The 57,671-nt window shown below is 45.4% G+C and carries 43 protein-coding genes and 1 riboswitch (1 of these 44 running past the window's edge); of the genes, 29 read left to right on the top strand and 14 right to left on the bottom strand.

Annotated elements, in window-relative coordinates:
* The 12 genes from QUB14_RS18190 to QUB14_RS18135 form a co-directional block, all read left to right on the top strand.
* On the top strand, window positions 1-2,518 hold the 3' portion of the coding sequence (locus tag QUB14_RS18190; RefSeq protein ID WP_333218430.1) for an RNA helicase. 221 nt of this gene lie to the left of the window's left edge; 2,518 of the gene's 2,739 nt are visible here — the last part of the coding sequence; its start codon lies off the left edge, out of view; it ends in the stop codon at window positions 2,516-2,518.
* A gap of 394 nt (window positions 2,519-2,912) precedes the next feature.
* Window positions 2,913-5,654 (top strand): family 10 glycosylhydrolase, encoded by a 2,742-nt coding sequence (locus QUB14_RS18185; protein WP_445251852.1) that lies wholly within the window; start codon window positions 2,913-2,915, stop codon window positions 5,652-5,654.
* Between the two features lie 607 nt (window positions 5,655-6,261).
* Window positions 6,262-10,206, top strand: coding sequence for a PAS domain S-box protein (locus QUB14_RS18180; protein ID WP_333218432.1), 3,945 nt, complete (start codon window positions 6,262-6,264; stop codon window positions 10,204-10,206).
* Between the two features lie 7 nt (window positions 10,207-10,213).
* Entirely contained in the window at window positions 10,214-11,638 is a 1,425-nt protein-coding gene (locus tag QUB14_RS18175; protein ID WP_333218433.1) for a response regulator, read from the top strand.
* A gap of 210 nt (window positions 11,639-11,848) precedes the next feature.
* A complete protein-coding gene (locus tag QUB14_RS18170; RefSeq protein ID WP_333218434.1) occupies window positions 11,849-12,241 on the top strand; it encodes a response regulator in 393 nt (130 codons plus the stop codon).
* Window positions 12,238-14,808 carry a response regulator gene (locus tag QUB14_RS18165; RefSeq protein ID WP_333218435.1) on the top strand — a complete coding sequence of 857 codons (2,571 nt, stop codon included), beginning with the start codon at window positions 12,238-12,240 and terminating at the stop codon, window positions 14,806-14,808. The genes QUB14_RS18170 and QUB14_RS18165 overlap by 4 nt, the downstream gene beginning before the upstream one ends.
* Window positions 14,783-16,441, top strand: a complete 1,659-nt coding sequence (locus QUB14_RS18160; RefSeq protein WP_333218436.1) for an adenylate/guanylate cyclase domain-containing protein — start codon at window positions 14,783-14,785, stop codon at window positions 16,439-16,441. Before QUB14_RS18165 ends, QUB14_RS18160 begins: the two co-directional genes overlap by 26 nt.
* Window positions 16,442-16,509: 68 nt before the next feature.
* Window positions 16,510-17,025, top strand: a complete 516-nt coding sequence (locus tag QUB14_RS18155; RefSeq protein WP_333218437.1) for a DUF1499 domain-containing protein — start codon at window positions 16,510-16,512, stop codon at window positions 17,023-17,025.
* Between the two features lie 389 nt (window positions 17,026-17,414).
* A complete protein-coding gene (locus QUB14_RS18150) occupies window positions 17,415-18,269 on the top strand; it encodes a DUF2382 domain-containing protein (RefSeq protein ID WP_333218438.1) in 855 nt (284 codons plus the stop codon).
* 221 nt (window positions 18,270-18,490) lie between these two features.
* A complete protein-coding gene (locus tag QUB14_RS18145) occupies window positions 18,491-19,384 on the top strand; it encodes a DUF2382 domain-containing protein (protein ID WP_333218439.1) in 894 nt (297 codons plus the stop codon).
* Window positions 19,385-19,674: 290 nt separating this feature from the next.
* Complete coding sequence (locus QUB14_RS18140) at window positions 19,675-20,160, top strand: glutathione peroxidase (RefSeq protein WP_190738599.1); 486 nt, start codon at window positions 19,675-19,677, stop codon at window positions 20,158-20,160.
* Window positions 20,161-20,652: 492 nt separating this feature from the next.
* Window positions 20,653-21,114, top strand: a complete 462-nt coding sequence (locus tag QUB14_RS18135; RefSeq protein ID WP_333218440.1) for a VOC family protein — start codon at window positions 20,653-20,655, stop codon at window positions 21,112-21,114.
* A gap of 93 nt (window positions 21,115-21,207) precedes the next feature.
* Here the strand turns inward: QUB14_RS18135 and QUB14_RS18130 are convergent, their stop codons facing one another.
* From QUB14_RS18130 to QUB14_RS18115, 4 genes are all read right to left on the bottom strand, one after another.
* Window positions 21,208-23,793 carry a PAS domain S-box protein gene (locus QUB14_RS18130; RefSeq protein ID WP_333218441.1) on the bottom strand — a complete coding sequence of 862 codons (2,586 nt, stop codon included), beginning with the start codon at window positions 23,791-23,793 and terminating at the stop codon, window positions 21,208-21,210.
* A gap of 131 nt (window positions 23,794-23,924) precedes the next feature.
* Window positions 23,925-24,236 (bottom strand): hypothetical protein, encoded by a 312-nt coding sequence (locus QUB14_RS18125; RefSeq protein ID WP_333218442.1) that lies wholly within the window; start codon window positions 24,234-24,236, stop codon window positions 23,925-23,927.
* 507 nt (window positions 24,237-24,743) lie between these two features.
* Window positions 24,744-26,882, bottom strand: a complete 2,139-nt coding sequence (locus tag QUB14_RS18120) for an ATP-binding protein (protein ID WP_333218443.1) — start codon at window positions 26,880-26,882, stop codon at window positions 24,744-24,746.
* A 147-nt stretch (window positions 26,883-27,029) separates the two neighbouring features.
* Window positions 27,030-27,374 carry a slr1659 superfamily regulator gene (locus tag QUB14_RS18115; RefSeq protein WP_190662465.1) on the bottom strand — a complete coding sequence of 115 codons (345 nt, stop codon included), beginning with the start codon at window positions 27,372-27,374 and terminating at the stop codon, window positions 27,030-27,032.
* 454 nt (window positions 27,375-27,828) lie between these two features.
* Here QUB14_RS18115 and cynS point away from each other — a divergent pair, with 454 nt between their 5' ends.
* The 3 genes from cynS (at window position 27,829) to QUB14_RS18100 (ending at window position 30,540) form a co-directional block, all read left to right on the top strand.
* Window positions 27,829-28,272 (top strand): cyanase, encoded by a 444-nt coding sequence (gene cynS, locus QUB14_RS18110; RefSeq protein ID WP_190662463.1) that lies wholly within the window; start codon window positions 27,829-27,831, stop codon window positions 28,270-28,272.
* A 227-nt stretch (window positions 28,273-28,499) separates the two neighbouring features.
* A complete protein-coding gene (clpX, locus tag QUB14_RS18105; RefSeq protein WP_333105768.1) occupies window positions 28,500-29,882 on the top strand; it encodes an ATP-dependent protease ATP-binding subunit ClpX in 1,383 nt (460 codons plus the stop codon).
* Window positions 29,883-29,952: 70 nt separating this feature from the next.
* On the top strand, window positions 29,953-30,540 hold the full coding sequence (locus tag QUB14_RS18100) for a type IV pilin-like G/H family protein (RefSeq protein WP_333218444.1): 588 nt from the start codon (window positions 29,953-29,955) through the stop codon (window positions 30,538-30,540).
* A gap of 31 nt (window positions 30,541-30,571) precedes the next feature.
* Here QUB14_RS18100 and QUB14_RS18095 read toward each other — a convergent pair whose 3' ends face one another.
* A complete protein-coding gene (locus tag QUB14_RS18095; protein WP_333218445.1) occupies window positions 30,572-31,846 on the bottom strand; it encodes a serine/threonine-protein kinase in 1,275 nt (424 codons plus the stop codon).
* 198 nt (window positions 31,847-32,044) lie between these two features.
* Window positions 32,045-34,090 carry a protein kinase domain-containing protein gene (locus QUB14_RS18090; RefSeq protein ID WP_333218446.1) on the bottom strand — a complete coding sequence of 682 codons (2,046 nt, stop codon included), beginning with the start codon at window positions 34,088-34,090 and terminating at the stop codon, window positions 32,045-32,047.
* A 269-nt stretch (window positions 34,091-34,359) separates the two neighbouring features.
* A riboswitch (cobalamin riboswitch) is annotated at window positions 34,360-34,506 on the top strand.
* A 22-nt stretch (window positions 34,507-34,528) separates the two neighbouring features.
* Here QUB14_RS18090 and QUB14_RS18085 point away from each other — a divergent pair.
* From QUB14_RS18085 to QUB14_RS18070, 4 genes are all read left to right on the top strand, one after another.
* Window positions 34,529-34,939, top strand: coding sequence for a DUF1636 domain-containing protein (locus tag QUB14_RS18085; RefSeq protein WP_333218447.1), 411 nt, complete (start codon window positions 34,529-34,531; stop codon window positions 34,937-34,939).
* 368 nt (window positions 34,940-35,307) lie between these two features.
* Window positions 35,308-36,342 carry a cobalamin biosynthesis protein CobW gene (gene cobW / locus QUB14_RS18080; protein WP_333218448.1) on the top strand — a complete coding sequence of 345 codons (1,035 nt, stop codon included), beginning with the start codon at window positions 35,308-35,310 and terminating at the stop codon, window positions 36,340-36,342.
* Window positions 36,343-36,524: 182 nt separating this feature from the next.
* The gene (locus tag QUB14_RS18075; RefSeq protein WP_333218449.1) at window positions 36,525-37,496 is read left to right on the top strand and encodes a GTP-binding protein; all 972 of its coding nucleotides are present in this window, start codon (window positions 36,525-36,527) and stop codon (window positions 37,494-37,496) included.
* Window positions 37,497-37,685: 189 nt separating this feature from the next.
* Window positions 37,686-38,741: a WD40 repeat domain-containing protein gene (locus QUB14_RS18070; protein WP_333218450.1), complete on the top strand. Its 1,056-nt coding sequence runs from the start codon at window positions 37,686-37,688 to the stop codon at window positions 38,739-38,741.
* Window positions 38,742-39,023: 282 nt separating this feature from the next.
* Here QUB14_RS18070 and QUB14_RS18065 read toward each other — a convergent pair whose 3' ends face one another.
* A complete protein-coding gene (locus tag QUB14_RS18065; RefSeq protein ID WP_333218451.1) occupies window positions 39,024-39,860 on the bottom strand; it encodes a metal ABC transporter permease in 837 nt (278 codons plus the stop codon).
* A gap of 160 nt (window positions 39,861-40,020) precedes the next feature.
* Window positions 40,021-40,740, bottom strand: a complete 720-nt coding sequence (locus QUB14_RS18060; RefSeq protein WP_333218452.1) for a metal ABC transporter ATP-binding protein — start codon at window positions 40,738-40,740, stop codon at window positions 40,021-40,023.
* 90 nt (window positions 40,741-40,830) lie between these two features.
* Here QUB14_RS18060 and QUB14_RS18055 point away from each other — a divergent pair, with 90 nt between their 5' ends.
* A complete protein-coding gene (locus QUB14_RS18055; RefSeq protein WP_333218453.1) occupies window positions 40,831-41,907 on the top strand; it encodes a metal ABC transporter solute-binding protein, Zn/Mn family in 1,077 nt (358 codons plus the stop codon).
* Between the two features lie 285 nt (window positions 41,908-42,192).
* Here the strand turns inward: QUB14_RS18055 and QUB14_RS18050 are convergent, their stop codons facing one another.
* Together QUB14_RS18050 and QUB14_RS18045 are read right to left on the bottom strand one after the other, a co-directional pair.
* Complete coding sequence (locus QUB14_RS18050; protein WP_006631574.1) at window positions 42,193-42,453, bottom strand: DUF7219 family protein; 261 nt, start codon at window positions 42,451-42,453, stop codon at window positions 42,193-42,195.
* A gap of 288 nt (window positions 42,454-42,741) precedes the next feature.
* Window positions 42,742-42,909: a metallothionein gene (locus tag QUB14_RS18045; protein WP_333218454.1), complete on the bottom strand. Its 168-nt coding sequence runs from the start codon at window positions 42,907-42,909 to the stop codon at window positions 42,742-42,744.
* A gap of 146 nt (window positions 42,910-43,055) precedes the next feature.
* Between QUB14_RS18045 and QUB14_RS18040 the strand changes: the two genes are divergently transcribed.
* Window positions 43,056-43,466, top strand: a complete 411-nt coding sequence (locus tag QUB14_RS18040) for a metalloregulator ArsR/SmtB family transcription factor (protein ID WP_333218455.1) — start codon at window positions 43,056-43,058, stop codon at window positions 43,464-43,466.
* Window positions 43,467-43,596: 130 nt separating this feature from the next.
* On the opposite strand, the gene QUB14_RS18035 is transcribed toward QUB14_RS18040, so the two are convergent.
* The 4 genes from QUB14_RS18035 to QUB14_RS18020 all read right to left on the bottom strand — a co-directional run bounded on the left by QUB14_RS18035 (window position 43,597) and on the right by QUB14_RS18020 (window position 46,576).
* A complete protein-coding gene (locus QUB14_RS18035; RefSeq protein ID WP_190693645.1) occupies window positions 43,597-43,794 on the bottom strand; it encodes a heavy-metal-associated domain-containing protein in 198 nt (65 codons plus the stop codon).
* A gap of 301 nt (window positions 43,795-44,095) precedes the next feature.
* A complete protein-coding gene (gene aroF / locus QUB14_RS18030) occupies window positions 44,096-44,956 on the bottom strand; it encodes a 3-deoxy-7-phosphoheptulonate synthase (RefSeq protein ID WP_333218456.1) in 861 nt (286 codons plus the stop codon).
* A 142-nt stretch (window positions 44,957-45,098) separates the two neighbouring features.
* Complete coding sequence (locus QUB14_RS18025; protein WP_333297264.1) at window positions 45,099-45,455, bottom strand: hypothetical protein; 357 nt, start codon at window positions 45,453-45,455, stop codon at window positions 45,099-45,101.
* Between the two features lie 356 nt (window positions 45,456-45,811).
* Window positions 45,812-46,576, bottom strand: a complete 765-nt coding sequence (locus tag QUB14_RS18020; RefSeq protein WP_333218459.1) for a sulfotransferase domain-containing protein — start codon at window positions 46,574-46,576, stop codon at window positions 45,812-45,814.
* Between the two features lie 53 nt (window positions 46,577-46,629).
* Here QUB14_RS18020 and QUB14_RS18015 point away from each other — a divergent pair, with 53 nt between their 5' ends.
* The 8 genes from QUB14_RS18015 to QUB14_RS17980 all read left to right on the top strand — a co-directional run bounded on the left by QUB14_RS18015 (window position 46,630) and on the right by QUB14_RS17980 (window position 57,581).
* Complete coding sequence (locus QUB14_RS18015; protein ID WP_333218460.1) at window positions 46,630-46,758, top strand: hypothetical protein; 129 nt, start codon at window positions 46,630-46,632, stop codon at window positions 46,756-46,758.
* Window positions 46,759-47,155: 397 nt separating this feature from the next.
* Complete coding sequence (hpsA, locus tag QUB14_RS18010) at window positions 47,156-52,393, top strand: hormogonium polysaccharide biosynthesis protein HpsA (protein ID WP_333218461.1); 5,238 nt, start codon at window positions 47,156-47,158, stop codon at window positions 52,391-52,393.
* Between the two features lie 46 nt (window positions 52,394-52,439).
* A complete protein-coding gene (hpsB, locus tag QUB14_RS18005; RefSeq protein ID WP_333218462.1) occupies window positions 52,440-53,114 on the top strand; it encodes a hormogonium polysaccharide secretion pseudopilin HpsB in 675 nt (224 codons plus the stop codon).
* Window positions 53,115-53,175: 61 nt separating this feature from the next.
* Window positions 53,176-54,225, top strand: coding sequence for a hormogonium polysaccharide secretion pseudopilin HpsC (gene hpsC / locus QUB14_RS18000; RefSeq protein ID WP_333218463.1), 1,050 nt, complete (start codon window positions 53,176-53,178; stop codon window positions 54,223-54,225).
* 58 nt (window positions 54,226-54,283) lie between these two features.
* Entirely contained in the window at window positions 54,284-54,913 is a 630-nt protein-coding gene (locus QUB14_RS17995) for a prepilin-type N-terminal cleavage/methylation domain-containing protein (protein WP_333218464.1), read from the top strand.
* A 41-nt stretch (window positions 54,914-54,954) separates the two neighbouring features.
* Window positions 54,955-56,040, top strand: a complete 1,086-nt coding sequence (locus QUB14_RS17990) for an SGNH/GDSL hydrolase family protein (protein WP_333218465.1) — start codon at window positions 54,955-54,957, stop codon at window positions 56,038-56,040.
* Between the two features lie 598 nt (window positions 56,041-56,638).
* A complete protein-coding gene (locus tag QUB14_RS17985) occupies window positions 56,639-57,259 on the top strand; it encodes a type II secretion system protein (RefSeq protein WP_333218466.1) in 621 nt (206 codons plus the stop codon).
* Between the two features lie 175 nt (window positions 57,260-57,434).
* On the top strand, window positions 57,435-57,581 hold the full coding sequence (locus tag QUB14_RS17980; protein ID WP_333218467.1) for a hypothetical protein: 147 nt from the start codon (window positions 57,435-57,437) through the stop codon (window positions 57,579-57,581).
* Window positions 57,582-57,671: the final 90 nt, after the last annotated feature.

The following is a 57,671-nucleotide window of genomic DNA, read 5'->3' as shown; positions in this document are numbered from 1 at the left end:
TCTTTCTAACCAAAAGCTGCGCGACTTCCGCAGTCAATTTGGAGACGACAACGTAGGTTTGTTGACGGGCGACATCTCCGTCAATCGAGATGCACCGATTTTGGTGATGACTACCGAAATATTTCGGAATATGCTCTACGGTACGCCGATCGGAGAAGTCGGTACTTCCCTCACCGGAGTCGAAACCGTGGTGCTCGACGAGTGTCACTACATGAACGATCGCCAGCGCGGTACCGTCTGGGAAGAATCCATCATCTACTGTTCCAGCGAAATTCAACTTCTCGCCCTCTCAGCAACCGTTGCCAATAGCGAGCAACTCACAGACTGGATTAACAAAGTCCACGGGCCCACAGAACTCGTCTACTCAGACTTTCGGCCAGTGCCGCTGCAATTCCACTTCGCCAACCAAAAAGGGATATTTCCCCTGCTAGACGAGACCGGCAAAAGAGCTAATGTCCGGTTAGTCCCCAAAAAGAAGCAGCAAAAAGTAGAAAGAGGCAGCATCCCCACTCCGAGTTTGACCGATGTTTTGGCCCGGTTGGACGATCGAGATATGCTACCAGCAATTTACTTCATCTTCAGCCGTCGCGGGTGCGACCAAGCAGTCGCAGAAGTCGGCAATTTCTCCCTAGTTAACGAAGCCGAAACAGCCGAACTCAAACGCATCATTGACGATTTTTTACAGCGAAACCCAGAAGCAGAACGCTTCGGTCAAAAAGAAGCTCTTTTAAAAGGCATCGCCGCCCACCACGCAGGCATTTTGCCCGCTTGGAAAGGTTTAGTAGAAGAACTCTTTGGCAGAGGTTTGATTAAAGTCGTATTTGCCACCGAAACCCTAGCAGCCGGGATTAATATGCCCGCCCGCACCACAGTCATTTCCACCCTGTCCAAGCGCACCGACAAGGGACACCGACTGCTAAACGCTTCAGAATTCCTGCAAATGGCCGGTCGGGCGGGCCGACGGGGCATGGACAAGCTGGGGCACGTGGTCGCAGTTCAGACGCGCTTTGAAGGCGCAAAAGAAGCCTCGTATTTGGCAACAGCCAAAGCCGACCCCCTTGCCAGTCAGTTTACTCCCAGCTACGGCATGGTGCTGAATTTGCTGCAAACTCACACTCTCGACGAAGCTCAAGAGTTGGTAGAACGGAGTTTCGGTCAATACCTGTCTACCTTGTACTTGCAGCCGCAGCAAGAAGAATTAGACCGATTGCAAACAGAATTGGCGGTGCTTGAACAGTCCCTGGCGGCCGGAGGAAATGTCTCCACCCTGGAAAAAAACCTCGCCCATTACGAAAAATTGCAGGCGAGACTCAAAGAAGACAAACGTTTGCTCAAAATTCTATTGCAGCAAGCTGAAGAAGCCAGATTTAAGGAGATGTCCGTAGCTGTCGCTTTTGCAGTGCTCGGCACGGTTCTGAGTCTCAAAGGCAAGCACGTTCCGACAGCCAAACGATCGCACACAAATCCTGTACCCGCCGTATTGGTTGCCAAAATCGCAGGTTCCGGCCAAGCACCAAATTTGGTGTGCTTGGGCAAAGATAACCGCTGGTATGTCGTCGCCATTAGCGATGTCGCTAGCCTGCACGCCGAATTACCTCGCTTGAGTGTTGCAGATACCTTGAACCCGCCGCCGGAAATGCCCCTGAGACTCGGCCAGTGCCGCTTGGGAAATGAAGAAACTGCTTCAATTGCTGCATCGATCCCACAATTGCCGACACCGGAACCGAGCCCAGAGGCGATCGAGCAACAGCAGAAAATCGCAGCCCTAGAAGCTCAGCTAGAAATTCACCCGGTTCTAGAATGGGGAAATCCCGGTACTTTGCTCAAACGCCAGCGCCGCCGGGAAGAATTGAAAAAAGAAATCCGCAAAAGCGAACAAGAGTTAGAAAAGCAGCGAGCTCGCTACTGGGAGCAATTTCTCAACTTAATCGACATCTTGCTTAATTTCGGCTGCTTGGAAAGAGTAGTTTCGGCAACGGGAAACCGAGATGACTCCTCCGACAGGTTGGTGCCCACAGTCTTGGGCCAAGCTTGCGCCGCCATTCGCGGCGATAACGAACTGTGGCTGGGTTTGTCCCTGATGTCTGCAGAGTTTGACGAACTAGACCCCCACCACCTCGCTGCTGCTTGCGCGGCCTTAGTTACAGAAGTTTCCAGGCCGGACAGTTGGACTCACTACTCGCTGTCGCCAGAAGTTTTGGCACCTTTGGACAATCTGCAAAAAGGCTTGCGCCGCCGATTGTTTCAAGTTCAGTACCGTCACGAAGCTGCAATCCCGATTTGGCTGGAACGGGATTTAGTGACTTTGGTCGAGCAGTGGGCTCTGGGTGTTGAATGGCTGGAACTGATTAGCCATACGAGTTTGGATGAAGGGGATGTGGTGCGGATTTTGCGCCGGACTTTGGATTTCTTGTCTCAGATTCCTCATGTTCCTCATGTTTCGGATGCTTTGCGGAGGAATGCTTGTCGGGCGATGCAGTTAATCGATCGATTCCCCGTGAATGAAGCTGCAAGTTAGAAAATTGTTGACTGTTGAGTGTTGACTGTTGGCTGTTGACTGTCCGGCATCTAAATTGTATTTTTGGTTTTTCAACCCAAATGCACCCAGATTTTAATCTAAAATCGTTTCCGGTTGCATCGGTATTGTTCTAATGTCCAAACAGTCAACACTCAACAGTCAACAGTCAACAGTCAACTGTCATGAGGAATAGACCCAGATTTAAATCTAAAATCCAAAATCTAAAATCCAAAATCTAAAATCGCTCGATCGCACATTTTCCTGATTCAGGTTGCAGAACAGGATAGAAAATTGTATGGTGCGGATCGATCGCTCTTTATTGTTATTGAATTTTTCTCTAGCGGTGTGGTGGGTAATTCTCATATTTATGCAACAAATCAATAAGCCTCATCAAATGCCTGATGCCTGCTCTCAGGCTCAAAAAATTCGCTTTTTCACTTTCTTGCAAAGAGTCTTAATTGGCACTCTAGCAAGTACATTACTCAATCTCTTTATTTTATTTCCCTCTCCGAGTTTCGCAGAAGTAGTTCTGGGCGTTGTTCGCAGTTCCGAAAATTCTCCAGATTGGGTAAAGATTACCACGCGCCTCTGGGAAAGCGGCATTGCTTACAAACCAATCAATTTGGAAGAAATCAAAAATTTGGCGGATTTAGCAGGGGTTAACGTGCTGTTTTTGCCCAACATTGAAACTTTGAGTCCGGCGCAAATTAAAGTTTTAGAAGCTTGGACAAAACAGGGCGGCCGCTTGATTGCTTCGGGCCCAGTCGGCCGCAGTTCCCCGGCTTTGGTGCGCCAATCTTTGCGATCGCTCCTCGGGGCCTATTGGGCTTTTCCGTTAACCCAGCCGGCTACCCCGCAACCGCGCAGCCGCTGTCGGGATCTTGCTTGCACTACTTCTAGCAATTGGGTGCCGACTGCACAACAAAATGCTTCTGTCCAAGGTGGTGTCTTGATTCCGGCTGATGCGAACAGTCAAACTATTGCTACTTGGAAAGATAGTTCCGGTTCCTCCGCAGCCATCGCCACCGATCGCGCTACATATCTCGGCTGGCGCTGGGGTAGCGGCGGTTCGGCAAATGTAGATAAGGCTTGGCTGCAAGCCTCGATCGCCCGCTGGGGAGGCACAATCGCTTCGCAGCCTGTAGCGCCGCCCACTGCTGCCGCGACCCCACTGCCAACTCCCCCCTCAAGAGTCACTAGAAACAGCCCTAGTTCGCCGCGTAGTAACCCGCTGAGCCGACTTTCTCCCTCTGGCTCGGTTTCCGATCCAGTACCTGCAACTTTTACAGACCCTTCGGATCAGTCGGCGCCGATGGGTTTGGACGTGCAGCCAAATTCCAATAAGCCGATCGTCAGCATTGAAGCGTACTTGATGCGCCAAGAACTCACCAACCTCCTGGGCAGGTTTGAAAGCGCCCTGACAGCATCTAATTCAGCCAATACCGCCGTCAATCTCAATGCTGCTACCACCCCTCAACTGGTGGCTGCAGAACAGGGGGGCGGCGGCCCAGCAGCCAGCCGCTCGCCTGTTCTGCAAGCGGCAACGACGGGGGCGATCGCCCAAGCGCGGCAGGTGTTGCAAACTTTTGACCAACTCCTGCAAGAGCAAAACTACGCGCAGGCTAGAAAGCAGTGGGTGGAAGCGCGGCAGTTGCTGTGGCAAAATTACCCGAAGGAAGGACACCGCGTTGGGGCGGAAATTCGGGCGGTTTGGCTCGATCGGGGTACGATCGTCGCAGCGCGATCGGAACAGGGTTTGGCGGCAGTGTTCGATCGGCTCGCCGCCGCCGGTATCAATACCGTTTTCTTTGAAACTTTGAATGCCGGATATACGATTTATCCCAGTCAAGTTGCACCGCAACAAAATCCCCTAACAGTTGGCTGGGACCCGCTGGCATCTGCGGTTAAATTAGCTCACGAGCGAGGCATGGAACTGCACGCTTGGGTTTGGGTTTTTGCCACAGGAAATAAGCGCCACAATACTTTAATTGGCCAGCCTAGTTCTTATCCCGGACCGGTACTTTACGCTCATCCACAGTGGGCGAATATTGACAATAAAGGACGCACGCAAAATCCTAATGATGGCAAATTTTATCTCGATCCGGCGAACCCGGAAGCGCGTAATTATTTGCTGCGGATTGTCAGCGAAATTGCCAACAACTACAAAGTAGATGGGGTGCAATTAGACTATATTCGCTATCCTTTTCAAGATGACAATGCGAATTTTACTTACGGTTACGGTATTGCGGCGAGGCAGCAATTTAGGCAGTTAACGGGTGCAGATCCGGTGAATATTTCGCCCAGGGACGGCAGTTTGTGGCGGCAGTGGGTTGAGTTTAAAACTAATCAAATTAATAGTTTTGTAGCTGAAGTTTCTCAGCTTTTGCGGCAGAATTATCCGCGCACAATTCTGTCGGTGGCGGTGTTTCCGCACCCGGAAAGTCAGCGGATTTACAAAATTCAGCAAAATTGGGAAGTGTGGGCTCGTCAGGGCATTGTAGATTTGATTGTGCCGATGACTTATGCTTTGGATACGAACCGACTTCAGCGCATCACCGAACCGTTGGTAAAGGAACAAATTCTGGGTTCGGCTTTGATTTCTCCGTCGGTTAAGTTGTTGACTCTCCCGGAAGTTGTGGCGATCGACCAAATTCAAGCTTTGCGCGATTTGCCGACTGGGGGCTATGCTATTTTTGCGGTGGAAAGTATCAGCAGCGGGATGCAGGGGTTTTTTAACCGCACTCAAGGCCCGCCGGTGCGTTCCACTTCTGCTGCGGAACCGATTCCTTACCGACAGCCGTTTGCGGCTGCGGCTTCGCGGTATACTGCTCTCAAGCAGGAATGGAGTTTTTTGTTGGCTAACAATCAGTTGCGGGTGTCGGAATCTGAACTAAAAGTTTTGCAAAGTCGATCGGAGGAATTGGCGCAAGCTTTGAGCACATTGGCGGCCAATCCTTCTACGGAAAGTTTAGCAACTGCTAAAAGATTGTTAAGGGGTTTTCAATCTCAATTTCAATCTTCGATGCGCTTGCATTCTGCCGAAAATAGCTATCAGGTGCAAACTTGGCAAAATCGTTTGGAGAGTTTGGATATGCTGTTACGTTACGGCGAAAGGATGGAGTTGAATCGCAGGTAAATACAGATTTTTGGGTTGTGTGCTGCAGTGGATAGTGCGATCGTGCTAACATTTGGGCGATCGTACTCTCATTAATAAAACTTACGCACGTACTAAGATTTTGTGTCATAGCGAACGTAGGGAAGCACTCTCAAACCCTTGATTTAACGCCCTTGAGTGCGTAAGCCCTAATTAAGTTAGTTCGCGATGCCAGGGGTAATCCTCAGCTTGGTTTTTTCACAGCAATACTTCGTTCGATCCAGCAGATGCAGTAAAAAACCCGGTGGTTGAGCGAAGCCGAAACCCGCTGTCTTGGGTCGGAGTGCGATCGCGAACTGTAAGTTTGTAAGTAGGTCATTGCAAAATAACCATAGTATCTTATCAGAGAGGGTTTAGTTAAGATCCACGATCGAAGCGAGTAGATGAGTCTTCTCACCCGCCCGAACCATGTAATGTTTATTTGCACTTACTTAGTGACGACGAAAGTCCTCAAAACTTTTAAAGGTCGATATCAAACAATTTGACCCTGAGTGATTAACCGGATTTGATATTACTCGCTCGTCTCTCGCTCCAACATTTTAACATCTACTAATTTAAACTGCCACTTTTAATTACTTTGAGGATGAATATGTTTCCTAAACCCCTCAATCGTTTGGCTACAAAATTTATCGGCAAAGCTCCATTACAAACGGTGCTCGTGGTTCCTTTTTTAGTGCAAATTGTCGGCACGGTAGGAGTTGTAGGCTGGCTATCTTTTCAAAACGGTCAGCGGGCAGTTAACGAGGTTGCCGCTCAGTTGCGGGGAGAAATTAGCGATCGCATCAAAGACCGCATGGAAAATTATATGTCAATTCCCCACATTGTCAATCACCTGAACGTTCAAGGCATAAAATTGGGGCAGTTGAACCTAGAAGACAACCAAAAACTAGAACATCATTTCCTAGAACAAATTCAATATTTTGATTCGATCAGCATCATTTACACAGGTAAAGAAAATGGAGAACATTCGGGAGCAATCCGCACTAAAGAGCGGATTTTGATATCTGCTGCCGACACCTCTACTGGCAATAAATTAGCTCGGTATAGTGCTGACTCTCAGGGAAACCGCGTTCAATTAGTGCAAATTTCACCCGATATTTACGATCCGCGAACTCGCCCTTGGTACATAGCTGCGGCTGCGGCAAAAAAACCTATTTGGACTCCCATTTATACAGATTTTTTGACTAGGGAACTGGCAATTACTGCTGCTTTGCCTATCTACGACGACGCTGGCAAATTGTTAGGCGTAGCGGGCAGCGATTTGCTGTTTTCCAGAATCAAAGAATTTCTCGTCAGCCTCAAAATTGGCAAATCAGGACAAACTTTTGTCATGGAGCGATCCGGGATGTTAATTGCTACTTCAACGGCGAGTGCAGAATTCGTGGTGGAAGGTAAAGAAACAAGACGCATCAAAGCTTCAGAAAGCGACAATCCGGTAATTCGACAAACCGCACAGCATTTAGATAAACACTACGACAGCTTAGCTAAAATCAATAATTCTCAACAGCTTACTTTTGATTTTGACGGCAAACGAAATTTTATTCAGGTAGCTCCTTTTAAAGACGATCGAGGGTTGGATTGGCTGATTGTAGTAGTTGTACCCGAGTCTGACTTTATGGAGCAAATTAACCTCAACACGCGCACGACTTTTTTACTGTCGCTTGCAGCTTTGATGGGGGCGACAATCCTGGGGATTCTTACTGCGAAATGGGTAGTTCAGCCGATTTTAAGATTGAATGCAGCGGCGAAAGCTTTGGCGCGGAATGAATGGGATACAAAGCTCACTCTGAATCGCGAAGATGAACTCGGAGAACTTGCCACTGCTTTTAACAGCATGGCAGAGCAATTGCAGCATTCATTTACTTCCCTCTCAGAAAGCGAAAGCCGAGTCAAACAATTTCTCAATGCAGTACCGCTAGGCATTTTTATTGCAGAGCCCAACGGTCAACCTCACTACATTAACCCTACAGGGAAAAAACTTTTATCTCAAGGAATTGTGGCAGCCGATGCCGAAAATTTGCGCCAATTCTACCGAGTTTATTTAGCTGGAACTCAGGAAATTTACCCGGCGGAACGCGACCCAATATTAAATGCTTTGCAGGGCAAAACTGTAACTGTTGATGACATTGAAATCTCCTCGAATAACAAAACTGTTCCCCTGCAAGTTTGGGGAACTCCTATTTACGACGCCCAAGGAAATATCATTTATGGAATGTGCGCTTTTCAAGATATTACGAAACGGAAACTAGCGGAGAAATTATTAAGGGCCTACAACCAAAATTTAGCAGTGCAAGTTGCAGAACGCACCGCAGATCTTGCTAAGGCAAAAGAAAAGTTTTCTAAAGCTTTTCGTTCGAGTCCTAATGCGATTACAATTACAAGAATTCGTGACGGTTGCCACCTAGAAGTTAATGATAGTTTTTGCCGGATGATGGGCTACACCCAGGAAGAAATTATCGGTAAAACAGCGGTTGAACTCAACTTTTGGGCGAGTTTGAAAGAGCGTGACCGCATGATTCAAATGTTAAAAGACAAGACAGCAATTCACAATTATGAGCTGACGTTTCGCAATAAAAATGGTACAGAAAGAACGGCACTGCTGTCTATAGAAACCATCGATATTGACGGAGAAGCTTGTTTTTTGTCGATGTCTAGCGATATTACCGAGCGCCAAAAAGCAGAAACTGCCCTCCGGGAAGCCGAAGAAAAGTACCGCAACATTTATGAAAATGCTTTGAATGGAATTTTTCAAACTGCTGTTGACGGGAAATACATCAGCGCTAACCCCGCTTTAGCTAACATCTACGGTTACGACTCGCCTGCCGATTTAATAGCAGCACAGCCGAATTTCAATAACCAGCTTTACGTGAAACCCAACCGCCGCGACGAATTTGCAGCGCTGATGAACGAGTACGGGATACTATCAAACTTTGAATCTGAAATTTACCGCAAAGATGGCAGCATAATCTGGATTTCGGAAAATAGTCGCGCTGTCTGCGATGAAGCAGGAAATTTACTTTACTACGAAGGTTTTATTAAAGACATTACTGATAGCAAACAAGCGGAAATCAAAATGCAGCAGGCGAAAGAAGCGGCAGAAGCAGCAAACAAAGCTAAGAGTACCTTTCTCGCCAATATGAGCCACGAATTGCGATCGCCCCTGAACGCGATCATCGGCTTTGCTCAAGTCCTGATCCGCAGTCAAACTTTGTCTCAGGAAAATCAAGAAAATGTCGGAATTATCCTGCGGAGTGGCGAACATTTACTGGCTTTAATTAACCAAGTTTTAGACTTGTCAAAAATCGAAGCCGGACGCACAACGCTTAATGAAAAAAGCTTCGATTTGTACCAACTAATCGACGATTTAGAAGATATGTTTGCTCTCAAAGCTGAGCAAAAAGGTTTGCAACTAATCTTCGACACAGACGCAGAAGTTCCCCATTACATTTGTACTGATGAAGTTAAATTGCGGCAAGTCTTAATTAATTTGCTCAATAATGCAATTAAATTTACCTCAAAAGGGGGAGTGTCGGTGCAAGTCAAAGGAGGAAGGCGGAACATACATAAAAACAGCACTGACCAATTGCCCGATCGCTACTGGCTGCATTTTGAAGTTGAAGATACTGGTGCAGGCATTGCTGCTGAGGAAATCCATCAGTTGTTTGAAGCATTTGTGCAGACGAAAACAGGTAAAGATTCTCAGGAAGGAACTGGTTTAGGTTTAGCTATTAGCCGCCAGTTCGTGCAATTAATGGGAGGTGAAATTACTGTTAGCAGCGACATCGGAAAGGGTGCATTGTTTCAGTTTGACATCCAAGTTCATCTGGTTGAAGCTAGTGATATTGAAAGCAAAAAAACTCAACGTCGAGTTGTTGCCCTCGAACCGAATCAGCCGAGTTATCGCTTGCTAATTGTGGACGACAAACCTTTGAATCGCCAACTGTTAGTAAAACTTCTCAGTCCACTCGGATTTGAGTTGAGAGAAGCAAATAACGGTAAAGAAGCGGTTGATATTTTTATGGAGTGGGAACCGCATCTGATTTGGATGGACATGAGAATGCCTGTCATGGACGGCTATGAGGCAACGAAACAGATTAAAACTACAACTGGCGGGCAAGCAACGGCGATTGTGGCCCTAACTGCTAGCGTTTTGGAGGAAGAACGGGCGGTGATTCTTTCGGCGGGTTGCGATGATTTTATGCGGAAACCGTTTCGAGAGGAGGATATCTTTGTGGCAATGGGAAAACATTTAGGAGTACGCTATATTTATGAAGATCCAACCCCAGTAAGTGCTGCTGGTGTAGAGGAGTCAAGTCAGGAGGTGCTGACACGGGAGGCTTTTGCCTCTCTTTCTCCAGACTGGATGGCCCAATTCAAGCAAAGTATTTTGAGTGTGGACATGGAGGCGATCGCTAGTTCGATCGCACAAATCGGCACTGTCAATCCCTCTCTTGCGGCTAAGCTTCAAGATTGCATTAATAATTTTGAATATGACAGAATTTTGAACCTAATCGATATTAGCGAAAAACAGTAAGTACCCGATGACTTCAACTTTACCTATAACCAATCGAGCTAATATTTTAGTAGTGGACGATACACCCGAAAATCTGCGGCTGCTGACCGGAATTTTGATCGAAAAAGGCTATCAAGTTCGCCCCGTACCCAATGGCAAGCTAGCATTGTCTGCTGCTCAAAAAATACCCCCAGATCTAGTGCTGCTGGATATTATGATGCCGGAAATGGACGGCTATCAAGTTTGTCAGCAACTCAAAGCTTCTGAAATTACAAAAGACATTCCTGTTATTTTTATTAGTGCGATCAATGACGTGCTTGATAAAGTTAAAGCTTTTGCAGTTGGCGGAGTTGACTTTATTACTAAACCGTTTCAGGTTGAAGAAGTTTTAGCCCGGATAGAAACTCATTTAAAAATTAGTTCGCTGCAACAAACTTTGCAAGAGAAAAATCAAGATTTAGCAACTGCGCTGCACCAACTGCAAGCCACCCAAGAGCATTTGATTCAATCGGAAAAAATGGCCGCCTTGGGACAACTTATTGCCGGCATTGCCCACGAAATCAATACACCCCTGGGCATTATAGGTTCCTCTGTTAATAATATAGCTAATTTTTCCGACGAGTTTTTAGATAAATTTCCTGAAATTTATCAACAACTTTCTGACGAAAGCAAAGCTTATTTTTTAGCTTTACTGTACAGAGCCACCCATCAAGAAGTTTTATTCACAAGCAGAGAGAAACGGAAATTTAAGCAGCAGTTGGCGGCCGATTTGATGGCAGAATCTGTTGAAAACTCTGAGGAAATTGCGGATACTTTAGTTGACATGGAAATTTACGAAAAAATAGAAGAGTTTTTGCCGCTTTTTAAATCGCCGGATTGGGAAGTAGTTTTAAATAGTGCTTACCAGTTTGCGAGCTTTAAAAAAAGTATTAGCCTGATCCAAAGAGCAACAGCGAAGTCTGGGAAAGTAGTATTTGCCTTAAAAACCTACGCTCATTTTGATAGCAAACTAGAAAAAGTCCAGGCAGACTTGCACCATGGCATTGAAACGGTATTAACCCTTTATCAAAATCAACTGAAACACGGTATAGAAGTAGTTAAAAACTATGGAGATTTACCGCAAATTATGTGCTATCCCGATGACTTAAATCAAGTTTGGACTAATCTCGTTCATAATGCCCTGCAAGCAATGGATTATAAAGGTATTTTGACGATTGAAACTCGGCAACAAGAGGCAACTATTTTCCTCAAGTTTACTGATAACGGCAAAGGTATTCCCTCAGAAGTTATTCCCAAAATTTTTCAGCCGTTTTTTACGACTAAAGCTGCGGGCGAAGGTAGCGGTTTGGGATTGGATATTGTGAGAAAAATTGTGGAAAAACACGAAGGCACAATTGCTGTAGATTCTGTACCGGGGCAGACAACTTTTACAGTCTCGCTGCCTATTTATTAAACAAAACTTACCTGCTGGGGGCTGATTCCCGGTGACACTCGTCGCTGTCTCGCTGACAAATACAAGATTTATTACAAGAAACCGGGTTTATCTTCGGAAGTCCTATTAAAATAAGATAGGGGACAGATATCCTGCTTCCTTGCCCGAAATAAATAATGTAAAAGCAAGTCATGTCAGTAAACCTACTAAAATTTAAGCAGATAAGAAAAGATGAATAAGCCTATAATTCTTTGTGTTGATGATGAACCGGATATCTTGAATAGTCTCAAGATGCAGCTTAAAAAGGAATTTAAAAATGATTACTTTTATGAATTAGCTGAAAGTGGGGATGAAGCTTTAGATTTACTGGAGGAGTTTCAAGAAAAAGCTCAGGTTATTGTGGTTGTTTCTGATTGGCTGATGCCGGGAATTAAAGGTGACGAACTTTTAATTAAAGTTCACCAAAAGTATCCTAAAATTATTAAAGTTATGTTGACTGGACAAGCGAATGCAGCGGCTGTTCAGCGGGCAGTAGAAGAAGCAGATTTATACTGTTGTTTGTACAAACCCTGGCAAAGCAAAGACTTAATAGAGATTATAAAATCTGGGGTGGCTAAGTTATGAAAAAACCTGTGATTGTTTGTATTGATGATGAACCTGACGTTTTGAATAGTTTAAAGATTGAACTGAAAAAGGCGATCGGCGATCGGTGTATAATTGAAACCGCTGAAGGGGGGGCTGATGCTTTAGAGTTGCTGGCCGATTTGCAGGCAGATGAATACGAGATTGCTTTGGTGCTTTCCGATTATATCATGCCGGATATTAAAGGGGATGAACTGCTCAGAAGAATTCACGAGAACTCGCCGGAAACTCTGACCATTATGCTCACGGGGCAAGCAGATTTGGAAGCCCTGAGTAATGCTATCAAGTATGCTAAATTGTACCGTTATATTCCTAAACCTTGGCAAAATGAAGACTTAAAATTAACGGTAGTAGAAGCGGTTCACAGTTACTTGCAAGATCAAAAGTTAACAGATGAAATTCATAAGCGCCAAGAAGCAAACGAGGAGTTAAAGCTAGTAAATGAGGCGCTGTCTGCGAGTGAAAGCCGCCTGAGTCAATTTTTAGAAGCTTTGCCAGTGGGGGTATCTGTTTATCATCCCGATGGCTCGATCGCCTATTTCAACCAGGCAGCGCGGGATTTGCTGGGTGCAGACACGATCCCGGAAAGCACTGCGGAACAATTAGCTGCCACTTATCAACTTTATGTTGCCAATACTGATGAGCTGTACGCGCCGGATAATCTGCCAATTTTGCGTGCACTGAAAGGAGAATCTGTCAAGGTTGACGATGTAGAAATCCGTCAAGATGGCAAAAGAATTGCGATGGAGATCAATACCACGCCGATTTTTGACGCTAGCGGAAATATTGTTTATGCGATCGCAGCTTTTCAAGATATTAGCGATCGCAAACAAGCCGAAAAAATACTAGCAGAATATCACCACACCTTAGAAGCCCAAATTGACGAACGCACAGAACAACTGCAACAAGCCGCATTAGCTGCTGAAGCAGCCAACAAAGCTAAAAGCACCTTTCTGGCCAATATGAGCCACGAGTTACGCACCCCTCTCAATTCTATACTCGGCTTTGCACAAATCATGGAACCCAGCCCGGATCTTAGTGTCGAAAACCGAGAAAATATGAGAATTATTCGGCGTAGTGGCGAACACTTGCTGACATTGATCAATGAAGTCTTAGACTTGTCAAAAATCGAAGCGGGGCAGATGACGCTCTACCCGAAAAACTTCGACCTCTACCGCTTGCTTGACGATTTGCAAGATATGTTTCAACTGCGGGTAGAGAATCAAGAGTTGCAGTTGCGTTTCCACCGCGATGCTGACGTTCCTCAGTACGTGCGAACCGATGATATTAAACTGCGGCAAGTGCTGATTAATCTTCTGAGTAATGCGATTAAGTTTACGGAAACAGGCGAAATCATCTTAAGAGTTATAAAGTTAGAAAAATCGGCATCTCTGGATTTATTGGATAGTCCCACAGCTTGCTTTGATACCACAAGAAGTATTCGGGATTTTTCTAGAACTAGCAGTGATTTGGCAACGCTTCCATGGAGGGATGAGGCTGAGGATTCAAGTGGGTCTGCTTTTTTCCTTCTGTTTGAAATTGAAGATACAGGAGTTGGCATTAGTCCGGAAGAATTGGGCAATATTTTTAAGGCTTTTGTGCAAACAGATTCCGGTAAAAAAAATCAGAAAGGTACGGGTTTAGGATTGAAGATCAGCCGTCAATTTGTCCGCCTGATGGGAGGAGAAATTGTCGTAGAAAGTCAACGAGAACTCGGCACCACTTTTAAATTTGAAATTCCAGTCGGTGCAGTTTATGCTGCTGAGTTTCCAGATCCGCAACTTAACCGCCAAGTTAGTGGGTTGGAACCCAATCAACCGTGCTACCGGATTTTAATTGTGGAAGATCGCCAAGACAACCGCCAACTTTTAGTCAAAATGCTTTCTCCTTTGGGTTTCGTGGTGGAACAAGCCACTAACGGCCAGGAAGCAATAGAAATGTGGGAAAATTGGCATCCGCATTTAATTTTGATGGATGTGCGAATGCCAGTGATGGACGGCTACGAAGCTACTAAACAAATTAAGGCTAGAATCAAGCAGAGAGAGCAAGAGCAGCAAGGAAATGGGGAAATGGATATTTCCCATCCCGACTCCCCGATCCCGAAGATTATTGCTTTGACAGCTAGTACAATTGAAGGAAAGCGATCGTTTGCTTTATTAGTCGGCTGCGACGATTTTATTAGCAAACCTTTCCGCAAAACAGATATATTTGATACCCTCAGCAAACACTTGGGGGTGAAGTATGTCTACTCTAACTCAACGGACTTTATCTCAACAGGCGATCGAAATAATTTATCTGACTCCCTCCCTAATGCTGCGCTTGCTTATTTACCTACACTTCCCGCAGAATGGATAGACAACATGAAGCAGGTAATCCGCAGTGCTGATTTTGAGTTAATTGTCAGGACAATCGACGAAATAAGGGAGCCTCATCCTGAATTGGCGGAAATCCTCCAGGGTCATCTCGATAATTTTGATTACCAGAAAATTCTCAATTTAATTGCCGAGGCGGAGGAATCAGATCGTGCAGATGAAGGCCGAACAAAATGAAAACTATCAAGCAGATATTTTAGTAGTTGACGATACGCCTGATAATCTACGTCTGTTGATTAGACTTTTGCAAAAAAATGGCTATAAAGTTCGACCAGTTACTAAGGGTTTTTCGGCGTTAGATGCAATTCAATCTAGCGCACCCGATTTGATTTTACTCGATATTATGATGCCGGATATTGACGGCTACGAACTATGTAAAAAATTAAAATCACAACCGCAATTTAGGGAAATTCCGATCATTTTTCTCAGCGCGCTAGAAGAAGGAATAAATAAAGCAAAAGCTTTTGAAGTGGGCGGAGCAGATTATATCACCAAACCTTTTCAAGTGAAAGAAGTATTGGCGCGAGTGAGCAATCAGCTTACTGTGCGTTCATTGCAAATGCAATTGCAAGAAAAAAATCAAAAGTTGACCGCTCAAAATATCCAGTTGCACCAGGAAATCGCTGAACGCCACCAGGTGGAAATGGAAACAAGATTGCTGCTGCAGGCAACTCAAGCTATTAGCAAATCTGAGGATTTTGAGTCGGCTATAGATGTGATTTTAAGTTTAATTTGCAAAACTATTGAATGGAATCTGGGCGAAGCTTGGATTCCTTGCAGTGAGGGCTTTTTAAAATGCGCTACAGGCAGGTACGTCAGCGACTTGAGATTTGCCCAATTCCGACAAACAAGTTGGCAGTTGATTTTTGCTCCCGGTGTGGGACTCCCAGGCAGGATTTGGCAGTCGCAGCAGTCTGAATGGATCGATGATGTTTCTACTGCACCGGAACAAGTTTTTTTACGAGCGGAAATTGCGGTGAGTGTGGGATTGAAAGCGGCTTTTGGAGTGCCAATTTGGGCGGACAACCAAGTGTTAGCTATTTTGATTTTCTATCGCGAAAAAGTTCTGAAATGTCAGCCGCGCTTGTTGGAATTAGTGAGCGCGGTTGCTACGCAGCTAGGTTCGCTGATTCAGCGGAAACAAGCTGAAGCAGCGCTGAAAGTGCAGCAAGGACAAACCGAGAAATTGCTGCTGAATATTTTACCGAAACCTATTGCCGATCGCTTGCAAAAAGAGCAAAAGTTGATAGCGGATCATTTTGATGAGGTGAGCGTCTTGTTTGCTGATTTGGTGGGTTTTACAGAGTTTTCGGCTCACAAAAGTCCGACGCAGTTGGTAGAAATTTTGAACGGGATTTTCTCGGAGTTCGATAGGTTGTCTGAATTGCACGGTTTGGAAAAGATTAAGACGATTGGGGATGCTTACATGGTGGTTGGGGGTTTGCCGACGCCGCGGGAGGATCACTCTGAGGCGATCGCACTTTTAGCTTTGGAGATGCAGGCAGCTTTGAGGAGGTTTAATGCCAAAATGGGAGAAAATTTTCAATTGAGGCTCGGAATTGACAGCGGTTCGGTGGTGGCTGGAATTATTGGGATTAGTAAATTTAGCTATGATTTGTGGGGGGATACTGTTAATGTTGCTTCACGCATGGAATCTAACGGATTGCCTGGTAAAATTCAAGTGACGGCGGCCACTTACGAGCGTTTGAAAGAGCAGTTTGTTTTGGAAAAACGGGGTTATATCCCGATTAAAGGTAAAGGAAAAATGCTGACTTACTGGTTAATTGAAGAACAAAAGAAATCTTTTTAATTTTTTGATGTTAATTTAAATTAATATGAAAACTATACCGCACTTATACTTTCAGGAGGGCTAATCCTTTGCAAACATTTGAAACAAAATCCCCGACAGCATGGAAAAAAGTCCTAGTTATTTTAATATCACTGCTAGCAGTAGCGGTACTGTCGATCGCGACTTTTATCGCTCTACCAGGAGAAAAAACAATGTTTGCTGGAACAAGACCTGCCAATATCGGCATTCAGTCAGGAGAACTCGCAGCGTGCCCGAGTTCCCCCAACTGCGTCAGCAGCTTCAGTCAAGATGCCGAACACAAAATTGACCCTTTGGCATACACTTCGTCCCAGAGTGAAGCGATGGTAAAGCTCCAAGGGGCGATCGAGTCCTATGGAAAAACTAAAATTATCACGGCAACTGATAATTACCTCTATGCGGAGTTCACCAGTGCTTTGATGGGGTTTGTTGATGACGTAGAATTTTTGGTAGATGATGAAGCAAAAGTCATCCATGTGCGATCGGCTTCGCGTCTGGGAGAGTCGGATATGGGAGTTAACCGCAGTCGGATAGAAGCTATTAGAACTCAATTCAATCAACTCTGAACTTAAAATTTCTAGCTTTCCGCAAGCCCCTCTCCTGCAAGATGAGGGGCTTGATATTTTGGTATTACTATGTAATGTTGATTTTTCACCATCTAGTTAACAATTATTAACAGTAGGTACACCGCAAACGAGTCTCCGGCAGGGGGAGTAGGACACAGCAATGCGGTGTCCTTACGGTTGGCTTTGAGTTTTAATACTTGTTATAAGATTGATGATTGTATAGTTTTACCATCTTTAAAATAGCTGAGCGCGCTAGCACAGAAGAAGAGATGCCGTAGTATTCCTATAGTATTAAACAACCTAAATTATAAACTTCTGACTTTAGGGAGAGGGAACTGAACGAATTAATTTCTACTATTAATGTAAGTAGAGCAAAGAGGAAAAAACACATGGCACTTCAAAAATTAGCAGACTTTTATCCTAATTATCAGGAAGAAATCTTTGCTGGAGATGACATCAAGGGATTTGATGTTTATGCTGGCGACTCTGATGAAAAAGTAGGCACTGTTTATGATGCTTTGGTTGATGACACTGGTCGTTTCCGCTATCTGGTAATTGATACCGGTATTTGGATTTTTGGCAAAAAAGTATTGTTGCCAATCGGCTCGGCTCGCTTCGACTACGGAGCCCGTCGCGTCCACGCCACAGGCCTTCGCAACAAAGCTCAAGCAGAACAATTGCCGGCTTACAATGAATTAGAAGCAGTAGATTACGATCGCGAAGAACAGGTAAGAGGCGTCTACCGCAATCAAGAAACTGCCGCTCCAAGCACTGCAACTGCGTCTAGCTACGATCGCAGCAACTACAACTACGATATGGATCGCCCCCTCTACGAAACCAACGAACAGCAGCACCAAAATCTCAAGCTTTATGAAGAACGCTTGATTGCCAACAAACACCGCGCTAAAACTGGCGAAGTAGCAGTGGGCAAGCGCGTGGAAACTGAAACAGCGCGAGCTTCAGTACCCATTGAAAAAGAACGAGTCGTAATCGATCGAGTAACCCCGGTAGAAGCGGGTCGAGTAGTTTCAGTCGGTGAGGCTGACTTCCAAGCAGGGGAAGTTGCACGCATGGAAGTCTACGAAGAAACGGCCGACATTCACAAGGAAGCTTTCGTCCGGGAAGAAGTCAACGTCAGAAAAGAAGTTGTTCGCACCACTGTTGAGGGCGAAGAAACCTTGCGTCGTGAAGAATTAGAGGTTAAGACCGATGGAACTGCGGTTGTAGATAATAAAAATATCTAAACCAACCGCAACAGGTATTGCATAGGAATTTCGCCTTAATGACATAATTCTGTCAGGGCGCCGGCTTGATTTGATGGGTAGCGATCGCGCAATTCCTATGTGAGCGGGGGCGGGGGTACAACACTTGTCTAGTTTTGGCAAAGTTGATGCCCTTTCCCCGCCTTTACCAATTTCCCCTTACCACTTCATAATAAAAATCCCTAAGCAGGAAAGTTTAAAAAATGAACGGTCAAGCATCAGCAGAAAAGATAGCAACTGCCAAATCAATAACCCGTCTCAACCGGGTGCCTGAAAAAGTCAGAAATAAGCTAAAAAGTTTTACCGTCAAAGACAACAAAGGTCAATTGGTAGGGAAAATTAAAGATGTCTATTTTGATGCTCAAGGTCAGTTAAACTTTGTAGTAGCCGGACTAGGTAGCGAAAATTCCCGCACTTTTTTATTAAGTATTAAGCTGCTCAAAAAAGTCGATTATCACCAAAAGTCGCTGTTTGTAACTATTAATTCGGATCAAGTCGATCTGCTGCCGAGAGTTTCGGCAAATGGGGGTAATCCGTATTTAGAAAATGCCTCTGAAACGCATAGCGAATTTAACAACAGTGAATTAACCAATCCCTCAACAGATATGTCAAATCTAACAGATGCCGATCGCACAGATGCAAATTTGGAGACAGATGAGGATGAGGAAAACTTCGATATTGTCGATCAAGAAGTAATTCGCCTGCTAGAAGAACGATTGGTGATCAATCGCAGCAAGCGCAAAGTCGGCGAAGTCATAGTGCGTAAAGAAATTGAAACTAGGATGGTCCAAGTACCCATCCAGTGGGAAAAGCTGATTGTCGAACAAGTCGGCGACGATCCGAAGGTGTTGGCCGAAATAGATTTAGGTGAGGGAAACATCACCGGTATAGATTTGACCGAGATTAAGAGCGATCGGCAAGAACCGACAGTTAAGGCTGAATTTACCTCTGTCCAGAAAGCTAGCAAGATCTTAAATTCGATCGCCTCTCAACCCCGCCACGGTTGCGTCAAAGTCCGCCTAGAACTCGTTCTGGAAGACAAACAACTTGAGGATACTTACCAAAAATGGATGACGGAACACCACTCAGAGAGTTAAAATATTCGTCCTTTTCGGTGTAGATTTTAGCGATTAGCGAGAAAGTTAAATCTAAGAGCGGACTGTGACGAGTTGTGCTGGGGAGAAAGTTCACCGCCTTCTACTAAGATAGTGTTCGGTAAATTAACCGTAACTTTGGTAGGGGCGGGTTCACCCATATCTATAATATAAGCGCGAGCTCGGTCAACCCGCCCCGACCGGGATATTGAAATTTTTAGCAATCGACCTCTAGACAAAATTGTAGCGAATTGCGGTAAAATTGTGGTGGTCAAATTTAAAAGTATTTGAAAATGCCCAGCACAATCTCCGACATTAAAGTAAAAACGATCGCAGGCGAAGACAAGCAGCTAGGAGAGTACGCTGGCAAGGTACTCTTGATAGTTAATGTAGCTTCCAAATGTGGTTATACACCTCAATACAAAGGGCTCGAAGAATTGAGCCAGAAGTACAGCGCGGCTGGACTCCGTGTTTTAGGATTTCCCTGTAACGACTTCGGAGGTCAAGAACCCGGAAGTAATCCAGAAATCGTCAATTTTTGTACTACAAAATACGGCGTCACCTTTGAATTATTTGACAAAGTACGCGCTAAAGGCACTCAGCAGCACCCGCTGTACGCTAAGCTTACGAATGCAGTCGATCCCAAGGGTGAGGTTTCCTGGAATTTTGAGAAATTCTTAGTTAGCAAACAGGGTGAAGTGGTTGCTAGATTCCGCAGCAGTGTTGGCCCCGATTCGCCCGAACTGATCGCTGCTATCGATCGAGAATTGGCAAAATAAGAAGTTCGGCAAATAAGCAGCGTACAGAATTTAACGGATTGAAGGGATGGATGTTTAGGGAAGACGGAAGAAATTAATAGGCTTTTTTTATAAGAAGTTAAGAGCTAATTTTTTTCTGGCGCTCTTCCCCATTGTGTGCAAGCACTCAACCATGAACAAATACCGATAATTGTATTTAATTGGAGAACGATTTAATTTAATGGAAAATACATCGGGATTAGATTTAGTGGTAGGTTTACTTGCCTTCGCAATTCTGGCAGGTGGTCTGGCAATGCTATTTGTAGGCGTGCGATCGTTTCCTAAAGAAAAATAATACTAATCGATATGATGTGCGATCGCACGACCTGAATAAAAGTCTTTGTAGCGAGGGCTGAAGTCCTCCTAGAAATCGGAGGGTTCCAGCCCTCACTACCCACTTAAAATGCTTATTTTACAGCAGAGGATCTGAATAAATCAAACTAGATTCAATTTGAACATTCGCAATTGAAAATCATGCAAACTACCGAAAACAACGTCAAAATTGCTCTCGCGCCGGGGAATTTGCGCCGCGTTCACCATATCGCTTTAAACGTGCGCGACATGAAAGCTTCCCGTCACTTCTACGGTACAATTCTCGGCCTGCACGAACTAACAGGTGCAGAAATTCCCGCAACTTTAACAGAAATGGTAGCCGCTGGTCAAGTCGCGAATTTCGTTACCCCTGACGGCACTGTTATTGACTTATTTTGGCAGCCCGACTTAGAACCGCCAAATCCAGACCCGGAGAAAGCTTTTACCCGCGCCAACCACTTAGCCTTCGATATAGATCCGGATTTGTTCGATCGCGCTCTGGAAGTGCTAAAGTCAAATCAAATTGCGATCGACAGCGGCCCCGTCACTCGCGCTACAGGACGCGGCATTTACTTTTACGATCCTGATGGATTTATCATCGAAATCCGTTGTGATGCAGTTTAAACAGTCGCTATCTGGTTCTTGGCAGTCAGGGTGCACCCTACATTTACTCTTTGGAGCGTGGCGCTCCGCAAACATCCTACCTTTAAAGTTGTTTTATTTTCCATCTTGGCTAATAGGTTGCTTGGGCCAAGTAAACCGAAAAGTTGCTCCCTCACCTTCGGCAGATTCGAGGGAAATACTGCCCCCTTGACCTTCGACAATTTTTTTCACCAGCGACAAACCAATCCCAGTATTTTCTACTTTATCGCGAGCTTCCAAGGTCTGAAAAATCACAAAAACTTTATCGTGATATTGAGGAGCAATCCCCGGCCCGTCATCCTCTACAGAAAACTCGTAAAAATTATCTAACTCTTTAACCGATATTTTTACATAACCCGATTCAGCTCGGTTATGCTTAATTGCGTTGCTAATTAAGTTAGAAAAAACCTGCTGTAGCGGCAATTTTTCGGTGACAAAAGTTGGCATTCCCGGTTCAACTTTCACCTCAAATTCAGGCGGCGGCGCCAACGAATCAATAATTTCTTCTAATAAATTCTCAACTTTTACCATTTCTGAAGGCACTTGAATCCGTCCGACGCGGGAATATTGCAGCAGTCCCTCAATCAAACCTTCCATGCGGTGAACTCTGCCGCGCAGCAGGTTCATTTGGTGCAGAGTATCCTCTGTCATCGACTCGCTTAGGTCTTCTTCTATCCAACTGCTGAGATTTGCGATCGCCCTGAGCGGCGCTTTCAAATCGTGAGAAACTACATAAGCAAACTGGTCTAATTCTTGATTCCGCTTCCTTAAAACATTCGTCGTTTGAGCCAGATTTTGGGCTGTCAACCTCAATTCTTGAGCGCGCAACCGCAGCGATTCCTGCACTTTTTTGCGCTCCCTAATATCTTCTACCACACCCATCAGAAACTGACTGCCATCTTGTTCTCGCAGCAGCGAAACCGTTAAGTTTGCCCACACCAACTCTCCCTCTTTGCAGATGTAGCGCTTTTCCAGAGAGAAATTTTCAATTTCTCCTGCTAACAATTGGCGCAAAAGTTCCAGTTCGCTTGCCAAATCTCCGGGCCAAGTAATGTCCTGAAATCTTTTCTCTCCCAATTCTTGGCGGCTGTAGCCCAAAATTTCGCAAAGTTTTTGATTGACTAACAGAAATTTGCCTTCCACACTGGTTTGAACCATGCCGACTGCCGCCTGCTCAAAAGTGGCGCGAAACCGCTGCGCGCTTTGGGCCAAAGCAATTTCTGAGCGTTTGCGATCGCTAATATCGTTGCTGATTTCCAAAATAGCCACGGGTTGATTTTGATCGTCATGCTGCAAAGTCCATCGGCTTGCCACCGTTATTTTTGTGCCGTCTGCCTTGGTACGCACCAGTTCCCCTTGCCAAGAACCCCGCTCGAAAAAGGCTTTTTGAATTACCTCAAAAGGTTGAGTCCATTCTGTTTGTAAAAGCTGGTGAATATTTTTTCCTATGGCTTGTGACTTCCGCCAGCCGTAGAGCCACTTTGCCCCCGAATTCCAATAAGAAATCGCCCCGTTCAAGTCTAGTACCGCGATGGTATCGTTTGCCAAATCCAGCATTTGCGCTTGCTTTCGCAGAGTTTCCTCGGCTTGTTTCCGTCCTCTGGCATCGCGGCAAATAGCAATAAACAAGTGTTGATTTGCCAGACGCATTTCGCTGATAGCTAACTCCATCGGAAACTTAGTTCCGTCGTGGTGAAGTCCAACTGTTTCTTGCTGGTAAGTCTTCAGCGTAGTATGGGGATGTAACACAAAATATTCGATTGAATAATCCCCCACGCTGCTGTTCGGCTGCGGTTGAGCTATCAGCCGCCGCAGGTTCGAGCCAATTATTCGATCGGCTTTCTCGCCAAAAATCTCTTCTGCTGCCCTATTAAAAGACTCAATATTTCCCTGTGCGTCCAAAGTAATAATACCGTCAGCCGCATTGTCTACTACAGCTTGAATGCGAGTTTTACTTTCTTCCAAGCCAGCTTCGCGCTTCCTCAATTCCTTCTCTAAACTATCAAATAAATACCAGGAAGCCCCTGCACCCAAACAGCCGGAAAGCAAACCCGCAACTTGCACAAAATTAGTGAAATCTATCAAACCTCGTCTTTGCTGATCTAGATCTTTCTGGTAGGCTTCGCCGGCCTCATAAAAGGTATTAATTTTTGCGCGCAGGTTATCCCTCCTCAATTTGCCTTGAGTGAACACCTCAATTATTTCCGGCGACTGCACGCTTGTTGCCGAACTGTCGAGCTTATTCAAAGTGTTTTGCAAGAAATTTATATGCTCTTCGGTACTTTTTTTTATACCTTCAAATGGCTGAGCTTGCAGTGGATTTTCTTGAACCATAACCTTGAGTTCAGCCAGTAGCGGAGGCAAACTCTTCTTGGCTTCTAAGTAGGGTGAGAGAAATTGGCGGCGCTTCGTCAACCCGTAACCTCGAATGCCCGTTTCCGCATCCACCACGAGGGTTAACAAGCGGTTAGTTTCCTGAAGTATTTCCCTATTAGTATCTGCTCGCTCTCTTATCTCTAGAGTAATCTCCCGGAGGCGTGCAATTGCTAGCAGCGAAGCAAACAGAAGAATCATGGGAATAGCAATGATGACTGTTCCCCGCTGGCGAATTGGTCGCTCTGTCCATACAAAGCGGAGGCAGCGATCGAGCAAATACTTCACGGATATTGAAGGAGAAAGTTTGCTGCCAGTATATCGCTTTTTGGCTGTTTAGGCTATGGATAAGTTTGTTTTGTTTTGTTTGACGAGCGCCGGGGACTAACCGTGGAAACTAGATTAGACCCCTGCGATAGCTACCTGCTGACACTAACAGCAGATTTTTTGGCACGGTGTTTAAACTGAGGCACGGAGAAAGAAAGGACTTTTTTCGACACCGAGACAGCAGGCGAAGCAGAAATGATCGTTTCTGCTTTACCTTCGTTTTCGCCTTCGGCTTCTGCTTTTAAACTAGAGTCTGTTTCGCAAGTGTTTGGAACACTTGTAACTACAGTAGTCCACCTGCCTGTAGCCGGATCGCGATAACAAGTAAAAGGATTTATTTGTAGCGGTTGACTGCAAGGTTTAATCATGTAGATGCACTCCTTTGATTCTGAGAAATTGTGCATTGCTTTCAGCAGCAGTGCTATCTCGCCTGTAGAAGCAGTATGAAGGTAAAAAGCAGAATTGTGTTTCTGCGTCCAGAGACTTTTGAAACTTCCTGATTTCCTGTTAACTTTTGCCTTCTACTGCTTCGCGACCATAGCATTACTTTTACCAAATTGCCCTTCTGGAAGCAACCCCCCACCCCCTTAATTAGGTTGAGGTGGGATTTGTAAATGCAGCGAGGCGCCCGATCGTGCCTGCAGGACAATTTTGGGATAATATACGTATTCTAGGCTGAAAAAAAATGCTACTGTGTGATCGACAACAGAGGTCGATCGCGATCGGTGTCACAATTAAAAAGCGAATGGGTAATTGGTAATGGCTAATTGGTAAGGGGGGAATGGGTAATTGGGGAATTATTCCCTCTTTTGCCATCCGTTAAATCCGTTAAATCCGGTACAAAATTCCTGGCAAAACCCCACCCGTTAAATCCCTTAAATCCCCTACATTTCTAGTTGCCCAACTTGCTTTTAACTAATATCAACTTCTGCCTTTAAGTGAACAGTAAAAGTAGAGCCAACATCCAACTGACTCTGAACCGTGATATCGCCGCCCATCATCTGACAAAACAAGCGGCTAATGGCCAATCCTAAACCGGTGCCGCCGTACTTGCGAGTAGTCGAAGCGTCCCCTTGAATAAAAGGTTCAAACAAACCCTGCTGCTGTTCGGCCGACATTCCAATCCCCGTATCAGATACCTGCAAATAAACCCAATCGCTCCCGCCTGCTGGTTCGCGAGTCGCGCTCAACAGCACCGTTCCACCTTCGGTAAACTTCAGGGCATTGGATAGCAAATTAAACAGAATTTGCTGGACTTTAGTCAAATCTGCATACATCACTCCCAAATTTTCAGAGCAAGAAACTTGCAATTGATTGTGATTTTTTTCGACCAAAGGGTGCAAAGTTGCAACGACTTCTTCTATTAAATTACTGAGGTCAAATTTTTCTAAATAAAGCTCCATCCGACCGGCTTCTATCTTAGAAAGGTCTAGAATATCGTTAATTAAAGTCAGCAAATGTTTGCCGGCGTTATAAATTTTTTGGGTATCGGGAATGATGTCTTCGAGTCCCGATTCCCGTGCTTCTTCTTGTAGCATTTCGCTGTAACCGATAATCGCGTTTAGCGGTGTCCGCAGCTCGTGGCTCATATTGGCTAAAAAAGTGCTTTTAGCTCTCGAAGCTGCTTCAGCTTTGTGTAAGGCTTCTTGCAAGGCTATTTCGGCTCTTTTGCGCTCGGCAATTTCGATGCGGAGCAGTTTATTGGCGGTGGTGAGTTGAGCGGTGCGCTGATCGACGGTCATTTCTAGCTGCGCTTTGGCTTTGGAGAGTGCTTCCTGAGCCCGCTGGCGCTCAAATCCTTCGATCGCCAGCGCTACCAAATTTGCCAAAGAATCAGCAAAGGTGCGCTCCTCCAGAGCCCACTGGCGGGGCGCGCCGATATGTTCGAGAGAGAGGATGCCCACGATCTGCCCGCCGAGCCTAATTGCTACATTTAATATGGATGAATTGGGCTTGCTGGCATTTGGCAGCACAGCGGAATGTTCGGCTACCGAAGATGAGTGGGACAAATCTGTTTGTAGAGATTTTTGAGTCTTTGTCGTAGGTTCTAAAGCATTGTCCGATCGCAAATTTTCGCCCGGTGCGTCGCCTTCAACATCTAAACTTGATAAATTTAAATCGCTTGCCGATATGGACTCCCGGCTCAAATGATTCTCTTGGGTGCGATCGTACAAGTCGAGACAAACTAATTTGAGGTTGGGGGTTTTAAACTTAGAATGATTAACCCCCTCGTCTTGCTCTGGGGCAGCGGCCTCTTTATCGAGTGGCCCTGTTTGGCTGTGGGCGATCGCTCTCTCGGTAAAATTTAGCTGAGGATTGATCGGGTAGCGAGTTCCAAATCTTCCCTGGTTGTAAAGCCAGACGCTGACTTTTTCCACATCCAAAGTCCGGGCGGCCGCCTCGGTAATTTCGCGAATTCCCACATTCAGCGCACCGCTATTGAGAGTCCTCTGCCTACCTAGCTGCAACAAAGCCAAACTCTGGCGGCGGAGCCGCTTTTCGCTCTCTTGGAGGGTTTGTTCTGCTTCCTTGCGCTGGGTGAGGTCGTACAAGGCGCATAATGCCGTCTGCTGACCGTTAAACATCAGCGACTCAACCGAGATCATCGCCCAGAAAGGGGTGCCGTCTGATTTTTTGCAGTGGAGTTCGTAGTTTTGGAGGTATCCGTTTTTAGCAAGTGCCTCAAGTACCTTTGGGCGATCGGCAGGGTTCAAGTAAAAGTCTGGAGTGCTGCAGCCGATCAATTTTTCTAGGGGTATGTTCAGGAGAGAAGCCAATTGAGCGTTCGCATACATAATTAAGCCGTCACAGAGGCGAGAAACTAATATCGGCACGGGAGTTGCCGAGGCGATCGCCCGAAACTGCTCTTCGCTTGAACGCAGCGCCAACTCAGCTTTGCTCAGCAAGTGAGCTTCCATCGTATCTGAATGTTCGGTGGTAGTCTCCAGCAAAAGTTCTAGGTCAACCTTTTCGCGCTTCAAGTTTTCAAGTTCCGCACTCAGCCGCTGAACGTCGAAAAGTAGCTGTTCTGTCGATGGTTCTTCCTGCATAGCAATTGAAAATTGGTAATTTTTAGTCTGTTCTGAAGTTTTTTACGGTTTTGTGCTAGTTTAACTATGACTTATTCCGATTAACTTCAGCCACCCTCATCCTGGTTCCCGGACTTAGCCGGGGATTCATCTTTACCTTTTTCGCTACTATTCCAATTCTAAGTGCAAGGAAGGCATCAGCCGCTGCAAGTTTTTCAGGGATTTTATCTGCCAGGGGATCTGTTTAGAACCTTTGATGGCGATTTGAATATTTTTTTGCTGGCGCACTTTGATCACAAATTTTGAGACAATATTCATTCCAGAACTATTTAAAAATTCTAGCTTTCGCAAGTCTAGAGTCACCGTGTTTGGGCAGGAGTCAGCCACTTCGTTGAGCAGATCGACGATCGGTGCGTATTCTTCCACCTGGCTGAGTCGGAACGAGCCGCTACAGGTGACTGTTTGCGTAGCGCGATCGTACTGGAGCGTGTAATCTTTGGTCTGAATCTCCATACTTTTGTCAGTTGCCGGTTTTGAGTGTAAAGGGGCTTTGCCTGCGTGAGCGAGGATTGAGCTTCAGGCTAGCACGATCAAAATTCAGCCGTTTGCCGAATGCCGAAGGTATGTGCGTGTGTAACTTTTATTACATATACTGCCAACTGTACCATTGTCGCAGGGCTGTTATGAGTTATTTTAGGATTTCTCAGTTGTATCAGTTGTGGTACCAGTTGGCAAAAAGAATGCAACTGTTGACTAGCTCTCAACCCTGGTAGTCATCAGTCATTGCCAATCTAACATCTCAAATCTCAAATCTCAAATTGTATGAGTTGTGGGGGTTAACGAGACCAACTTTTGCTGAAGTTCCGAGCTATCAATTCGATTTTTATTCTCAAATTAGTATTGACAAAATCACCAAAATGTGAGAAATATTGCACATCTGACACTGAAGTGAAAGGGAGAATATTTAATGGCAATTTCAGGAATTACAGAAAAGCTTTTGGCGGCTAAAAAAGCTAAGGGAATTAGTTTTGCAGATTTGGAAAAAGTTTTGGGGCGCGACGAAGTTTGGATTGCGGCGGTTATTTACCGTCAAGCTACCGCATCAGAAGAGGAAGCCGAGAAAATTGTCTCGGCTTTGGGACTAGATAGCAAGACGGCTGCGGTTCTCTGTGAACCTCCGTTAAAAGGTTCTTTGGATGCCTCGGTTCCAGTTGACCCTCTGCTTTATCGATTCTATGAAATAATTCAGGTTTACGGGATGCCGCTCAAAGCAGTGATACAGGAAAAATTTGGTGACGGGATTATGAGCGCGATCGACTTTACTATGGATGTCGAGAAAGAAGCAGACCCAAAAGGCGATCGAGTGAAAATAATTATGTCGGGAAAATTTTTGGAATACAAAAAATGGTAAGCCCGGGCCGCTTTACTTTCAAGTGAAAAATAAAAATTCAAATTGGCTCGAATGACTCATGACTAATGACTAAAGCCTCAAAAGTGTTAACTTAGAAATAGAGATCGCGAAGCTTGACTGGCTTGGGTGTCCGCTCGGGAAACCCTTCTAGGGCAAAGCTAAGGTCGCTCCCGTGGCAACTTCCCCAGTAGAAAAAAGCAACCGCAACCGTAAAGTAAGAGGCAAATATGTCAAAATATGACTCCCATCTCAGATGCTCGTTTTGCGGCAAGTCGCAAGAGTACGTCCGCAAGTTAATAGCTGGGCCCGGCGTCTACATTTGCGATGAATGCGTGGAACTGTGCAATGAAATTTTAGAGGAGGAGTTCTTTGACTCCAGTAAAACAATTGGTCAACAGATTCCCCAATCAGAGGTGCGAGAGTCTCAGGGACAAGGAACGCGGCGCCCGGGTCGATCGAATAAATCGAAAATCGTTTTAGCTCAAATTCCGAAACCAACAGAGATTAAGCAGCATTTAGACAACCACGTCATCGGTCAGCATTCAGCAAAAAAAGTCCTTTCTGTAGCAGTTTACAACCACTACAAGCGCTTGAGCGTTGACCAAGCTAAAGATAGCGACAAGTCTTCCCCTGACAGCGATGTAGAACTGCAAAAATCCAACATCCTGCTAGTCGGGCCCACAGGTTGTGGCAAAACTTTGTTAGCGCAAAGTTTGGCGCAAATGCTCGAAGTGCCGTTTGCGGTAGCGGATGCGACGACTCTGACAGAAGCTGGATATGTCGGCGACGATGTAGAAAATATCTTGCTGCGGCTGTTGCAAATGTCCGATTTTGATGTTGAAGCGGCGCAACGTGGCATTATTTATATTGATGAAATTGACAAGATTGCTCGCAAAAGCGAAAACACTTCGATCACTAGGGATGTATCAGGAGAAGGAGTGCAGCAAGCGCTGCTAAAAATGTTGGAAGGAACGGTGGTTAACGTGCCCCCGCAAGGCGGCCGCAAACATCCTTACCAAGATTTTATTCAAGTTGACACGAGCAAAATTCTATTTATTTGTGGCGGTGCTTTTGTCGGTTTGGAAAAAATAGTTGAACAGCGTTTGGGTAAAAAATCCTTGGGCTTTATTCAGCCAACGGAAAGCGACAGCAACTCGACTTTGCCGGCGAAAGACAAGCGGGCCGCTGATATTTTGCAGCAGGTACAGCCGGACGATTTAGTCAAGTTTGGTTTGATTCCTGAGTTTGTGGGGCGGATTCCGGTGGTGACGGTGATTTCGCCGCTGGATGAGGCAGCTTTGATGCAGATATTGACTGAGCCCCGGAATGCGCTGGTAAAGCAGTATCAAAAGCTGTTGAAGATGGACAGCGTGGAATTGGAATTCCAGCCGGAAGCGCTACGGGCGATCGCCCAGGAAGCCTATCGACGCAAAACTGGCGCGAGAGCTCTCCGCAGCATTTTAGAGGAGTTAATGCTGGATGTGATGTACGAGTTGCCTTCTCGCAAGGATGTGGCTAACTGTATGATTACTCCTGAAATGGTCGAGAAGCGATCGACTGCTGAATTGCTGTGGCATCCCGCATGGCACAAACAGCACGAAACTGCATAATTTATAGTTTGTAGGGTGCTTGTGGGGCACCCTACAAGCTTGGCAAATTTACTTTATGGCAGCTTAAAAAATGTCAGTCAATGTAGCTAAAGTCAGTAAAAAATCGAGATTGCCAGTATCCAGTTTGCTGCCGAGGATTGCAATTTACAGCGCGGTTATGGCTGGCATAATAGCGTCTTCTTACGATTTCAAACTCAATATGATCGGCTCGTCAAGCGGTAAGAGATATTCAGAAAACCCACAAGCTATTTCAAGCATCAATAAAGGGCAGGAAGCTTACTATGCAGAGTACGGTCAATTTAGCGATTCCATTGCAGAATTGGGTCTGGGAATTAAAAAACAGACCGAGAACTATCATTACACGATCGTCTCATTCATGGGCCCGGTTCAAACTAGGCACAATCACCGCGAACCAGCACAATTTGAAAGCGCGATCGCTATCGCGATCGCCAAACCGACAGAGAGGAACCCCCCCAATAAATCCTACACTGGCGCAGTATTTGCTTACAAAGAAAAGGGTAGCAATCTAATAAGAACTATTCATGCTATATGCCAGAGCGATCGGGAGAACGCAAGTTATGCAGAAATTTGGAGTCCGCCAACTTTTGACGGCAAACAAATTCACTGCCAGCCCGGAACAACGTTATTGCAAAGATGACGAAGAAATTAACTGCCAGCCGGGAACAAGGTTAAGGTAAGACCTTGAAACTATTTTGCGTCACTTTTTGACCGTCTAAGTAAAATTGAAACTGCCAATTGCCAGGTTTGTCATCTTTTTGAAAATTGTACCAGCACCAAGTATTTAATCGATCGCCCGTCGTTTTTAAATAAGATTGACTCTGGGCTGCGAATAGTCCTTGAGGGTTGACAAGCTTACAATAACTTCTATATTCTCCTTCTGGCAAGTTAGCAGCACTTACAGCAAAATAGACTTTTTTCTTTTGCTTCAAAGACCAAAAATATCTAGTCTTTGTCGATTCTAATTCGTCAGTCAACATCACTTGAGTCTGAGGATTTAACCTTACTGCGTTGATTACTGGTTTGATATCGACTGCTGTTTCAGGTTCTGGAAATTCCCAGAGCAAAGGAATAAAAATAGCAGCAATTGCTGTTAATAATCTGACTGATATCAGTGCGAGTTTTGACTTGTTACGCTGCTGAACTACCTCTAGGGGAATCAAAGCATGGAGGGCAGCATCCGCCGAAGGATAGCGGTGTTTGAAATTGGGTTCCACCATTTTTTGCAGCCAGTCAAGAAACTCTGGAGTTAGCTGCGGCAAGCGATGTTTAAAATTAATCCGCCCGGTATCGTCCATCAAACTGCCAACTTCGGTAGAATTGATGCCGATTAGCAAGCAAATTAGCGTCGCGCCGAGACTGTATAAATCCGATGCAACAGTTAGCTGCCGATTGAACATTTGTTCTGGCGGCATAAAGCCCAAAGTGCCTTTAACAACGCTGCTGGCGGCCACTTCTCCCCCGCCGATTCTAGCAAATCCGAAATCGACAAGGCTGACATCCATCCGGTCATTTACTAAGATATTTTCGGGTTTTAAATCTCTGTGGATGACTGGCGGAACCCGATTTTGCAGGTATTTGAGTATTTCTAAAACAGAGATAGCAATTTGCTTGATTTGTTCGGGCTTCCAGCGGTTAGAATTTGCCAAGGAAGGGGCATTTTTGTATTCTTGCACCATGCAGAAACCCGATGCAGTTGGGAAGGAATCTAAATAGCGGGGAATGCTAGGATAGTCGAGTTCTCGCAAAATCTGAATTTCTTGTTCGCACGCTTGATATTGAGCCCAATTAGCGCCTGTTTGGGCAAATTGAAATTGTTTGACGGCGACGGAACGTTTGGTATTAATTTCGGTAGCGAGATAAGTAACTCTACCGCCAGCGCGATTGTGTCCGAGTTCGCGGGTTATTTGATAGCCGTAGTTGGAAAAGTCAGGAAAAGCATTCATAGGTAAAGAGTTGATAGTTGATAGTTAGTGGTTGAGAGTTGTGATAGTTAATAGCGAGGTTTTTAAGAGTTGGATTTAAAGCGAACTCTCGAAACAATCCGCCAACAACAGGCAGGAATGCAGACTCTTAATGTTGGGTAAGGTTTTTAGTGAGGACTTCAGTCATTGAGGTTGAAAGTCCTTGCTGCGAAAAAGTTTTTACGGTTTAATTAAATTTGGTCGGGATTTGCGATAGTTGGCAAGTATTCTTTTTGGTTTAAAAACGAGCGAGTCAATTAACGGAATTCCAGTGACGGCTAGAGATGTCATTGTTGTTACTCCTACAACTAATATTTCTCTTGGTTCAACCCATTCTAATTGAGATTCCAAGTTTGAATATAGTAGAAATGCTACTGACAAACTCATACAAAATCCGGCAGTAAGAAAAGCTCTTTTGGTAGCATCTACTTCAAGAATTTGTCTGGCTATCTGCTGGTCAATCAGCTTGTTAAATACCGAATTGACTATCTTGTAAATCAGGGATGCCAGCGTTAGAATCCAGAAGACTATGAAGCTATCAGCATACAATGAAAATGATAAAAGCAGCATAATAACTGCTACTATCGTAACCTTTTTGAGCGTAACATTTGTAATCCTTCCTAGTATTAAGGCTCCCAATAAAGTTACTGCGAGCGAAGCCAGCACTGACCCAGCATACACAAAGCTCATTAATTTATAATCGATCGTACCCTGCGCGATATCAAAAAGAATACTGGTTAATCTGCTGCTAATAACACTATAAAATATCAATCCTATTAACCCTCCACATAAAGCTAAAAACCAATTAAAATCATATTTGTTTAATTTGGCTGCAATGGCGATTTCGGCGACTGAAAATCCTAAGAAGCCACTCGTAACACTGATGGGAAGCATGATAGTAGTAGTCCCAAAATGCCAAAAGAAGCCACCCGGCGAAGAGAGGAAATTAGGAATTTCACTCAAGAAAAGTATCAAAACTATTAACAGCAAACCGTACATACAAGTTGGTGGTAAAATCAAACACCACATAAAAGTCAGCCTGAATACCGACAAAAAATTAGTTTTCTGCGGTACGGGCAGCGGGGCTGTTGTGACTTGCAATTCTATTGTATGAGTTTCTGGTTCAGAATTTGCGCGCAAGATGATTTGGCGGTTGTAAGTTTGACTTTCCAGCAATTTGCTCGTATCGACGGCGATTTTGCACTCAATATTATTGCTTTCAAATGCCTGCGGTTCAAAGGAAATCCAAGAGTGGTCGTAGGGCGTGTGGGGCGGATCGTTCGGATGCGGCGCGACTTCCCACCTGCCACAAAGTATTGTATGGGGAATTGGATTGCTAATGGCAATCGTCTGTGTTAAGATTTCTCCATATTCAGTAGCAGTGAATTGAATGCGATCGCGCTCAATTCTCACTTTCGGCAAGCTGCTGACATCCAAAGATTTTAGCGCAGTTAAAGCATCCGCAGCCGATGGATATCTGTCTTGCAATCTCGGCGCTACCATCCTCTCCAACCAATTCATCCAACCCTGCTGCAATGGCGGTACTAAATGCCGGAAATGAATGCCATAATTGGCATCAACTAAATTACCGACATCCGCAGATTTCGTACCAGTTAACAAGCAAATCAGCGTTATCCCCAAGCCGTAAAGGTCGGATGCTTTGGTTAATTCTCGGTTGAACATTTGTTCCGGTGGCATGAATCCCATCGTGCCTTTGACGACGCTGCTAGCCGCGATATTTCCACCTCCTAGCCGAGCAAAACCGAAGTCTACTAAATAAACATTGAGTTCGTCATCTATTAACAAGTTTTCTGGCTTAATGTCGCGGTGAATTATCGGCGGTTTATGAGATTGCAGGTCAACTAAAATCTCTAAAGTTGCGATCGCAATTTGCTTGATATCCGGCGGCGAAAAAGTCCGCGCGACAGCAGATTCGGCATTTTTGTATTCCTGCACCATGCAGAAACCGCTGTCAGTTTGAAAAGAATCGAGATAGCGGGGAATGCCCGGGAAATCCAGTTTTTGCAAAACTTTAATTTCTTGTTCGTAAGCTTCATATTCTGCCCAGCTAGCACCTAATTGGGCAAATTGAAATTGCTTAATTACAACTATTTTTTTAGTATTCGTATTTTTCGCTAAGTATGTAACTCGGCCGCCGAGACTGTTGTGTCCGAGTTGTTTTTCAATCTGATAGCCGTGAGTGGAAAAATCGGGGGAGGCGTTCATATAGTTTGTAGTAATGTTCTTGTGGGAGGGGCATCTAGCCCGTCATTAACAGGCAAGATGCCTGTTCCACAAACAGTGATTTTTTTTGGGATGGGTTTCTATCCTGTCAGCAACAGGCAAGATGCCTGTTCCACAAAGAGTTATTTTTTTTTGTGGGGTTATATCCTGTCAGCAACAGGCAAGATGCCTGTTCCACAAAGAGTTATTTTTTTTTTGATGGATCGAGATTACCAACATAACTTTTTTCCAAAAAGGCGGCAAGTGCGGTATGATGTGATTTCGCGATCGGTTCTAGCGGGGAGCAGCCGTTAGAGGAAACGGGGAAAGTTCGGTGCAAGTCCGGCGCTGTCCCGCAACTGTAATGAAACCGTTGTGGTTTCTCAAGTCAGAATGCCCGCCGATATCTAACTCACTTTGGAACGCATCTGCGAGGTACGGATGATGGATGGAATTAATGCGGCTGTACGCACAAAGCACAGTCTACTTGTTTGCACTGCTTGCGCTAGTGTTTGGAAAAACGGCAAGCGCGAAGGCAAAAGCGGCGGTCAACAATTCATGGAAAATTTGTCGCAACTCGCTAAAGATTGGGAGTTTTCTGATAAGTTTGAGATTCAAGAGGTTGAGTGCATGAGTGCTTGCAGTCACTCTTGTGCGGTGTGTTTTGCTGCTGTGGGGAAGTACACTTATCTGTTTGGCGATTTACCAGCAAATGAGTCGGAAAGCGTCGAGGCTGTACTCGAATGCGCGGGTCAATACTATGCTAAACCGGACGGTTTGTTGCCTTGGTCTGAGCGTCCTCAAGCTCTCAAAAAAGGCGTTTTAGCAAAGATTCCACCGCTTCCTAATTAGAGTTTTTCTTGTTTTTAGGATCTGCCCCTTGGTGACAACTTAACGTTCAACCCACCGTCTCTCTTGTTTTTATCGAAATCTAGATCCCCCCTAACCCCCCTTAATAAGGGGGGGACAAGAAATATTCTCAAAGTCCCCCTTCTTAAGGGGGATTTAGGGGGATCTAGACTTGGCCGAAAAGCGATTTTTCTTGTAGGCTTCAGTCTTAAGTTGTCACATACTATCTCTGCCTGGTAACACATACCTAGAGGCTCTGCCTCCTATTAAAACGGATCTTTTATTCCAGCGAGGCACAGCCTCTTGATTAGCATTCCCAGGCTCTGCCTGGGAACGAGATATCCCATTACCAAATAAGCACAAAATTATCAATGCACAAAATTCCTGTTACTGTCATCACTGGTTTTCTCGGTAGCGGCAAAACTACCTTAATTCGCCACTTATTGCAAAATAATCAAGGTCGCCGCATTGCTGTTCTGGTTAACGAATTTGGCGAAATTGGAATTGACGGAGAACTGCTGCGCGATTGTCAAGTTTGCGACGAAGAAGAAAATGTCAGCAGCAATATTGTAGAACTAACAAATGGTTGTCTTTGCTGCACTGTTCAAGAGGAATTCTTGCCGACTATGCAGGAATTGTTGAAGCGTAAAGAACAAATTGATTGTATTGTAATAGAGACTTCTGGCCTCGCACTTCCTAAACCTTTGATTCAAGCTTTTCGCTGGCCGGAAATTCGCACGGGTGCTACTGTAGACGGTGTTGTTGCTGTTGTCGATTGCGAAGCTATTGCTAGCGGTACTTTTGTCGGTGATATCGATGCTTTGATGGCACAGCGACAGGCTGATGATAGTTTGGATCACGAAACTCCGATCGAGGAATTGTTTGAAGACCAGTTAGCCTGTGCCGATATGGTACTTTTGACTAAGGTCGATCGCGTAGATGCGGAAACTCACAAGAAAGTCCAAAGCTGGTTGCAGCAAGAGTTGCGTCCTAGTGTGAAAATTGTGCCTTGCAAAGGTGGCGAAATTAACCCTGATGTGCTCATGGGATTTAATGCGGCGGTTGAGGATGATTTGGAGTCTCGCCCGAGTCACCATGACACAGAGGAGGAACACGAACACGATGATGATATTAACTCGACTTTCTTTATTGCCGATCGCGAATTTGAACCTGAAGCTTTGGTGAAAAAACTGCAATCCTTGATGCAGCAGGAGGAAATCTATCGGATTAAAGGGTTTGTGGCGGTTCCCAAGAAACCGATGAGGATGGTGTTGCAAGGTGTGGGATCGCGGATAGAATATTTTTACGATCGTCCCTGGCAACCTTCGGAACTCCGCCAAACCAAATTAGTGCTGATCGGTCGAGAGTTAGAGCGCGATCGAATAGCAGCTATGATTAACAATTAATTGTCATCTGAGAGGGGCGGGTCGATCGATATTTTGAATTGCAGCAAATATTATTGGTAAAACTCGCCCCTACAAGCTCTCACCAACAATTTATTAACATTATTTAATATTGTGACCACGGCCAGCAAGTCTAGTGTAGAATAGCGATAATGGTTATCATTGTACAATAATCGAGGTCAAGTATGGTGACTGCTGGGGCGATCGAATCAGTTCCTGTTACCGTTCTCACGGGCTATCTGGGTGCAGGAAAAACCACGCTGCTCAACCGAATTTTAACAGAGGAACACGGCAAAAAAGTTGCAGTCATCGTCAACGAGTTCGGCGAAGTAGGCATCGACAACCAACTGATAATTGATGCCGACGAAGAAATTTTCGAGATGAACAACGGCTGCATTTGCTGTACAGTCCGAGGCGATTTAATTCGGATTATCGGTAACTTAATGAAGCGGCGAGACAAATTCGATCACATAGTCATCGAAACCACAGGTTTAGCCGACCCCGCACCTGTAATTCAAACATTTTTTGTAGACGAAGATATGCGGGACAAATTGCTGCTAGATGCAGTTGTCACCGTAGTCGATGCCAAGCACATCTGGCAGCACTGGGACGCAGACGAAGCTCAAGAACAAATTGCATTCGCCGATGTAGTTTTGCTCAACAAAACTGATTTAGTGACTGAGGAAGAATTGGCAGAATTAGAAAAGCGAATTCGCGCCATGAATGCAATGGCAAAAATTCACCGTACCCGCAACGCTGAATTAGCAATGGATGCTTTGTTGGGCGTTAAAGCATTTGATTTGAACCGGGCATTAGAAATCGAACCCGACTTTTTGGGCGAACACACTCACGAACACGACGAAAGTGTTACCTCAGTAGCCATAGTAGAATCCGGCGCCATTGACCGCAACAAATTTAGCGATTGGATGGAGGAATTGTTGCGAACTCAAGGCCCGAATATATTTCGGACAAAAGGCATTTTGAATGTCGCCGGAGACAACCAGCGATTTGTTTTCCAAGGAGTACATATGGTGTTCGACGGCAGGCCGGATAGGCCTTGGAAAGCTACAGAAACTCCGAAAAACGAGCTTGTATTTATCGGTCGCGACTTAAACGAAAATCAATTGCGAGAGGATTTTCAGAAATGTCGGGTTTAACTGACATATTGAAGCATTTTTAATAAGCCTTTTAGGAACAGGCAAGATGCCTGTTCCACAGGAATAAAATTCATTTCTTGTGGAAGGTAACAGGCAAGATGCCTGTTCCACAGGAATAAAATTCATCTCTTGTGGAACGGGCATCTTGCCCGTTTTTAAGAATAGTGCAACATCTCAGATTCAATAAATATGGCTAACAAAAAGACCAATAAAAGTGAACAAACCCTGCAATTTCACGCTAAAGAAATGCTGTCTGACTACGTAACTTCTGTTACTTGGTCGCCGGATGGTACAACTTTAGCAGTCTGTTCTGCTGCGGGCGAAGTGATGCTGGCGAAAGTAGGGGCAGTTAATGAATTGTCCTTGCAAACGCTACAAACTGCCACGGGTAAATCAGCCGATTGCTTGTCTTTTTCCCGCGACAGTCAATTCCTAGCTGCTGGCGGACAAGATGGAAAAGTGCGAATTTGGCGCGTTAATTCTGGGGAATTAATTGCTGATTTGGATAACCAGCGCGTCTGGGTTGATAAGTTAGCTTGGAGTCCCAACTGCAACCAGTTAGCTTTCAGTATGGGCCGCTACGTTCAAGTCTGGAATGCTGAGGATAATGTTGTTGAAGTAACGCTGAATTTCGACTCATCATCTATCTTAGATTTAGCATGGCATCCTATGGTTCAATATCTGGCAGTTAGCGGCTATCAAGGCGTCAAAGTTTGGCATGGCGAAGACTGGGACGAAGACCCGGAAATTTTATCAGTACCCTCCGCAACAGGTGCAGTTTCTTGGTCGCCACAAGGGGAATTTTTAGCTTGCGGCAATATGGACAATACTCTAATTGTTAATGAATGGGGAAATTTTGAACCCTGGGTAATGCAGGGTTTTCCGGGGAAAGTTCGGCAGTTAGCTTGGTCGGATAAAACTAATTCCTTGGGTGCGCCTTTGTTAGCTGCTGCGAGTTCGGAAGGCATTTCAGTGTGGGAAAAACACGCTGATGAAAGTGTCGGTTGGGATTCGTGGGGGTTAGAAGTGCATGAAAAAGTTGTAAATGCGATCGCGTTTCAACCTAACACATTTTTATTAGCTTCCGCAGCCGCAGACGGTCAAGTTTGTTTGTGGGACGAAGCAGAACAATTGCTGCAAATTCTAGAAGGTGCAGAGGGCGGTTTTTCCTGTCTCGCATGGCATCCCGAAGGCCAGTTTCTCGCCGCGGGCGGCTGTGGAGGTGAATTGCTGGTTTGGTCATAAATCTATGCGCGACAAAGAGTTCGGGGGCGCTAAGTTGTCATAACGGGCGCACCAGTTTGACCAAAACATAAAAATTAAAAACTTGGTCTTGACAAAATGCTAAATTACAATAACATTTTAGTGACTGCACTGATCGACAATTATCACCCAACAGCAATTTCTCGAACAACTCCACAGTATTCTCGACCAAAACCACCTGCTGAAACACCCGTTCTACCAAATGTGGAACGAAGGTAAACTCGACCTCGCAATCGTACAACAGAGAGAGTGCGTCCAGGACTGTTATCCTCTCTTTCTTGTCAAAATTCCTTGACTGGGGCTCAACAGCAAAGCCCCTAAAAATAACCCAAAAATAACTAATACAATTGCCGCACCCGATGGCATATTAAAATAATAGCTGAGATACATACCAGTCACGCTAGCTGTAATTCCAATAATTGCTCCCAATCCCATCATTAAATGTAGCTCTTTTACCAACAAATACGCCGTTATTCCCGGCCCGATTAACAGCGAAATTACTAACAGCGCCCCCACAGTTTGCAAACTCGCAACAATCGTCAGCGTAATCGCCGAAATCATCCCCAAATAAATCCAGTTTACAGGCAAACCGGACGCTTGCGCCCCCAGCGGGTCAAAAGTATAAAAGAGCAATTCTTTGTAAAGGAGTTTAACCGCTACCAAAATAATCAAAGTTATGACAAAAGTCTGCTGCACGTCAGCAGGTGCAACTGACAAGATATTCCCGAACAAAAACCCGTCTAAATCTAATTTGGTTGTCCGCAACAGGCTAATTAGCGTGACGCTAATTGCTAAGAATGTAGATAAAATTAATGCCATCACAGCATCAATTTTTAAACGAGATTGGGATTGAATCCACGCCATAATTACCGCGCTGATAATTCCCGATATAAACGCGCCGATCGAAATATTGAAACCTAAAGAAAAAGCTACTGGCAATCCTGCTAATACTGAATGGGCAATCATGTCAACCATCATTCCCATTTGCTGTACAATTAAATAGGAACCCACAACGGCGCAGAGAATTCCTAGCAAAATGCCGACGCCGATCGCATTTCGCATGAACTCGAATTTGAGTGGCTCAATTAGTAGGTTTAACATTGAATTAGGTCAATAATAGGATTTTTTCAGCTACAATCAACTGCACAGGCGGGACGCCCGTGCCACAATCAACTGCACAGGCGGGACGCCCGTGCCACAATCAACTGCACAGGCGGGACGCCCGTGCCACAATCAATTTTAAAGATAAATCTTTTTTTGCTTACGCTGAAACTAAACTTAAATCGTATCCATAGGCTTTTTGAATATTGGCTGCGGTGAGCACTTCCCGGCAGGAACCAGTTGCAATTAACTGCTTATTTAGCAATAATAAATTGTCGTACTGTTTTAAAGTTTCGCCTAAATCGTGGCTGATTACTAGCAATGTTTTATTTTCAGCTTTTAGTTCGGCAAAAATATCGAAAATAATCTCTTCGGTTGCTTTGTCGATCGCGTTAAAAGGCTCGTCGAAAAAGAATAAATCGGCTTGTTGCGCGATCGACCTTGCTAAAAAAATCCGCTGCTGCTGGCCGCCAGACAGTTCGCCAATTTGCCGATCGCGCAAATCCCACATTCCTACCCGCAGCAAAGCAGCTTTCACCAATTCTTGCGACTGCTTCGAGGGCGATCGAAACCAACCAGTCTGGACAGTTCGCGCCATCATCACCGCATTCCACACCGTAATCGGATAATCCCAGTCAATTTGCGATCGCTGCGGCACGTAAGCCACCCGCGACAACTGTTCCTTCAGCAACCGCCCCTGATATTTCACCAAACCCCGACAGGCCGGGATTAATCCCAGCATCGCTTTCACCATCGTGCTTTTCCCCGCGCCGTTGGGGCCGAACACACCGGTTAATTGCCCCGATTCTAACTGGAAATTCACGCTGTTGAGGGCCGCAATTCCTCGATAATTGACAGCCAAGTCTTGCACTTCTAGCATAATTAGAGATTTTGAGAACGATTCTTGTTCGTAGCTACTAGAATAGGATAACTCGAAAAAGCAATAACGATTATCGTTCCAAAGGTGAAAATGTTAAAGAACTTGGCTGGAAAAACCCGCAGATTGTGGGGTACGGCTGTTTTGGCAATTGGCTGCGGAGTGGTTGCGTGCAGTGGAGGACAGAACGCCAGCAATCGGGCGCCAGAGAGTCCAGCCACAACTCAAACTCAAGCCAGTCCCGGTGGCAACTTGCCCAAAGTCGTGGCTACGACGGGTGTTATCTGCAACCTAACTAAAGAAATCGCTCAAAGTTCGATCGACACCACCTGTCTGATAGAGCCGGGAGACGACCCTCACGCCTATCAAACCAAGCCGGAAGACCGCAAAGCGATTGAAACAGCAAATCTGATTTTATACGGTGGCTACAACCACGAACCCAGCATCATTAAATTAATTCAATCCAGCAGTAATCCAGCGCCCAAAATCGCCGTCCACGAAGTCGCCGTTCCCAAACCGCTGATGAGTCAACACGAGCACGAACACGGTGAAGAGAAAGCGGAAAACCAACCCCACGCAGAAGGCGAAAAAGTCCCTGACCCTCACGTTTGGCATAATCCTCAAAATGGCCGGCGCATGGTAGAAACAATTCGCGATGAATTGATCAAAGTTTCCCCCAACAATGCTCAACTTTATACAAAAAATGCAGCAAGCTTAACAGATGAGTTGCAAAAAATAGATACTTGGATAAAAGCTCAGATTGCGACTATTCCCGCAGAAAAACGCAAGTTAGTAACAACTCACGATGCTTTGAGTTACTATGCCGATGCTTACGGTTTGGAGATTGCTGGAGCTTTGCAGGGTGTGACAACAGAGGAACAGCCCACCGCAGCAAGAATTGCCGAATTGTCCTCAGAAATTAAGACCGCAGGAGTGCCGACAATTTTTGCCGAAACTACAACTAATCCGAAGTTGATGGAGACTGTAGCGAGGGAGGCAAATGTCGAAATTTCCGACAAGGAACTTTACAGCGACGAGTTGGGCGGCCCCGGCACCGGTGCTGATACATATCAGGGAATGCTGAAAAATAATACTTGCGCGATTATTTCTGGCCTCGGTGGTAATTGTACTTCCTTTGCAGGAGAAACTGCACCAAATCCCAAACCATAGAATTTCTAAAGTGCGCCTACTAGCAAGCACTTTATATTTCAATACGGTTCAGTTAAGCTCGATCCCCCCTAACCAAGGGCGGGCACGGGGGCACCGCCCCTACTAAGGGGGGGACAAGAACTTACTCTTGCGTCCCCCTTCTTAAGGGGGATTTAGGGGGATCTCCGAGGAATAAATAGTTTTAACTCAAGCGTATTGCCTTACCTTTGCTGGGTACGCAGCAAAACGCAGCGTTTGCAAGCGCAGGGGTTTTCGATTGCAAACGCTGCGTTTGCTGCGATGACTTTAAGGTGAATTTTGCTCCTCGGTACTGGGTGGTTTTTGGCCAATTCCCAATTGCTTCTTAGAGGATTTTAAGTCTTTCCAAAGCATCTTAATATCTTTATAGGCTTTCTCAGCGCTAATTTTCCCCCCTGTTTCCAGCGAGCAAATATAAGTTATTTTTTGAGCAAACTCCTGCAAGTTGGCATTAAACGCCAAGTTTTCTGGCGTGAAATCACCGTAGTAGCGATTGCGAGGATGTAAAAAATCTTCCCGCTCTTTCATTGCCCCCTCCTAATTAAACTTTTGGTATTCAACTTTTGGTTCGGTCTCTGCTGTGAATAGCACTATTTGTACTCTGTATCGCGGCGCTAACTTGCTTCTATTGTATTGCGTAAGTAGCAATTGTGCTTTTTCGCTCTGTATTTAGTCTATTAATGCAGTCTTAACCTTAAGTTAGCTTTATCTTAACTTTTCTTTAACCTAAAAGCAAAAAATAGGGAAATGCGCTGTTCGCATCTCCCTTTAGATATATTTGGCAGTTGGTGATTAACCTTTTCTGAAGCCGAATATTTATTTGTGGCACTCGCAGCCGGTGTGGCCGCAGCCTTGGCCGTTGGGGTGGCCGTCAGCGCAAGCACTGGAACAGTATGTTTTGCCGTTTTTTTCAATGGCTTCGCTGGGGCTGACAACGCACGAACATGAAGGACAGGCACATTTTGTTTGGGTGGCAGTAGTCATTTTAGATTTTCCTCGTGGGTTTGTTTGTCTCTACTAATATCTGAACACATATTCAGATATTAGTCAAGGGAATGTAAAAACTTTGTTACAAAAGGTTGGCCGATCGCACTAAAATGAAAATGAGAATTAAAACCAGGCGGGAAAAGATGTCACCCAACTCTGCTGTTAATGGAGCGATAAGTCAGCCTCGCGAACAAAACGATACACCAACGTGCGATCGACCGCACTTAGTTGACAGTTGGCGGGCCGGCGAAATCCAAACACAAGTTCTCAACACCGCAAAAGCCCAGCGGATGGCTGAGTTTTTCAGTCTTTTGGGAGATGCGAACCGCCTGCGGCTGCTATCGGTTTTGGCAAAACAAGAACTGTGCGTGTGTGACTTGGCTGCGGCGTTGAGTATGAGCGAATCAGCAGTATCGCACCAGTTGCGGGCGTTGCGGGCGATGCGGTTGGTCAGTTACCGCAAGGTTGGGAGACAAGTTTTTTATAGTTTACTCGATCGCCACGTTTTGGAACTTTACCAAGCAGTCGCCGAACACTTAGACGAAGCCGATTAAGCTTTTGGGCGAGGGGCAGTGGCCAAACAGGGCATTGAGAATGGATTTAAAATTGTGTAGGGGCGGCTTTTACCAATAATTTCGGCCTAAGACCAATAATCTCGTAAACCCGCCCTCACCAAACTCAATATCAATCTTGGACGGTGTGGCCCGTAGCAACAACCGCCTGTGAAATTGACTCTTCAGAAGCTTGAGCTTCAACTGTAACAGTCTTAGCTGCGACATCCACATTGACAGTAGCATCGGAGTCAACAGTTTTGATGGCTTTGGTAATTGTATCAGCGCAGCCAGAGCAGACGATCGAGGGAACGTTAAGTAGTATTGCCATAATTCAGCCAGATTTCGTAGATGACAGTATTATTTTTTATTTTAATCTAAATTCGTGAAACACGCGCTTTTCCCGATTGCGGCAGGGGTTTAAGCCCCCTGCCTCAAAGCTCAATTCGCTTAAAACCGACTGTAGAGTTTGACGTTAAAAGTTATCATTTAGGACTAATGCCAACTGGGAGATTAAACAAAGGTATGTAGTTGCGCTTGGGCGCTCTTTCCTAAGCTAAGAGCCCCCAAGCGCAACTACGTACCTAACAGTTAACGCCTAGTTGTGACGGTTGGCATTAGTCTTAACAATATCACTTCAAACTTAATACCTTTGAATGTAAATTAGTATCCGGTATGCACCGCCCAACGGCGGCGGCTACAGGACGTAAACTGGCAACTAAATCTACCATATCTGGCAAAGAAAGAGCTTGCCGCGCGTCAGAAACCGATTTTTCGGGTTGCGGGTGACACTCAATAATCAATCCGTCTGCACCGCAAGCAACCGCTGCTTTGGCTAGTGGTGCGACTAATTCTCGCTTGCCGACGGCGTGAGAAGGGTCTACTATTACTGGCAAATGAGTTAACTGTTTCAGCGCTACGACTGCACCTAAATCTAATACGTTTCGCGTGTAATTGTCGAAGCTGCGGATGCCTCTTTCGCAGAGAACTACATGAGGATTTCCGTGACTGAGAATGTATTCGGCGGCCATCACAAATTCTTCGATTGTGGCTGACAAGCCGCGTTTTAGCAGGACTGGTTTTCCGGCTTGACCGATCGCCTTTAGTAACTCGAAGTTTTGCATATTCCGACTGCCTAGTTGCAGCATATCAGCATAGGTGACAACTGGTTCGATTTGGGCGATCGACATTACCTCTGTCACGACGGGCAAACCGTAACGCCGGCTGACATCGGCTAAAATTTCGAGTCCCTCAATTCCCATCCCTTGGAAAGCATAGGGAGATGTGCGGGGTTTGTAGACTCCGCCCCGCAAAGCTTGCACGGAGGTGGCGGATAGTTGGCGGGCGACTGTTTCCATTTGTGCGGAACTTTCGACGGTACAGGGGCCGCCGATGATTAATAATTCTTCGCCGCCGACTGAGACTGTTTCTGAGAGTTTGACAATTGTTTGGTGTTCGGGATGAGATTTGGTTACGAGTTTGGCTTCTAACATGATGGTATTTTCCTCGAAATTTAAGTGGGTGGTTGACAACAAAAAACCCGGAACTTTTAGGAGTTCCGGGTTGGTGCGAAAAGACAGCGCGACAATTTACCCAGAACTTTGGTTGGGCCAAAAATAAAAGCTGTAGTACCAGTTACTGAATAATGTCATTGCTGTTTTCGCTTGTACTCGATTGGTTGTTGGGAAAAGAAGTAGAAAAAACAAAACCGCAGGTGTTAATCTGCGGTTCGCCCGGATGTTCACAGTGAATTGCCAATTCACTCCGGGCGAACTTGGCTGTACCAAAAATAAAAATAGCTGTTGGCTGTGAACATAGTTGAAGTGCTGCGATTTGTGGATTAAACACAATACTATTGGACAAGCTAGCACAGGGAGAGGGGGATGTCAAGTTATTTTTTGCAAAATGTATGGAAACGGCAATGCCCATTGGTGTCATCAACTTAAGCCGACTATCTGCCAGTCCGCGAGTCCGCCAGGGAATGAATTCCACGGGGCTTATAGCGAAAGTCCTCGCTATGAGGACTCAGAAGCCGACTATCTGCCAGTCCGCGAGTCCGCCAGGGAATGAATTCCACGGGGCTTATAGCGAAAGTCCTCGCTATGAGGACTCAGAAGAAGATTTTTAAACTGATTAAGCTGTCGCGCATTTAAATTGCATATTCGAGGCGGGCGGGACGCCCACCCCACTCATTGTTTGATTGTTTTTTAACAGACAATTTAAATGCCGCAACAACTTAGTCCTCTTCAGAGGACTTTCGCTTTGAGGCAGGGGTTTCAACCCCTGACGGACTATGGGTTTTATCTTAAGTTGAAACCAATGGGCCTTGCGGTTTCCCTACTATGATGTTAATCCCAGTCGAAATCTCGATCGCACAATTCGGCTAGTCTTTGGTTGTGCGATCGAAAATATGCTCTCAATTGCTCGTATACTGTCTCGCTGATGGGGGGATATTGGGTGGCGTTGTACTTTTCGTAGGTTTGTAGTTGGTGGGGCGGTAAGTCTAAAAATTCGAGGACGGTGTTGCAGATTTCCGATGGGTGGCTATACAAGTCTTCGCTTTTGAGGATTAAAAGTTGTGATTTGGGAAAAAGTTTCATCCAGGCTGGGAGTTGATCGGCGTAAATGCCGCGGGTTAGATAGCTGTGGTGTTGGTGTTCGTAACTATAATATTTGGGGTTGGCTAGGAGTTTTTCTATTTCGCCTTTGAGTCTTTCGGGCTCGGCGGCGATCGCGTCTTCTAATGAGAGAGATTCGTAGCCTATTTTGATATAGTAATAATAGTGGGAAATTGCCCGCTCTACGGGGTTTCTCAGCAGGGCGATTATTTTAACTTTGGGACATAAATCATAAATTCGCTGGGGAACTTGGGGGTGACAGATGTAGTAGGGGCTGGCTTCTCCGGTTAGTAGGTTTTCGCCTGTTGGGGGCTGGGGAAATTGGGAACAGTACCACTCCCAGGTTTTATCGAATTTCAAGTCGAAGTAATGAATTTCTTTTTCGGCGGCGGGGGCGATTTGGGGATGTTGGATTAGGTAATTGTACAGAGATGTTGTGCCGCCTTTTTGGGCACCGATGATGATGAAGTCGGGGGGTTTGGGAGTTTGTTTCATGGGTTGTATGTTTTATATTTTGCACTTGTACTGACAGTGTGCCGGAGGGTAAAATGGAAATTCGATCGCACTTGGAGGCATTACGGAAATTCGATCGCACTTGGACGCATTACGGAAATTCGATCGCCCCCTTTAGACTCGATCGCACTGACAAGCCTAACCACTCGATCGCCCGATCTTGATTGTAGATTCCGGTGGTTGAAAGCGCTAGCAAGGCGAAGACACAAACAAAGCCGACATGATAAGGGCTGGGAAATACATCGTATACGATCGCGATCGCTGTTTTGGGGTGATCGAATTCACTCTCGCTCTGACCGCTGACATTTCTATTTAACTAGATTAGAGTGGAGTTAGGGAGTTCTAATCCGTGCGGGGCAAATCATTCGCTGAAAAGTATATTATCGGCGGCGATTTTGGTTGTCGGTTTGGCGGTTTTATTTTTCAGCCAAAGTACAGATTTAAATTTGTGCAACAGGCTGATATGGAAGTTGCAAGAAATGGGAACAATAAAGATGGGATTGTACTGTCGAGCAGTAACTACCTGCAATACCATCTCTGAAATTATTCAGGAAGGCGTCAATGTTTAAGAGCAAATTATCCAAAGTTATCGTATCCCTGCTGCGGCGGATTGCTGGTGTTACCAGATCCGGAGCCAAGCGGCTGATGAGAGCAATGCTGCAAGCGCTGATGGCTATGGGCCGCAGGGCGCAACTACCGATGGCGGGGTTTGTGCTGCCGACGGTGACGATGGTGTTGCTGGTAGTGATATTGTTGACTGTGGCGATTACGCTGCGATCGTTCGATCGGGCTAATACGGCGCGTAACGTGCGCGTGAACCAGCAGGTGCTGGCGGCCGCGACTCCCGCGCTCGATCGGGCGAAAGCCAAAATTCAGTATGCCTTATCCCCTCAAGGAAGCGGAACACTTGATACACCATCAGACTTGAGCGTTTACCAAGCGATGGATTCAGATCGCTTTAAATTTGGAGATGAGGATGTTCTACAGATCAAGTTTGATCTTGATAATTTAAATGGAATTAATCCTCCACCTACAGATCTAACTAAAATCAATGAAAGTGAGAGGATAAATACCGCTTGGAGGTTCCCTGTAGATACTGACAACAATGGTAAATTTGATACCTACACTTTATACGGGGTATATTTTCGCAGCCCACCTCGGGATCTGAACACAGGAGACTTTAAGAGAGCTAGAAAGGGTGTAGAAGCCAGAACCCCTCCGATGGCAAGCCAAGGTTCTCTCAGCCCGATCTGCAAAGCAGCAACAGGTACTAGCGCTAGTTTGGTAGGCAGTACGGACTGGTACAAAGGAGAGGGCGTACTCAAAAAAAGCTTCTTTGTCTACACAGTGAACGTGCCGATAACTAATATTACGGGAGTCGCTTCAGCAGCCAGCTACGAAACATTTAAAGGAACTCAAAGTTTCTCCGCTTTGGAGTACCAACAAGACCAAAAACGCATTCCACTACAAAATAATGCGGTGGTTTATGAAGATGATTTAGAAGTATCTCCCGGCCCGGCGCTGCGTCTGAACGGACGGATATTTACTAACAGTAACTTTCTGGTCACTAACACGAATGTAGGCCCGGTGGCATTCTATCTCGTTAGCAGCAAAGAATCTTGTTTCTACGACCTAGAAAATAGCAAAATAGTCGTTAGTGGTAATGTGGTTAACGGCTGGTCGGGAAGTAATGCCTTCACTGGCAAAGATATAGCCGTTCATCTATTTGGGAAAGAGGCTACCGATCCAGTCCTCACAAAAGCAATCAAAGGCGGCAGCGACCAATCTGTAGCCTACAAAGATGGTGCTTTGGGGGTCATGTACAATAACAAGGCTTATTCCGATCGCATCGGTCTGTTAGTTTCCGAACAGGAAAAAAATCCCGCTGCTTCCGATCCCCAGGAAGTTAAAAATGCCTTTAACACACAAGTTCAAGAAGAAACTGACCCCACTCCTCCCAGCGCCGATCGTCAAAACGAGATTCGCCGAGAGAACCTGGAATCTTACTTTAGATTGCGGACACGGAAAGTGCCTTTTGCAGAAGTGCCGGCCACTGGAGACGCATTGGCTGGCTTTGTTAACCCTACAACAAAAGTGGTGACTACATCTCCCTTCGGCGGTACAGGGGAGGGACTGCGACCGGTGGATGCCTGGGTTATGCCTTTGGACAGCAACACTAAACTCGATACCAGTGTCAGGCTGCAAGCCAACAGCCCCGAAAAGGTAGAAATAGATAAAAAGGAATCCGAGTTAGGCGATCGCATAGTAGTAGGGAACAATCTACCAGCACTGAGGTGGAGAAGCGATTTGAACCCTCCCAAATTTGTGGGTGAAGGTGAGGAAGGAAGAGACACATTAACAGGAGTTAATTGGCTGGATGGGGGCCCACGCTACCGCGAACCCCAAGTGAAGCAGTTCGCTGATGTGGGGGGAGCAGAGAGGGACGGCTTCTGGGAAAAGAGTGTGGCCCAAGCACCTCAAACAGCAGTGGATGGCATTGGCGGATTGCGGGTAATCACGGGTGCAGGCGTTTACGAGCGCACCAACTCTTTTCTGCCACCTCCTAAAGTCTTCAACCCTGGTGCTAATGCACCATCGGAGTTCTACGACGACCCGGCAACTACTGCTGTAGAAAAGCTCCCTGTTGTTTGGCCCGACTCCATGCCGATGTCACCAGGCCCGAATTCTGCAGTTTATAACAATAATTCTGCTGCTTCTATTCCTGTCGGCTGGAGTCCTCCTGCTTTTTTGACGACTGCCATTTGGAACACTTTGCCCACCAATGGAACTCCACCAGGAGGAGCAGCCAGTACCATTGACCCCAATACTCCTCAGTATGCTAAGGGCGACTTGCGGATGCGCGCAAGTGCGATATATCACTACGCAGACAACACAAGCGCTCAAGCTGCTAAATTAGCTGATACCCCGCTGGCTTGTGTCAGCAGCTATTACGATCCGAGCTACCGATACAAGAACGCCGCTGGAACTTTATTTGATTCCAGTCTTAACCGGCCAGGTTTGCCATCGGGAAGCAACACATATGGTAAATCCAACAACGGCATCGTCTACGGCCCTCCTGCTGCGAGACCGGGCGGTGCAACTATGGCGCCCGATTTCCCGACTAACGTATCGGATCTGAAGCCAGCAGGAACAATACAGGAACGCTTGAATTATCAAGGCAGTATCGTTTTCCCCGACGGTAGGTTTGTCAACGAAACCTTAAGGAAGGGTTTGCAGAAGGCTGACGCGGAACGCAGCTTGTCGGAAAAAGCTGCGATCGACTCTACTCTTTGCTCTTTTAAAATTTTGGCCAATCCGACAGCGGACATTTCTACTACCTATCTGGATCACGGGACAATTCGAGAAGTGGCTTTTCTCAATCCTAGGGAAGTTAAGGCGATCGACAAGGACGACCCAGCCACAGCAGTGGACGAGACTTATAGCCTCAGCAGTCCTTTGGGTGGTGCCGCTCAGAGCGCCAAGCTAACAGGAAATTACGACCTTCCGCTAGCAGAAAGACAACCCCTAGAAATCCGAGTCACGCAATTAGATATTGATAAACTCCGGAAGAAAAATTCGATCGCCTACAACCGAACGCCCACCATCAACGCCCTTAACCCAGAGTATATGCTGCCTTACAGCGGCCTAATTTACGCCAGCCGTGATGATGCAGCACCCGATCGCAGCGATCGCCCTCCGAATAGTCTGGGCACTGGCATTGATACAACCCGCAGCCAGCTAAGCAGCTCAACAGATTCTCGGCTAGACCCCAGCCGCCGCCCCCACGGAATTATGCTGATTAACGGATCTAGCTTGGGTCGTCCAACAACTGTAAGCACGGTGGCAGACGTACTCAAAGAGAAGGGTTTGCTGTTGACTTCTAACCTGCCGGTATACATCCAAGGTGAATTTAACAAACACACCAAGAGGGAATTTACAGGGACTTTTAGTTGGACTCCGAGCGATTTCTACGGCCGCCCGGCTAGCAACCTAGATCCCAATTTTGCTTGTCGCCTCGGCGATCCTCGATACCCTGGCAAATGTTCTGGCAGCGATAATTGGCGAGCGGCAACAGTGCTCTCGGATGCGATCACGCTGCTCTCTGAGCCAGAGTCAGGTAATTTACAGGCAGGATTCCGGTACGGTTTCCGCAATCACGGAGATTTTGACCTGAGAAATAATGCAGGTAGCACGATTGTCGGGTATGACTTGAATGGCGATACCGATATTACTCCTACTCCACTATTTAGTGAAGTTACCTTCGACTTGGACCTCAATGGCAATGGGAATAAGACCGATACGACTGTTAAAGAAACCGATGTAACGGCTAAAGCTGCTCGCAGGATTAACGGTTTCGGTGCTAACAACTACGTCACTAACGGTTTGAGTAGCAGTTTAAGTAGCGGTGCTGATTTTTTTGACATTACAAACCAAGAAAAGTTCGGGCAAAGCGCGGGGACTAGCGTTAAACCAACAGACGCAAACTACAGCACTAACAACGGTGTGGCTCCCAACAGTTCATACTTCAACAATTTCGTTACGCCAGTTCAGCGACGGGCTAATTCTTCAGTTAAATTTCCAGAATATGTCATGGAAATCTGCCGGAAGTTGCCTGTTTCAGCTTGCGGGCCTGATGACTGGGTGGTTGGTCTCGACACGGGTACTGTTGTTGGGGAATTTGAACCTACTGTAACATCAGAAAAATTGAAAGCAAACAGTGTGGGTGCAGCACCAGTCACTCAAATTTTATCAGGTACAACAGCTAGACCAGCTATCGATCCAGCAGATAGACGATATCCCCGTCGCGTAGCTTTTGTGCGACACATCGATAATTCCAACAATAAAAAAAATAAGCTGGTGTTGGATAGCAACAGCCTCCCTATCGCGCTGGGAATTACTACCAATGCAGTAGCTTTCTATGCTACTTCCACAACTTCTGTCTCTGTGGACGGAAGTGCCTCCATAACTCCCGTCACTGGTCAGCCTCAGCTAGCAGATAACGCTCTTTGGTATGCGACCACCAACACTCCCCTTACTCCCAACGCTCCGACCCAAATTAACTATGGCAATGATAAACCTCTGTTTTACGCCAAACTACCCACAGCTAATGTTGAGCAGCCACAGCTAAGACCTACTTTGCAGATTCAGGCGACAAATTCTAATCCAGCCACTGGTGCACTCCCTCCAGCAAGCAACAACGCCAACGACGGAACGCGATGGATACAAAAAGCACGAACAACGGAGTTTAACCTCATAGTCGCCTCAAATGACGTTCCTTCACGGGCTCTCTCTTCCACCCTTGGCGACACGAATGGTGGTATGCAAAACTTACCGCGCTTTATGGAAAATTGGAAAGGCGAAACTAACACGATCGCTGGTTCCTTTATCCAATTCAAGCGCAGTTCTTACGCAACTGCTCCCTACCTATCTGTTATTAACGATACTGCTTCTGGTTCTCTATTCAAGGCCAAGCTATTCGACTACGACACAACCTACCCCGCTCCCCCTTACAAAATCGAAACCAATCGTGGTACGATCGGCTATTTCGTACCACCCGATCGGGAATGGGGATTTGATGTAGGTTTGCTTTCACAGCCGCCTGACTTGTTCGCCCAAAAATTCACTCTCCCTGCTTCTCAGAAAAAACCTGACGAATACTTCAGAGAAATCAGCCGCGATGATGATTGGGTAAAAGCTTTGTTGTGCGCTGAAAAATTGAATAATCGCACTCTCTCTGGTACGTATGCTGCCAATGACAGCGCTACCAAACCAAGAACAGATTGTCCTTCCCTTAACTGACCTTTAAACCCTCAAATTCCTGAGTTCCAAATGCGGAGTGCTTACTATGATCAAACGCCAACAGCCACAAAGTTTACATAAGTCTCCAGAAGCCGGCTACACGATTATCGAGTCATTGGTAGCGATGATTGTAGTGTCGGTGCTGATGATTGCCATCGCCCCTGTGATGGCTTTCTCAGTAGCAACTCGCGTCCAAGCCAAACGGATAGAAATGGCCACTCAAGCCGCCAAAACCTATATTGAGGCGCTCAGAGCTGAGGCGCTCAAACAAGGAACTCAGGGATTTCCCACTCTGTCCCCAACCGGCAACAATTTACAAAACACCCCTGCTCCAGCCAACATCAACGCTCTTTATTGCATAGACCAAGATGGAGATCAAACCTGTACCGCTGGCAGCAATCAAGACCTTGTAGTTCAGGGCTACTACTTTAACAACTTACCCGCTGCTACAAATCCGGCCAAAACAGGCTACAGCTTAATTGTTCGGGTTTACAGGGCTAGTTCTTTTGCTAGTGGCGTGGGCGCACTAACAACTCAGAAAATTCAAGCCGATCAAAACCGACAAGCACAGCAAGGAATTACTAGCTCAGGGCTGGGAAATCTCCGAGCGCCTTTGGTAGAAATGAGAACAGAAATAGGCGCTAGCGATCGACAAGGTGCTTACAATAGTTTTTGCGATCGGCTCATCCAACCTGATGGTACCAAAGGCTGTCAGGAATAATCAAAGTCTCAGTTATTAACTTTAAAATCGCTCCCGCCATTTGGCAGAGGAAACAGTCAAAATGAAAACTTTACTCAGGTTGCTTCTCAAAAGTCAGCACCAGCGAAACCGCTCCGGGCCAGCTAAAACAGAAAAGGGCATGACTCTGGTCGAGCTATTAGTTGGAGCAATTATGGCGTTTTTAATCATTACGCCGATGCTCGGTTTTGTAGTGGATATGCTGAATACCGACAGGAGGGAACAAGTCAAGTCAAATACCGAGCAAGACCTTCAGGCTGCCGTTGATTTCATCGCCCAAGATTTGAGCCAAGCTATTTATATTTACGATAAAACGGATATTGATTTAATTAGAAATCAACTTCCCGATGCTGCAAGTGGAACCACGAAAATTCCGATACTTGTATTTTGGAAACGACAGCTAATCAAAAAAGGACTTCCTATTGACGCGAGTACAAAGCCGGTAGATTGTGGAAATAATAGTGACAAATGTAATGACACCTACGTACTATCATTAGTTGCTTACTACCAATTTAAAGAAACTGATCAGCAGTCTATTTGGTGTCAGCCTTCAGGTGGCACTTGTCCTACCCGTATTGCTCGTTATGAAATTAGGGATGGAGTAAAAAATCCTTACTCGATAGATACAGCCGCTCCTTACTATAGCGATGGTGAGACAATAGAATCTCAACGACGAGATCCAGCTTTTGACAAAGATTTTGCCTTTACTAAACCCACACAAAAGGTGACATTGGCGGCGGGACTGACAAATACCCAATCGGGGGCAAAAAATCCGCAAGTTCTGGTTAACTACATTGACCCTACTACACCAGGTCCGACATTATCACCTACTGAATGCAAGACGGCTCTTGGTAATCCTACCGACCCAAAAGATACAACAAAGTTTCTAGACGAAGCAACGCTAAAAGTAAGTGACGGAAGTACAAATAGCTTCTACGCTTGTGTAGATACAGCGAGAAACATAGCCAGAGTTACTATCAGAGGAAACAGCCTTCGCCGCCTTCAAACTGATGCTAATTATGATGCCAAGAAATCGGCATATTTCCCAACAGCAACCGTGCAAGTACAAGGTTTAGGTGGGGTAGGAAAATAACTGATTTCTGAAACACATTTCCCAATCGCAGCCCGTCTATAAACAATAGGAGAATACCATGAAAACCCCACCAATATTATTAAAACTTTTGCATAACTCGGCTGCCAAGCCCAGCCCTAATTTCCACAAAACTGCATCCAGAAAAGACGATGGAGGATTCACGCTTCTAGAAATGGTCGTGATAGCGTTAATCATAGGTATATTAAGTTCGATCGCCGCTCCAAGCTGGCTGGCATTCATCAACAGACAAAGAGTTCGCACTGTGAACGATAGAGTTTTCCAATCCTTACGACTGGCACAAAGCGAAGCAAAGCGAAGTAAGCGCGATATCACTATTACATTTTCTGCCCCATCTGTCGATCCGCCAACAGTTACGTTTAACCCGCCACTAGCCACAGGTGGTAGTAACCAGACGTTAAATGCTGGAGGTGAAATCAAACCGGGCACTATTGTACTTTCAACTAATGCAGCGACTCCTGTTGATACTGGTGTTCCTGTACATTCGATTGTTTTTGACTATCAGGGCAATGTAAAAAAATTGCCTCCCAGTACAAATCCTACAGTTCCCAACGCACGATTTGTGGTCACAGTTGCTCCATCTCGCGGTGGTGCTAAGCAGTGCGCGATCGTGGAAACTATCATAGGAGGAATGAGAACTGCTGAAGGAACAGAATGCCAAATACCCTAATTTGCAATAAATTTCATCGTTAATGAGGATATGTGTAATATATGAGAATTGCGAATTATATTATTGATCTCCCTTTGGTAGCCTTTATATTTTTTTTGTTACTAATTATTGTTGTCACAAAGAAACGTCTTAAAAAGGACGAGTTTTATACGTTAGTGATTAGCATACTACTATCTTTTCTCTTGGCAGAAGGAGTTTGTAGATGGTTAAATATAGGAGATTCTAGGATAGTTATATGGAAGGAGGAACGTGTTCAAGGAGAAATATACGCTTATAAACCCAATGGAAAGCTACTATATACTTACCCAGACAATCCTCGAAGATATTTTAACCAAAAGAATGAAGTGTCAGGAACGATAAATGCCAAAGGATTTCGGGGGTTGGATCGAGCCTTTGAGAAAGCTAATGGTATAACGAGGATCGCATTCCTCGGTGATTCCTTTACCCTCGGGATAGGTGTAAAAGACAACGATACCTTACCAGTAAGTTTTGAAGACGCAATAGAATCAAAATATCCCAACACCCAGGTTTTAAATTTTGGTGTTTCAGGAACATCCACGGAAGAACAAATCAAGTTACTTGAGGAATACGTAATAAAATTTAAACCAGACGTAGTAGTAATCGTAGTATTTTTGAATGATGCAAACCGCACAGGAACAATTGACTTTCTTTCTAGACCAAAGGTGCTGGCTCAAGTTAGAAGAAACTCGTTTTTTATCAACGCTTTGATGGGCAGCATTGAAAAACCTCTCCTATATCAGGAAATGATTCGTCACTACCAAGATGGTTATGTAGAAGGTAGCCCTGGTTGGGAAGCTATGAAGACTGCGCTCAGGAAAGGAAAAACGCTATCTGAAAAACAGAACTTCCAGCTTGTAATTGCAGTATACCCTGTACTCTTTCAACTAAATAATAGATATCCATTCCGATATATTCACAAAACAATAGAAGACTATTGTGCGTCTTTAAAAATTCCGTTTGTCGATTTATTTGATGGATTCGTTGGCAAACAGGATTCCCCGCTTTGGGTACACAAAACTGACCAACATCCCAATGAAATAGCACAGAAAATTGCTGCCGAAAAATTATCAGAATTTTTTGATAGTAACAACTTGATGAAAAAGTAGCTAACCAAGTGCGAGCGAGGTATTTACGTCATTCTAGTTGTTGGCTATCGGTAATTAAGCTAGTTTATTGGTAACATATTATGGGGAAGTTGACAAATATAGCGTAGCACTCAGGACTCAGCGTATACAAGCCATCCTTTTAAGCTGTGAAGCAGAACTGTTAAAATATATTAATTTAAATTACTTTATATTTAAAATTCAATTAAAACAGACAAACTATGCAGCTAGAACTAAAACAAATCATAGTTCAGCCAGGGAAATCAACTATTGCTCAAAAACATCACCGGGTCGCTGTTTGAAATCCTACTACACAGAAACAGAGGCTTTCAGTCTTAGGTTGACACCAACATAGACAGACAAAATCGTAGCAAATGCGATCGATATTTAACAAGACACGGCAGTGCCGTTTTCCTACAGGCGGACACGGCAGGAAATTTGCTGTATCCTCAAAATACGGAATTCGATCGATCGTACATTTTCCCAATAATCTCAGTAAATACCGATCTACACAAACACCAAATTCAGCAGTTAAAATAAACCCCATCTAAAACAGCTACAACAACCTTTTTTCAACCCAAACATTTAGGAGTGCATCCAAATGTCAATCTATAAACTTCTCCAAAGCCGATTGACTGCATCGGAGGCCGGTTTTACAATTCTTGAAATTTTAATACTCGTCACACTCATCGGCATATTCAGCGCCATCGTCACCCCCTCCTGGCTGATGTTCATCAACAACCAGCGTTTAAAAGCATCGCTCGATCGAGCTTATTGGGCAATGGAACTTGCACACAGCAACGCCAAACGTGACAAAATCTCATGGCAAGCCAGCTTCAAACCAGTAGGAGAAAATGTACAAATAGCAGTTCACCCAGCCGACATTTCCCCAGCCCAAGTACCAGCCAGTCAATGGAAAAACCTAGAACCGCAAATTCAAATAGATACAGATGAAACCACCGTGCTCCAAGTAAATGAAAACAACGAGCAAAAAACAAACGGCCCAATCCGGCGCGTCATGTTCAACCATCGAGGTTGCCCCGTATCTCGAAGCGACCACGACTGCACCCTAACGAGTATAAGAGCCAAAGGAACCCTAACCCTATATCATCCCAACTTAAGAAACAGCCAACGCTGCATCATCATTTCCACCCTCCTAGGCCATAAACGCACCTCCCAAAGACAATCAAAACCCAACGAAAACAAAAGATATTGTTACTGAGTCACTGATGTAGGGTGCGTCAGGGAAAACGATATTACCCGAAATCAGAACACGGCAGTGCCCAAGGCGTGTCAACATCAGCCAACCATCTGCCAGTCCGCGAGTCCGCCAGTCCGCCAGGGAATGAATTCCCTGTCTAATAGCTAAAGTCCTCTCAAAGAGGACTGAAGAACTCATGAGTCGTCTTCAGACGACTTTAGCTTTGAGGCAGGGGTTTCAACCCCTGCCGGACTATTGGTTGTACGTTAATTTGACACCAATGGGCATTGCCACGTCCTCAACAGTCCTGTTGTCGATCGTTATCTTCGAGGTCAATTCCTGACGGCACATCTCAGATACAGCACTTCCGGCTGTTATGAGGTACAATAAGAAGAGATTCTAAAAATACATCAATGAAAGCATATTCAGTTGA

This window comes from Microcoleus sp. B3-D2, assembly GCF_036705345.1.
In the GTDB taxonomy this organism is placed as follows: Bacteria; Cyanobacteriota; Cyanobacteriia; order Cyanobacteriales; family Microcoleaceae; genus Microcoleus.
Note: the sequence above shows the minus strand (reverse complement) of the source record. Positions and strands in the feature narration are given on the sequence as shown.

Excerpts from the sequence above, each read along its gene's own strand:
- QUB14_RS18185 (WP_445251852.1), top strand. The coding sequence starts at position 2,913 with ATGCCTGATGCCTGCTCTCAGGCTCAAAAAATTCGCTTTTTCACTTTC.
- QUB14_RS18180 (WP_333218432.1), top strand. The coding sequence starts at position 6,262 with ATGTTTCCTAAACCCCTCAATCGTTTGGCTACAAAATTTATCGGCAAA.
- QUB14_RS18175 (WP_333218433.1), top strand. The coding sequence starts at position 10,214 with ATGACTTCAACTTTACCTATAACCAATCGAGCTAATATTTTAGTAGTG.
- QUB14_RS18170 (WP_333218434.1), top strand. The coding sequence starts at position 11,849 with ATGAATAAGCCTATAATTCTTTGTGTTGATGATGAACCGGATATCTTG.
- QUB14_RS18165 (WP_333218435.1), top strand. The coding sequence starts at position 12,238 with ATGAAAAAACCTGTGATTGTTTGTATTGATGATGAACCTGACGTTTTG.
- QUB14_RS18150 (WP_333218438.1), top strand. The coding sequence starts at position 17,415 with ATGGCACTTCAAAAATTAGCAGACTTTTATCCTAATTATCAGGAAGAA.
- QUB14_RS18145 (WP_333218439.1), top strand. The coding sequence starts at position 18,491 with ATGAACGGTCAAGCATCAGCAGAAAAGATAGCAACTGCCAAATCAATA.
- QUB14_RS18140 (WP_190738599.1), top strand. The coding sequence starts at position 19,675 with ATGCCCAGCACAATCTCCGACATTAAAGTAAAAACGATCGCAGGCGAA.
- QUB14_RS18135 (WP_333218440.1), top strand. The coding sequence starts at position 20,653 with ATGCAAACTACCGAAAACAACGTCAAAATTGCTCTCGCGCCGGGGAAT.
- QUB14_RS18125 (WP_333218442.1), bottom strand. The coding sequence starts at position 24,236 with ATGCACAATTTCTCAGAATCAAAGGAGTGCATCTACATGATTAAACCT.
- QUB14_RS18120 (WP_333218443.1), bottom strand. The coding sequence starts at position 26,882 with ATGCAGGAAGAACCATCGACAGAACAGCTACTTTTCGACGTTCAGCGG.
- QUB14_RS18115 (WP_190662465.1), bottom strand. The coding sequence starts at position 27,374 with ATGGAGATTCAGACCAAAGATTACACGCTCCAGTACGATCGCGCTACG.
- cynS (WP_190662463.1), top strand. The coding sequence starts at position 27,829 with ATGGCAATTTCAGGAATTACAGAAAAGCTTTTGGCGGCTAAAAAAGCT.
- clpX (WP_333105768.1), top strand. The coding sequence starts at position 28,500 with ATGTCAAAATATGACTCCCATCTCAGATGCTCGTTTTGCGGCAAGTCG.
- QUB14_RS18100 (WP_333218444.1), top strand. The coding sequence starts at position 29,953 with ATGTCAGTCAATGTAGCTAAAGTCAGTAAAAAATCGAGATTGCCAGTA.
- QUB14_RS18095 (WP_333218445.1), bottom strand. The coding sequence starts at position 31,846 with ATGAATGCTTTTCCTGACTTTTCCAACTACGGCTATCAAATAACCCGC.
- QUB14_RS18090 (WP_333218446.1), bottom strand. The coding sequence starts at position 34,090 with ATGAACGCCTCCCCCGATTTTTCCACTCACGGCTATCAGATTGAAAAA.
- QUB14_RS18085 (WP_333218447.1), top strand. The coding sequence starts at position 34,529 with ATGATGGATGGAATTAATGCGGCTGTACGCACAAAGCACAGTCTACTT.
- cobW (WP_333218448.1), top strand. The coding sequence starts at position 35,308 with ATGCACAAAATTCCTGTTACTGTCATCACTGGTTTTCTCGGTAGCGGC.
- QUB14_RS18075 (WP_333218449.1), top strand. The coding sequence starts at position 36,525 with ATGGTGACTGCTGGGGCGATCGAATCAGTTCCTGTTACCGTTCTCACG.
- QUB14_RS18070 (WP_333218450.1), top strand. The coding sequence starts at position 37,686 with ATGGCTAACAAAAAGACCAATAAAAGTGAACAAACCCTGCAATTTCAC.
- QUB14_RS18065 (WP_333218451.1), bottom strand. The coding sequence starts at position 39,860 with ATGTTAAACCTACTAATTGAGCCACTCAAATTCGAGTTCATGCGAAAT.
- QUB14_RS18060 (WP_333218452.1), bottom strand. The coding sequence starts at position 40,740 with ATGCTAGAAGTGCAAGACTTGGCTGTCAATTATCGAGGAATTGCGGCC.
- QUB14_RS18055 (WP_333218453.1), top strand. The coding sequence starts at position 40,831 with ATGTTAAAGAACTTGGCTGGAAAAACCCGCAGATTGTGGGGTACGGCT.
- QUB14_RS18050 (WP_006631574.1), bottom strand. The coding sequence starts at position 42,453 with ATGAAAGAGCGGGAAGATTTTTTACATCCTCGCAATCGCTACTACGGT.
- QUB14_RS18045 (WP_333218454.1), bottom strand. The coding sequence starts at position 42,909 with ATGACTACTGCCACCCAAACAAAATGTGCCTGTCCTTCATGTTCGTGC.
- QUB14_RS18040 (WP_333218455.1), top strand. The coding sequence starts at position 43,056 with ATGTCACCCAACTCTGCTGTTAATGGAGCGATAAGTCAGCCTCGCGAA.
- QUB14_RS18035 (WP_190693645.1), bottom strand. The coding sequence starts at position 43,794 with ATGGCAATACTACTTAACGTTCCCTCGATCGTCTGCTCTGGCTGCGCT.
- aroF (WP_333218456.1), bottom strand. The coding sequence starts at position 44,956 with ATGTTAGAAGCCAAACTCGTAACCAAATCTCATCCCGAACACCAAACA.
- QUB14_RS18020 (WP_333218459.1), bottom strand. The coding sequence starts at position 46,576 with ATGAAACAAACTCCCAAACCCCCCGACTTCATCATCATCGGTGCCCAA.
- QUB14_RS18015 (WP_333218460.1), top strand. The coding sequence starts at position 46,630 with ATGGAAATTCGATCGCACTTGGAGGCATTACGGAAATTCGATCGCACT.
- hpsA (WP_333218461.1), top strand. The coding sequence starts at position 47,156 with ATGTTTAAGAGCAAATTATCCAAAGTTATCGTATCCCTGCTGCGGCGG.
- hpsB (WP_333218462.1), top strand. The coding sequence starts at position 52,440 with ATGATCAAACGCCAACAGCCACAAAGTTTACATAAGTCTCCAGAAGCC.
- hpsC (WP_333218463.1), top strand. The coding sequence starts at position 53,176 with ATGAAAACTTTACTCAGGTTGCTTCTCAAAAGTCAGCACCAGCGAAAC.
- QUB14_RS17995 (WP_333218464.1), top strand. The coding sequence starts at position 54,284 with ATGAAAACCCCACCAATATTATTAAAACTTTTGCATAACTCGGCTGCC.
- QUB14_RS17990 (WP_333218465.1), top strand. The coding sequence starts at position 54,955 with ATGAGAATTGCGAATTATATTATTGATCTCCCTTTGGTAGCCTTTATA.
- QUB14_RS17985 (WP_333218466.1), top strand. The coding sequence starts at position 56,639 with ATGTCAATCTATAAACTTCTCCAAAGCCGATTGACTGCATCGGAGGCC.
- QUB14_RS17980 (WP_333218467.1), top strand. The coding sequence starts at position 57,435 with ATGAGTCGTCTTCAGACGACTTTAGCTTTGAGGCAGGGGTTTCAACCC.